This is a genomic window from Halomonas sp. hl-4 (assembly GCF_900215475.1).
Classification (GTDB): Bacteria; Pseudomonadota; Gammaproteobacteria; order Pseudomonadales; family Halomonadaceae; genus Vreelandella.
Map to the genome: position 1 here is coordinate 452,056 of NZ_LT907845.1, position 57,134 is coordinate 509,189.

The following is a 57,134-nucleotide window of genomic DNA, read 5'->3' on the forward strand; positions in this document are numbered from 1 at the left end:
CGAGGTAACGCTGGCGTCGCCTAAAGGTGGCCAGCCGCCGCTTGACCCAAAAAGCGACGCGGAAGACAGCCAGACCGATGAAACGCGGCGCTTCAAGCAGGATGAACAGGCCAATGCTGCTCTTGCGGCCACGCATCGCTTGAGCGACATGAGCGCGGATGACTTCGATGCCGTGTTTTACCCGGGCGGCCACGGTCCACTTTGGGACCTGGTCAACGACCAGGATTCCATCAGGCTGATCGAGACCTTTATCGAACAGGGCAAGCCCGTGGCCTCGGTGTGCCACGCGCCTATCGTGCTGATCAACGCGAAAACCGCCAATGGCGACCCCCTGGTGAAAGGTCGCGAAGTGACCGGCTTTACCAATGGGGAAGAGGAAGCGGTCGGCCTGACCAAGGTGGTGCCGCACCTTGTCGAAGATGCGCTTCAGAAGTGTGGCGGTATCTACAGCAAAGCCGACGACTTTACTCCTTATGTGCGTGAAGATGGCCAACTGATTACCGGCCAAAACCCACCTTCCTCTGCACCTACTGCCGCGGCATTGGTCGCATGGCTGACGCGTTAATTAGTCTTACCTTCAGTGTCAAAAACGGCGAGCATAGCTCGCCGTTTTTTGTGAGCTTGGCGGGGGGATTGCCAGGTTGATGCCCTGATGATGGCGCCCGATGCCTGCTCGATTCGATTTACCGATCAGGCAGGTGGGACTCAAAGGCGCTTAGCAAGCCCCGCAGCAGGGACAGTTCTTTGCGACTTGGTTGGGCGCGGGTAAACAGCGCTTGCAGCTGTTCCTCGGTGCGCGCATGGGGCTGGGTGATAAAGCCGCTTTGCTGCATCAATCGACCCAAATGGTCTTGAAAGTGCATGAATTGCTCGCGGCTAGGTGGCGTGCTTTCAGCAGGCTGCTGATAGACATAGTCGCTGCCGTCGCGCTTACGCCACGCGCGATGCACCTCGTAGGCAAGGATCTGTACGGCTTGGGATAGGTTCAAAATGCCATAGTCTGGATTGGCGGGAATACTTACCTGATGCGTGCAACAGCGAATTTCATCGTTGGTTAACCCTGAACGCTCACGGCCAAACACGAGTGCTACCGGCGCATGCTGCGCGTTCTGGGTCACCGCCTGGGCCATGTCGTCGGGTTCTTCAAAATGTGGCAAGGGCAGGCTGCGCAGCCTTGCGCTGGCCCCGATAACCTGAACACAGTCACTCACTGCCTCGTCGAGCTGAGTGACGACCCGGGCGCTGTCGAGTACGTCGGTGGCGCCAGCGGCAAGGCGAGTGGCTTCCTCGTCGGGAAATTGGCGCGGGTTGACCAGCACCAGGTTCGTCAAGCCCATGGTTTTCATGGCTCGGGCGGTAGCGCCAATATTGCCGGGATGAAAGGTTTGCACCAGCACAATGCGAATGTTGGAAAGCACGGTGATAAGACAGCCTGAATAGCAAATGGAAAACGACGATTTTACCATGCTTTAACGACAAGAACCCCGCACAGGGCGGGGTTCTTGATGACGGCTAACCGTCAGAGCGATAAGGCTCGGGGGCAATTACATCATGCCGCCCATACCACCCATTCCGCCCATGCCACCCATGTCCGGCGCGGCTTCTTTCTCTTCAGGGTCGTCGGCGATCATGCACTCGGTGGTGATCATCAGACCAGCAACAGAGCCCGCAGACTGCAGCGCGGAACGCGTTACCTTGGCCGGGTCAAGCACACCCATTTCAAACAGGTCGCCGAACTCACCGGTTTGCGCGTTGTAGCCGAAGTTGCCTTCAGCGTCTTTCACGCGGTTGATGATGACGGCCGGTTCTTCGCCAGCGTTGCTGACGATTTGACGCAGCGGCGACTGCAGGGCGCGGAGCGCCATGTTGATGCCGTGGTTCTGGTCTTCGTTATCACCGGTCAGGCCCTGTACCTTGGCCATGACGCGAACCAGTGCGGTACCACCGCCAGGCACAACGCCTTCTTCAACGGCGGCGCGAGTCGAATGCAGCGCGTCTTCAACGCGGGCTTTCTTCTCTTTCATCTCGACTTCGGTGGCCGCACCGACACGGATAACCGCAACGCCGCCCGCCAGTTTGGCGACACGCTCTTGCAGCTTCTCTTTGTCGTAGTCGGAAGACGTATCTTCGATCTGAGTGCGAATCTGGTTAACACGCGCTTCGATGTCTGCCTCAACACCGGCACCGTCGATGATGGTGGTGTTTTCCTTGGTCATCGTCATGCGCTTGGCGGTACCCAGATGATCCAGGTTCGCCTGCTCAAGGGTCAGACCGACTTCTTCGGAAATCACGGTGCCGTTGGTGAGGATCGCGATATCCTGAAGCATAGCCTTGCGACGATCGCCAAAGCCGGGCGCCTTGGTGGCCGCTACTTTGACGATGCCGCGCATGTTATTAACGACCAGCGTGGCTAACGCTTCGCCTTCGATGTCTTCGGCAACGATGGCAAGCGGCTTGCCTTGCTTGGCAACGGCTTCGAGTACCGGTAGCAGTTCGCGGATGTTGGAGATCTTCTTATCCACGAGCAGGATGTAAGGATCTTCCAGTTCAACGGACATGGTGTCCTGGTTGGTCACGAAGTAGGGCGACAGGTAGCCACGGTCGAACTGCATGCCTTCGACGACTTCCAGCTCGTCTTCGAAGCCGCGACCTTCATCAACGGTGATGACGCCTTCTTTACCCACTTTTTCCATCGCCTCGGCAATGATCTCGCCGATACGCTTGTCGCCATTGGCCGAGATAGTACCGACTTGGGCAATGGACTTGGTGTCGGTGCAGGGCACTGACATCGCCTGGATTTCTTTGACGGCTGCCGAGACGGCTTGGTCGATGCCGCGCTTGAGATCCATCGGGTTCATGCCGGCGGTCACGCCTTTCAGGCCTTCCGCAATGATGGCCTGGGCCAGAACTGTGGCGGTTGTGGTGCCGTCGCCCGCAACGTCAGACGTTTGCGAAGCGACTTCTTTAACCATCTGAGCGCCCATGTTCTCGAACTTGTCTTTCAGTTCGATTTCTTTGGCGACCGAGACGCCGTCTTTAGTGACGGTGGGCGCACCAAAGGATTTCTCAAGAACGACGTTGCGTCCTTTCGGGCCCAGGGTAACTTTTACTGCGTTGGCGAGAACGTCAACGCCACGCGCCATGCGCTTACGAGCATCATCGGAAAACTTGACTTGTTTAGCTGCCATGTTCGTTACTTCCTAATAAATTCAGAAAAATGGGAAAGTAAGTAAGCGGTCGAGGCGATGATCAGCCTTCGACAACTGCCAGAATATCGGCTTCGCTCATGATCAAGACTTCTTCGCCGTCGATTTTCTGTTTTTCAACGCCGAAGCCGTCTTTGAAAATCACACTGTCGCCAACTTTCACGTCGAGAGGGCGAACATCACCGCTTTCTAGAATGCGACCATTGCCTACGGCGAGAACTTCACCACGGGTAGGCTTTTCCTGCGCATTGCCCGGAAGCACGATGCCGCCAGCGGTTTTCTGCTCTTCTTCCACGCGACGGACGACGACGCGATCGTGCAAAGGACGGATATTCATGCTCACGTTCTCCTGAGTATCGTCAAAGCCCAAATCAGGGCGGTTAATGTTGATGGTTTTCGTGGGCAGAGCCCGCGAAAAATGAAGACAAGACGTCTTCGCTGTTAATGGCAACCACTTTATAGTGAAGCGGTTACCGAACTTGTGTGCTGCCTGAAAAATGGGGGCTGCGGATGACCTTTCAAGGGGGCGCTCATAAAAAAATCTTGAGGGCTTGTTTTTAGCCTCTCTGCCCTTATCGGCGATGTTTCGGCTCGTCTCGACTAATGAAGTCGCCTTCAATCGGGCCTTGTGGCTGCCCGGCGGATGATGCGCTCTCGTGCTGGTGATAGCGAGACTCGCTTTTTTGATAGGTATGTGACTCGTGATGCCCCGTCGAGCGCTGCACTGTGGCCTTAAGGCCGAGCGCTGTGAGCAGTTTAAATAGCAGGTGGCGCGCGTTTGGTATCAGGCACGCAAGACCGAGGGCATCGGACAGAAAGCCAGGTGCCATTAACAGAGCGCCGCCAAATATCAGCGCGGCCCCGGTAAACAGTTCGTTGGAAGGAATTTCGCCTGCCTGCATACGCTGGCGAGCACGGGCAAATGTCGCCACGCCTTCCTTACGAATGAGATGGAGCCCCACGATCCCCGTACCAATCACCAGTAGCAGGGTGGTTAACAAACCGATTTGGCTGCCAATTGAAAACAGGATGACAAAATCAAGCAACGTGAACAGGGAAACAAAAACCAAAATAGGCATAACAAACTCCGTTATAGGCGTCGCAGTAAATATGGTGACAGTCTGATTGAAAAACAAGCCGTGCTAAATAGTGTATGTAAGCCCAGTTGCGCCTTTGGGGGATTGCCGGGGGATAGTTTGCGTGTCAGTTTGAGCCGTTATGTGGATTAAATGAAAGGCTGATGAACCTGAATTCAACTAATAAGTGCAGCACCCGCGGTTTCTAGCGCTCCTGAATATTCTCCTAAGAACACCTGGGCTGGGGTTCGGTATCCCAGCCGCTTTCTGGGTCTATCGTTCAGCTTGTGAACAACGCGTCGCAGCTCTACATTAGTCACCTTCCGGAAGTCTGTACCTTTCGGAAAATACTGCCTGATCAGGCCGTTGGTGTTCTCGTTTGTCCCACGTTGGCCTGAGCAGTAAGGATCACAGAAATACACGGAGGCGCTAACCGCTTTTGCGACCGTCTCGTGGTCTGCAAACTCCGAGCCATTGTCTAGCGTGATCGTCTTCACCGCGCCCCGACGAGGCTTAAGTAACCGAACCATGGCTTTCTGCGTTAGTTCTGCCGTTACCTTTGGAAGACGTGCCGCCAACAAGTAGCCACTTCGTCGCTCTACCAACGTCACTATCCCCGCTTGCTTGTGCCCATAAAGCACCGTGTCGCCTTCCCAGTGACCGATGGTGAGGCGTCTTTCGATAGCAGGCGGCCGATGCTCTATCCCCACACGCTTAGGAATCTTGCCTAGTCCTGCGCTTTTGGCATTGGCACGATGTTTACTGCGACGCTTGGGCTGGCGGAGGTGTCGCCACAAATCGTCACCCTTGGCCTTATCGTCCCAGATCAACGAATAGACCCATTGATGACTCACCCCTATACCCGTCAACGGCGCCATAAAACCGCTAATCTGCTCTGGACTCCATTCTTCCCTAAGCCTGTCAGCTACGGCATTGATCAGGCTAGGGAGTCGCTTTGTCCACTTCCAAGCAGAGCGGCGTCTCTGATCGCTGTAACGCTGCGCTTTTGCGGGTTCATATCCCTTGGCACCTGAATTACGTCTCAGCTCACGGCTCACGGTACTGCTGTGAATGCCAAGCTGTTGAGCAATCTGACGTTGGCTCACCCCTACATCCCTGTGGGCAAAAATTTGATATCGTTGTGCCTGGGTCAGTTGTCGGTATCCCATACTCTGCTTCACTTTGGTCGGTAAGGCGGAGAGGGTACCGCTGCTGGCCCTCCTGCCTCTACCGTATGATCCAAAGTGCTGCAGTTATTCTATGAATTCAGGGAAAGGAGCGTTAAATGAAGCTGGATGGTCGGGTGATTGCAATAACCGGGGGCGCGCAAGGTTTAGGCTACGCCGTGGCGCTACGTTTAGGGCAGCAAGGGGCACGGCTGGCATTGCTGGATATTAGTGGTGAAGCATTGGATGATGCTGTCTCCAGGCTTGCCGGTCAGGGAATCGATGCGCAGGGGGTGATCGTCGATGTCGCCAATGAGGCGTCCGTTGCGCAGGCATTTGCCGAGATTGCCGATAGGCAAGGTCCGATTAGCGGGTGTGTCAATAACGCGGGCATTACCGACGATGCCTTAATGGTGAAAGCCAAAGAGGGCCAGGTAGAAACGCGTATGTCGCTGGCGGCGTGGCAACGGGTCATCGATATTAATCTGACAGGCGTATTTCTGTGTGGCCGCGAAGCAGCGACGCAAATGATTGAAGCCCATCACGAAGGCGTGATCGTTAATATTTCCAGTATCTCTAAAGCGGGGAATCCCGGGCAAAGCAATTACGCGGCCGCCAAGGCCGGAGTGCATGCATTAACGGTCACCTGGGCGAATGAACTGGCACGATACGGCATTCGAACGGGAACGGTAGCGCCGGGCTTCATCGATACCGAAATGACTGCCTCCATGCGCCCGGATATGCTGGAACGTATTGCGTCGAAGGTGCCGCTCAAACGCCTGGGTGAGCCGGATAATATTGCCCAGAGTGTGGCCTTTGTGATTGAAAATGATTACTTCTCGGGGCGTATCATCGAGTGCGATGGCGGATTACGACTCTAACTGAATGGTGCAGCACTGGCCGTGGCGTATTAGCGCGGCCTTTTTAGCAGCTGCTTAGCGCGATTCCAGGTTGTCGATATCTTCCGCCCAACGCTTCACTTTACGTCGCTGAAGGCGACTGTTAAGACGCCTGGTATCCACACTGACGGGGATTAATGCGGGCTTGGAGGTCGATGGATCCCTCAAATAAAAAGTGCGTGAAGCCCCGATGGGCCGATCCTCCGAGCCATAGATCGCAATCACGCGCAGTTCTAACTGCAGATTGGGCTGTTCAAAGATGTTGTTATCCAATTGCCAGGTGACGCGGATCTGCTCGGCGATGTCAGCGAAACGCTGCATATGTAGGTAATCGCCGGAGGCTAGAGGCCCCTGATGGCTTCTGATGGACTTTTCTTGCTGTTTGTCTTCTTTTTCTTCCTGATACTCGGCAACGTCGACCTGATAGCTGCGTTGTTCAGTGTGGAGTATCGCCACTACATGCTGGATATAGATGGATTCGCTACTCATATTGCTGATTAAACACAGCGCGTTCTGCCCGGTGCCGAGGCCCCGGTTGATAATCACGCGAGGCCGTCGCTGGCGTACATAGCCGTTATATAACAACTGCGCGTAAAAGAACCAAACGCCGAGCGTTAGGATGCTTGTGATAGCGGAAATTGCCTGTGCATTGTCGTTTAGCCATTCCATGGAAGCATTCCTTAGCCTGTTGGATTATTGGGTGCTTAAGAGATAGAAGAAAAGCTAGCCCAATACGCTGAAGATGCCAGTGGGAGAATAACTCTTGCCTTATAAATATAAGAAAAAATGCATATAATGGGCGCGCATTAGCTCAGACAGTATTAATCAAATAACGTTAGGCAATAGCAGAGGCATGCAAGGGGGAGCAATACGGGATTAGCAGGAGAAGGGGTATACGATAAATCTGAATTGGTGCGGATGGGGAGACTTGAACTCCCACGCCTTACGGCACTAGAACCTAAATCTAGCGTGTCTACCAATTCCACCACATCCGCGGAACGAGGCGTATACTATCAGCGTTTTATATAAAGTCAATCATAAAGTGTTTGATTCGCTTGCGAGGGAGCGCCCATGTTGTGGAAACGCTGGATAGCAGGAAGCAGTGATATCGTGAAGCGCGCGCTACCCGGCTATTGCGCGTTTTGTTTGGCACCGCTTGAGGGGCACGCAAGCTGGTGCTCTGCCTGTTATGAACAGCTGCCCTGGAATCAACCGGCCTGCCCGCGCTGTGGTGACGAGCTAGCCGGGGATCATCAAACCTGGTGCGGCCATTGCCTAAGTAAGCGTCCTGCATTTGAGGCGGCCCATGTGGCTTTGCATTATCAGTTTCCCATCAATGCGCTGGTGCGCGATTTTAAATTTGACGCCAAGCCTAGGGCGGGCATGTTGCTGTGTGAGCTGATGCTGGCAAGCCTTCCATCGCCCCCGTTTGATGCAATACTGCCCGTACCCATGACGCCCGAGCGTGCCCGCGACCGCGGGTTTAACCAGGCGCGCTGGCTTGCCGCTGAATTAGGGCGGCGCAGCGGTGTGCCAATGTTTGAGGTCGAGCGAACCAAACAAGGGCCTTCGCAACGTCGCTTGAACCGGCAGGCGCGTTTTGCCAACCTGGCGGGCGCTTTTGTGGTCAACTCACCACCGCCAGCTTATGTTGGAATCGTTGACGATGTTGTTACGACAGGGGCGACGGCCCATGCGCTAGCACTGGCATTGCGGCGTGCAGGTGCTCGTCGCGTGGATATTTGGGCGGCCGCGCGCACGCCGCTTGTGCTCGATTAATCGTTAGCTCCTCGCTCTCTTCTTTATTTTCTTTTTTGACTGTCTCTGGAGTCATCATGACGCATGCTTTTCGCTCACTCTCTCCCGGCCTTGTGATGTCGGCGGTTGAGTCGTTGGATATATGGCCAACGTCGGAACCGTTTGCATTAAACAGCTATGAGAACCGAGTAATGATGTTCCGCGATGACCAAGGGGAGCAGTGGATCATCAAGTTCTATCGTCCAGAGCGCTGGCAAGACGCGACTATTCAGGAGGAGCACGACTTTCTTTCTGAGCTTAGCCAAGCGGGGGTGCCGGTAGCTGCTGTTTGGCGTGATGCCAGTGGTCGGAGTCAGCACCATTACGAAGGGTTTCGCTTCACGCTGTTTCACCATTGTCCGGGCCAGGCGCCCGAACTAGACAATGATGCTCATCTGTTTGCTTTGGGTGAGTTGATGGGCCAACTGCACGATGTTTCAAGCAAAGCAACGTTTGCCCACCGTCCGCGTTTGGTATTGGTGGACGGGGTGCTAAACGCCCAGCAGCGGGTGTTGGATAGTCAGCGCTTGGATCGTCATCAGCGGCGAGGTTATGAAAGTGTTATCACCCGTATGCTGGAAGCGCTTGCGCCCCACCAGTGGGAGGATGATGTGATGATACGCTGTCATGGTGATTGTCATTTGGGCAACATTTTGGGGCGTGATGAGCACTTTTCGCTAGTCGATTTTGATGATTGCTTAATGGCCCCGGCAATTCAGGATATCTGGATGTTGCTGTCGGCAAATGAGCCTGAGGAATGGCGACGCCAGATGAGTGAGATTGTAGAAGGGTACGAAGAAAGCCGGCCTTTCCCTCACCAGCAAGTTGCACTGATTGAACCGCTTCGCGCCTATCGGCTAATTCGGCATAGCGCATGGCTGGTGTCCCGCTGGGAAGATCCCGCATTTCAACGGGCGTTTCCCTGGGTCGCCGATAAAGGCTACTGGGATCAGCATATTCGTCAGCTTGAGCAGCAGTTGATGATGCTTAAATCCCCCCGATGGTTTGCGTAACGCATGGTGATATTGGGGTAGGGTGCGGTAAAATGCGTTTTTTTCGATCTCAATCGATTAAAATATTGTACATGACTTCTATAAATTATATTAATTGTACATTAATGTCTGCGCTGCGTGATGCTACGTAGATCTAGCGGGCAGTAGTCAGCTCTATTTGGCGCGTCAGGGGTTTCCTCAGCGCGTTCGAAACCTTTCGACGAGGCTTACCATGACGGATGATATCGCCCACCACTATCGACATATCATTAGCGCACTGGGAGAGAATCCCGAGCGTGGGGGACTAAAAGATACGCCGATGCGCGCAGCGAAAGCGATGCAGTTTTTAACGGCGGGCTATCATCAGTCGCTAGAGGAAATTATTAACGGTGCCGTATTTGAGTCACAAACCGACGAAATGGTGCTGGTTAAAGATATCGAGCTGTACTCAATGTGTGAACATCACCTGCTCCCGTTTATTGGTAAATGCCATATTGCTTATTTGCCGAGTGGAAATGTGCTGGGGCTTTCCAAATTTGCCCGGATCGTCGATATGTACGCTCGTCGTATGCAGATTCAGGAGAATTTGACCCGCGAAATCGCCGAGGCGGTGCAGCAGGTTACTCAAGCGCGAGGCGTGGCGGTGGTTATTGAGGCGCGTCACCTTTGCATGATGATGCGGGGCGTGGAGAAACAAAATTCCAGTATGACATCTTCCGTAATGTTGGGCGCTTTCCGTGCTAATCAAGCGACGCGTCAGGAGTTTTTAACGCTGGTCAGCTAAACCAGACGTTATATGATGGGCCAGTACGGTTGGTCTATTACCCTGTTTCGTCATAGCATGAAGAGGTTAATTTGCTGATGAGTCCCTTACCGGGGGCAGGAGTCTGTCATGGAAGCGCTGAAAGAGACGCAGCTGTACTGTCCATTTGCCTATATTGATGGAAGTTGGGTAGCGGCCGACAGTGGAGATCAGATCAACGTACTCAACCCAGCCACTGGCAAGCCTGTGGGCGATATGCCAAGGCTGGGTAAAGCAGAGACCGAACGTGCCATTGAGGCGGCCGATGCCGCGCTGCCCTCGTGGCGTGGTCTTACGGCCCAAGAGCGAGCAGATTTACTGCTCAAATGGCATGACCTGATGCTCGAGCACCAGGAAGACCTTGCCATGCTGATGACCTATGAGCAGGGCAAACCGTTAAAAGAAGCAGCCGGTGAAATCGCCTACGCAGCAAGCTTCCTGCGCTGGTTCGCTGAAGAAGCCCGTCGCGCATACGGTGAAACCATTCCTGCTGCCAATGCCAATCAGCGCATTGTGGTCACCAAACAGCCCGTAGGGGTGGTAGGGGCTATTACGCCGTGGAATTTCCCCGCCGCGATGATCACCCGTAAAGCCGGTGCTGCACTGGCCGCTGGTTGCACGATTGTCGTTAAGCCCGCTAGCCAAACGCCGTTTTCCGCCACGGCACTCGCCATGCTGGCTGAGCGCGCTGGGATTCCTCGCGGCGTTTTTAATGTTGTGCCGGGCAGCGCTGCCGAGATCGCCCAGGCGCTTACCCAGTCACCCAAAGTGCGCAAAATCACCTTTACTGGCTCAACCGAAGTAGGCCGTAAGCTGATGGCGCAGGCCGCCGAGCACGTGCAAAAAATATCGCTTGAACTGGGCGGCAACGCACCCTTTATCGTCTTTGAGGATGCCGACCTGGATGCTGCGGTAGACGGGGCCATGGCCGCTAAGTTTCGTAACGCGGGGCAAACGTGCGTGTGTACCAATCGCTTCTTGGTCCAGTCGAGCGTTATCAATGCGTTTTGCGAAAAACTGGCTGTGGCAATGAACAGCGAGCTAAATGTGGGTGATGGAACGCAAGACAATATCAATATCGGACCGTTGATTGACCAGGACGCGGTCAATAAGGTCAGTGAACACGTTCAAGACGCTGTGGACCATGGTGCCGAGCTGTTATTGGGCGGGTACCCGCACCCCCTGGGCGGTAATTTCTTTACCCCTACGCTGATTAGCTTTGCTACTCATGAAATGAAAGTCGCCCACGAAGAAACCTTCGGTCCCTTGGCAGCGGTATTCCCCTTCGACGATGAAGAAACTGCCATTGAGATGGCTAACGACACCCCGTATGGGTTGGCGTCGTACTTTTACTCGCGTGATCTGGGTCGGGTGTGGCGAGTTGCCGAGGCGCTTGAATATGGCATGGTCGGCATTAATACCGGGCTGATTTCCAACGCGGCGGCGCCTTTCGGCGGCGTTAAAGCCTCTGGCTTGGGGCGTGAGGGAGGCCATCAGGGCTTAGAAGAATATCTGGAAACCAAGTATCTATGTATTGATCTTGGTTGAGCCACGTTCTTGACGTGTTCTGAAGGTATCACAAAAGCCCTCATCGACGATGAGGGCTTTTTGATGAGGGGCGTGGCGGTAAGGGTTAGTGGCGGAAGTGGCGCATGCCGGTAAACACCATGGCAATGCCCGCCTCATTGGCTGCATCAATCACTTCCTGATCGCGCATTGAGCCGCCCGGTTGAATGACAGCGGTAATGCCTGCGGCGGCGGCGGCATCGATACCATCACGGAAGGGGAAGAAGGCATCCGATGCCATCACCGAGCCTGGCACAGAGAGTCCTTCATCGGCGGCTTTGATGCCGGCGATTTTAGCGGAATAGACGCGGCTCATTTGACCTGCGCCGACGCCTATCGTTTGACCATTGTTGGCGTAGACAATGGCATTGGATTTGACGAATTTGGCCACCCGCCAAGCAAACGATAGATCGCGCAGTTCTTGTTCTGAGGGCGCACGATCGCTAACCACTGTTAGTGCCTCACGCGTTACCATGCCGTGGTCGCGTTGTTGTACCAGCAGCCCACCGTTGACGCGTTTGAAGTCAAATGCCGGCTTGGCTTCCCCGGGCCAGTGTGCGCTTACGTCCAGCAGGCGTACATTTTGTTTGGCTGCCACAATAGCAGCGGCATCATCGCTGACGCCTGGGGCGATAATCACTTCGACGAATTGTCGATCAATAATCGCCTGCGCGGTGACGGCATCGAGTGCTACGTTGAAGGCGATAATGCCGCCAAACGCACTGGTGGGATCGGTAGCGAAAGCTTTGTCGTAGGCTTCCAAGGCCGTGGCGCCGATGGCGACGCCGCAGGGATTGGCGTGTTTGACGATAACGCAGGCGGTGTCTTCAAAAGCCTTGACACACTCAAAGGCAGCATCGGTATCGGCTACATTGTTATACGACAGCGGTTTGCCCTGCAGCATTTTCGCCGTTGCCACACTGGGTTCATGGGTATCTTCTTCTACGTAAAAAGCTGCCTGCTGGTGGGGGTTTTCACCGTAGCGCATGGCCTGCTTTTTATGCAGTTGCAAGTTGAACGTGCGCGGGAAGTCGGCGTCTGCCTTTTCCACTTGGCGTCCCAGGTAATTGGCAATAGCCGCGTCGTAGCCAGCGGTGTGTTCAAAGGCTTTCACCGCAAGATCGAAGCGTGTGGCCTCGCTGACGCAACTATCAAGAGCCGCCAGTTCACCCAGCACCCGGGCGTAGTCGTCGGCATTGACGACAATAGTGGTGTAGGCATGATTCTTGGCGCAGGCGCGGACCATGGTCGGACCGCCAATGTCGATATTCTCAATGGCTTCTTGCTGCGTACAGTCGGGGTTGGCGACCGTGGCGGCAAAGGGGTAGAGATTCACCACGACCATATCTATCGGCGTGATATCGTTGGCTGCCATGACCTCGTCATCTTGCCCGCGACGAGCCAGTATGCCGCCATGAATTTTAGGGTGCAGTGTTTTTACGCGGCCATCCATAATTTCAGGGAAGCCGGTGTGCTCGCTGACTTCTTTCACCGCAATGTGGTGCTCCTGTAGCAAGCGGAAAGTGCCGCCCGTGGAGAGCAATTCCACGCCATGCTCGGATAAGCCGCGAGCGAACTCGACGATACCGGTTTTATCAGAAACGCTCAGAAGGGCGCGGCGGACGGGGGTCGCAGTGCTATCAGCCATGAGGGTGCTCGTGTGCAGAGTAAAAAGTGAATAAACAATAACGCCCCGGGTTATGGGGCGTCGCCTTCAATAAGTCCATAAAGCTTTAGCTTCTTACGCAGCGTGCCACGGTTTAGGCCCAGCACATCCGCGGCGCGGGTTTGATTGCCGTCGGTGTGTTCAAGCACGCAGGTGAGCAATGGAGCCTCTACTTCGGCCATCACCATGGCGTACAGGTCGGTCGCCTGACTGCCATCGAGATGCTCGAAGTAGCGACGCATCGCTGTTTCAACGGCTTCACGAAGGGGCTGCGGCGGCGTGCTGGCCGCAGGGTCTGCCAGTGTGCCATTTAACCGTGCGTGGCTATCTGGCGCACTGTCGCTGGAAAGGAGATCAAGGTCGCGTTCGGTCATGCTGCATAGCTTCCTTTGGCTAGCAGACGCTTGATGGCATCAGGGGCCATGGCGTCGTTGATCCAATTTATTTGTGTTTCTGTGGATGCCAATCCGTTGAACTGCTGCTTCAATTCACGTCGTTGCGCTGGGATAAAACGGTCATCATCACTCAGATACCAGCCCAGGTGCTTACGCGCGATGCGCACGCCCATGGTGGGCCCATAAAACGCATGGAGAGCGTTCAAATGGTCAATTAGCACGCCACGGCGCTCTGCTAGGCTTGGCTTGGCGCGGTGCTTACCATGCTCAAGAAAGTGCTGGATCTGATCAAAAATCCAAGGATTACCCTGGGCCGCTCGTCCCACCATTACCGCGTCTGCTTGGGTATAGCGCAGAACATCTGCCGCTTTTTCCGGGCTGGTAATGTCCCCGTTGGCAATCACAGGAATGCCTAGACGTGACTTGATATCGGCAATAGTGTCGTATTCTGCCCAACCAGTATAGCGCTGCTCGCGATGTCGGCCATGAACCGCTAACGATTGGATGCCGGTTTCCTCGGCAAGCCGCGCAATTCTGACGCCGTTATTGGACTCTGCACACCAACCGGTACGAATTTTAAGTGTCACGGGAATGTCGACGGCGCTGACCACCGCTTCGAGAATCTCGCTGACGAGCTTTTCATCACGAAGCAACGCTGATCCTGCGGCTTTATTGCAGACCTTTTTCGCCGGGCAGCCCATATTGATATCGATTACCTGCGCGCCAAGCTCGGCATTTAATTTAGCCGCATGGGCAAGCATCTCTGCGTCGCCCCCAGCAATTTGCACGACCCTGGGGCCGGGCTCGCCGCGATGATCCATGCGCAGCTTCGATTTACGCGTATGCCAGAGGCTCGGGTCGGAGGTGACCATTTCGCCTACCACCCAACCCGCTCCCAGCCGTCGACACAGCTGGCGGAAAGGTTGGTCGGTCACACCCGCCATGGGGGCAAGCATTACCCGGTTGGGCAAGGCGTAGGGACCGATCTTCAGCGTTTGAGGTGTTGATAGGGTCATGGCAGTTGCGCTTCGATGATGCAGTTAACGACCGTCAGGTCGTTCGAGGTGGCGTATGATACGCCTACTCGGCGGTGGGGTGAAGGCTAGGTTAACTGAATTAAACCGGTCGCTGACCGGTAAGACGTACCCAGCCTTCTCGAACGGTTGGCGGCTCCATGTGCAGGCCTTCTTCTTGGTACGCGTGCAGCACCTCGTCGGCTTGGTTGGCCAAAATACCTGAGAGAGCGATACGTCCGCCAGGGGCCACGTGGCCAGCAATGGTACTTGCGAGTTCCACCAGTGGACCCGCCAGAATATTGGCGGTGACAATCGGATAGTCGTGTGCGGCCAGTTGCTCTGGGTAATAGAGTGCCAGCGATGTCTCAGCGATATGGTTGCGTTCGGCATTTTCCCGACTTGCTTGCAGTGCCTGAGGGTCAATATCAGTACCATCGGCATGCGCCGCGCCGAGCTTTAATGCGGCAATGGCAAGGATGCCCGAGCCGCAGCCAATGTCGAGCACCTGTTGCCCGGCGAGGTGGCCGCTTACTGCTAGTTCATCAAGCCATTCCAAGCACAGTGCGGTGGTTGGGTGTGTGCCAGTGCCAAAGGCCAAGCCTGGATCGAGGACCAAATTAACGGCGTCGGACTCGGGTGGTTCGTGCCAGCTTGGCACAATCCAGAGTCGCTGGCCCATGCGCAGAGGGGTAAAATCCTCCATCCATTCGCGCTCCCAGTCCCTGTCCGCCAGTAACTCATATTCAATGGCAGGGCAGGGCTCGTCGGGCACCTGTTCTGACCAAGCGGCTTCGATGCGCGCGAGCATGGCGTCAATGCCTTCGAGGTCGTCATAGAGCCCGGTGACAACGGTGTCTTGCCATAGCGGTGTTGTGCCGCGTTCAGGCTCGAATACCGGCTCATCATGGGCATCTTGAAACCCAATCGCCGTTGCTCCTTCTTCCAGCAGTAGCTCTTCCAGAAGCTCTGCCTGCTCGGGCGGAACGTGTGCTTTTAGTTGAAGCCATGGCATGCCGGTTCTCCGCAACACAAAAAGGGACGGGGTGGTTTGGCGGCCACCCCGTGCTGATTAAACTCAGGTTGAGTTAGTTGCTGAGTTTCTTTTCGAGATAGTGGATGTTGACACCACCCTGGCGGAAGTAACTGTCACGCACTAAATCTTTTTGCAGATCGATATTGGTTTTGATGCCTTCAACGAGCAGTTCATCAAGCGCATTGCGCATGCGTGTTAAGGCGATTTCGCGGTCCGCTCCCCAGGTGATCAGCTTGCCAATCAGTGAGTCGTAATGCGGTGGAACGGTATAGCCAGTATAAAGGTGGGAGTCCATGCGTACCCCGAGACCGCCAGGCGCATGGTAAAGCGTGACCTTGCCGGGAGACGGCATGAATGTCCGTGCGTCTTCGGCATTGATGCGGCATTCGAAGGAGTGGCCGTTCAGCACTACGTCTTCTTGACGAATCGACATCGGCAGGCCGGAGGCGATGCGCAGTTGTTCTTTGACAATATCCACGCCGGTTACCATTTCTGTTACCGGGTGTTCGACCTGAACGCGGGTGTTCATTTCGATAAAGAAAAAATCACCGTCTTCGTAAAGGAATTCAAAGGTGCCAGCGCCACGATAGTTAATCTCAATGCAGGCTTGGCGACATGCTTCCAATACTTTGGCGCGCGCTTCAGGATCGATGCCGGGTGCTGGCGCTTCCTCTAAGACCTTCTGGTGGCGTCGCTGCAGCGAGCAATCCCGGTCATAGAGGTGAATCGCGTTGCCTTGGCCGTCGGCGAGTACCTGGACTTCCACATGGCGCGGATTTTCCAGGAATTTCTCCATGTAGACTGTGCCATCGCCAAACGCGGAGTGGGCTTCGGTACGTGTGACGTTAATGGCGGAAAGAAGATGGCCTTCAGAGTGCACCACCCGCATACCGCGACCGCCCCCGCCAGAGGCTGCCTTGATAATGATGGGGTAGCCAATATGCCGAGCCATGGCGAGGTTGGTTTTATCGTCGTCACCCAGTGGTCCGTCTGATCCGGGTACGGTAGGTACGCCAGCGACTTTCATGGCCTCAATAGCGCTTACTTTGTCGCCCATTAGCCGAATGGTTTCGGCGCGAGGGCCGATAAACGTGAAGCCTGATCGCTCGACCTGTTCGGCAAAGTTGGCGTTTTCGGATAAAAAGCCATAGCCGGGGTGAATAGCGCTGGAATCGGTGACTTCTGCGGCGCTGATTAGCGCAGGAATATTTAAATAGGACTGTGCAGAGGAGGCTGGGCCGATACATACCGCTTCGTCGGCTAAGCGCACGTGCATTAGCTCGCGGTCCGCTTTGGAATGAACCGCCACGGTTTTGATGCCTAGCTCTTTACAGGCCCGGAGGATACGTAGGGCAATCTCGCCGCGGTTGGCGATAAGTACCTTGTCGAGCATGGTAGAGTCCACCCGTGTTGAAATAAAGGATTAAGCGAGGACGATCATGGGCTGATCAAATTCCACCGGCTCACCGTCTTCCACCAGAATGGCTTCCACTACGCCGTCTCGGTCCGCTTCAATTTGATTCATCATCTTCATTGCTTCGACGATGCAAACCGTATCACCTTGTTTAACGGTGTCGCCTACTTCAACAAAGGATTTGGCGCCCGGCGCCGGACTGCGGTAGAAAGTGCCGACCATTGGCGAGCTAACGGCTTCACCGCGATAGCTGTTGCCGGGAATGGGGTCTGCTTCAGAGGCCTGGGTATTAACGGCAGGTGCAGCAGGGGCCTGTTGCGGGGCTGGCTGGGCATACTGAGGCATGGGTTGTGGCTGCCATGTGGCGCCATTGGGATGGCGGCTGATACGGACAGACTCTTCGCCTTCCTGGATTTCAATCTCGCTAATATTGGACTCTTCAAGTAGTTCAATCAGCTTTTTAACTTTGCGGATATCCATTACCTAGCCCCGTCACTATTGTTAAGAGTGGTGTGCCTACCACGCTCTAATAGCGCAGTAAACCAAATGAAAAAATGTAGAGAACGCCGCACGATGACGAACGTTACCCTTTTTTACTGCTTATAAAAGCAGAAGTTCAAACAATATGGGGCGAAGTGTGCCGAAAAACTCAAACGATGTCCAGCCATCGTGTAACGGCTGCCTAATGGTATTTTTAAACGACTGTTTTACGATATTCGCGACAAGTAGCCCCATTATCACGTCTTAGCTACGCTGTGCTCGCCTATGCCAGCCTAGCGATTCTCAACCCAGCGTGCCAATTCGCGGAGGTGCTGGGTAAAGTCAGTGGCATTAATGTCGCCTTGAATGCGCGCCTCACGCACTTCTTGCCCTTGGTGAAAAAATAACAAGCTAGGCGGGCCGAATAGCTGGTAACTATCCAGCAGTTCTCGGCTTTGTGCATTGGTCTCAGTAACATCGACGGCAATACGCTCAAAGCCTGAGAGTTCATCGATAACGTCAGGGTCAGTGTAAACCTCACGTTCTAACTGGCGGCAGGAGATGCACCAATCCGCCGTGAAATGGACGAAGACTGGCTTGTTTGCAGCTTCAGCTTCGTCGATAGCGTTATCGAGCGCTGATAACCGATCCAAACGTTGAAACTCGAGCGGTGCCGAAGTGGCATTAGTGCTGGTGGTTGGGAGCTGTAGCGGGCGAAGCGGATTATGGGACCCCAGGGCAGCCCCTATCGTGAGGGCAATCCCCCAAGTTAACAGCACAAGCCCCAGTGTTTGGCGGGCTTTGGGCCAGCCGGAAGGAGTATTGGTTTGTACGGCTCCCAATGCCAATGCCGTACCAATGGCAAGCAGCGCCCAGAGTAATAGCGTCAACTGAGCGGGGATTAGGCGTTCTATCATCCAGATAGCCACGCCAAACAGCAGTAGGCCAAACGCCGTTTTGACGCCGTTCAACCATGCCCCCGAACGGGGGAGTAACGTCGCACCAAAAGTACCCACGAGTAACAGCGGCACGCCCATCCCCATGCCCAGCGCAAACAGTATGGCACCGCCAGTGAGGGCATCACCGGTGGTCGAGATTATAACCAGTGCTCCGGCTAAGGGCGCTGTTACACAGGGGGATACCACCAGCACTGATAGGGCGCCGGCAAGTGCCAAGCCCCCAGGGCCGCTTTTTTGAGCCCGTGACTGCCAGGCATCTACGCGCTGAGCGAGGCGAGGCGAAAGGCGCAGGTCAAACGCGCCGAGCATCGCCAGGCCAAACAGGCTGAATAGAATAGTGAAGGTGATCAGCACGGGGGCAGACTGCAACTGCGCCTGGAGATTGAGGCCGGCCCCAAACAGACCCATCAGTACACCTACCCCGGCATAGGTGGCTGCCATGCCGAGAACATAGCTGGCCGAAAGCAGAAAAGCACGAGGACGGGTGGGTTGCTGCCCGACGATAATCGACGACAGGATAGGCACCATGGGTAATACGCAAGGTGTAAATGTCAGTCCGATGCCAGCTATAAAGAAAATGCTTAGCGCCAGAGGCAAACTGGCATCGGTCATCAAGGTGCTAAAGCGGCTGTCGGCGCTTTTTGGTGCGTCGTCAATATCCTCACTGTCGTCAAACGCTGAGGGTGCCTGTGTTGTGTCGGCGGTGGTGCCGTTTTCAGTTGGCGCTGTCGATGGCGAGGAAGCGGGTGCTTCGTTGGAAGTGGCGGACGGCTGCTCGTCGGCAAATTGACTCGGTGGCTGGCTTTCGGTGGCTTGCAGAGACAGCGTCTCTGGGGGGTAGCAGAGTCCTTCGTCGGCACAGCCTTGAAAAGTGAAATCGACGTCCAGAGGGCCCGAATAGGCGCTTTCCAGAGGTACTTCCATGATCACTTGATCACGGAAAACATACACGTCGCCCATGAACTCATCGTTGGTAAACGTGCCTTCAGGTAAGTCGGGCTCGCCTAATTCTACGTCATTTTCAAGGCTCTCTACTGCGAACTGATGGCGATAGAGGTAGTAACCCTCAGCGCTTTCGACGCCAATAAATAATGTCTCGCCGTCATGCCAAGCCGTCGGCTGAAAGGCCTCTGACACCGGAAGAAAATCGTCACTCTGATCGCTTGATGAGAACCACTGGGCTTGGGCCAATATCGGTAACGCCCCTAGCAGTAATACAAGCCCTAAACGTCGAAGTGTCAGCAAAGTACGTCCTTGGTCAATAGGTCAATATTCAGTTGCCTAGCATACCGCAACTTAAAGCGCTGGCAACGGTTGCAAGCTAAGCGAGCATCCAGCGCATGCCAGTGGGTTTATAAAGCAACGGGGCCACCCGAAGGTGGCCCCGTTGCGTGCGGCGCTAAACCGAGAGAGGTTAGGCTTTATGGTAAGCCGCCGCTGATTTTTCAATCGCTTTACGTGCCGCTTCTACGCCTTCCCAGGACTCAACTTTCACCCATTTGCCTTTTTCGAGGTCCTTATAGTTTTCGAAGAAGTGGGCGATTTGCTGACGCAGCAGCTCGGGTAAGTCGGTGACTTCCTGAATGTCGTCGTAAAGCGAGCTGAGTTTGGGGTGAGGGACGCAGACCAGCTTGGCGTCTTCACCGGCTTCATCCGTCATGTTGAGGATGCCTACTGGGCGTGCACGGATAATGCTTCCCGGCTGAACCGGATGGGGGGTAACGACGAGGGCGTCTAACGGGTCACCATCGTCGGCCAAGGTGTGGGGAATAAAACCGTAGTTGGCCGGATAGAACATGGGAGTGGCCATAAAGCGGTCGACCAGCAGGGCCCCCATGTCTTTGTCGATCTCGTACTTGATCGGCGCATGGTTGGCAGGGATTTCAATCGCCACGTATAAGTCGTTGGGCAGATCCTTACCAGCGGGGATGTTGTCGAAGTTCATCGTTAATTCCTTGGTCGTACAATGGCTAGGCAATCGAAGTTGCTATATGGATAACGACGAATTATACGAACATGGCCGCAGGATTACCAATGCGACATAGGTGTTGCGTAAATGCTATCAGCGCTGAATAGCCTGCCTTGCCATCTCACGACGTTTGGCGGGCATCGTTTAGCGCTATCAGCGTGTATCATAGGTTCTACTTAGACAGTGATGTCAGTTGCCAACGCTGTATGCTCAGGAGGATGACTTGGCACACGCCCAATTGCTGATCAGTTACGGTCAGGCATTTGTTGCACCCGACCGCCGCCTGCACCGCAGTTCCATGTCGGTACGCTTTCCCGAACCGCCGTTGCTTAAAGCAAAGGGGGGCTGTGCGGTCATTAGCGACTCGCTCTCACGCAATACCCTAGCAAAACAAGCGGGCGATATAAGCGTACGCGGCTTTTTAGCCGATTATTTTTCAACGCCGGATCACTGGGATGTTAAAACGTCAGCGACTCGCGTGCTTAGAGCACTCAATAGCTGGTGTTATGGTCAAAGTCAGCACGTCAAAAACGGCAGCTTTGTGTCATCGCTGTCAGCCATCGTATTCCGTGAACGCGATGCCCACTTATTCCATATGGGTGACACCCTGGTGTTTCGCTTGCGTGGCGCCGAGTTTGAGCAGTTGACCCGCGACCATGTCACGGACCTGGGGGGATACCGTTATCCGTCGCGAGCGCTGGGTATGGATGGCAGCGTGGATATTGACTATACCCACTTGCAGGTGAAGCAGGGCGATCTGTTCTTGTTTACTACCCAGGCAGTCGGCGGCACCTTGCTGCCCTCCGACTACGTGCGATTGATTCGTCAGGACGCAAGCGATCTGGACGCGGCCTGCGAACGTCTTGCCAATGAGGCGAAGCAACGGGCTCAAGAGCGTGGTTACGGCGGCGACCAGTTTTGTTTCCAACTGGTACGCATTGATGAGCTGCCTGAAGAAAGCCGAGACCATCCCGGTCAGCTATACGGTGAGTTGCCGATTCCACCAGAGTTGGCGCCTGGGGCAAGATTGGATGGCCTGGAAGTGCTGGCTGTCCTGTCACGCACGGCGCAGTCACGTATTTATCGCGTACGGGATGTGTATTCAGAGCGCGAAATGGTGATGAAGGCACCGAGCCCCGAGCTGTCGTTACGCAACGCTTACTTAGAGCATTTTTTGCTTCAACAATGGGTCGTTGAGCGGGTTAACTCGCCGTTTGTGGTTAAGGTCGTTGAGCCGTCGCGTCCCCGGCGCTACCTTTACTATTTGATGCAGCATATTGAAGGCGAGACATTACGCCAGTGGGCCGAGCGCCATCCGCAGGCAAATCTGTCCCAGCGGTTGGATATCGCCAATCAATTGGGTAAAGCCGTTCAGGCCTTGCACCATCGTGAAATCATTCACCAACAAATCAACCCCGATAATATTTTGATCGACCCCCATGGCAAGGTCGTTCTCACTGACTTTAGTGCCTGCCATATGCGCGAAGTGGATGGCCACCGTCATTCAGGCGAGCTGTTGAGGCAGTTAGGATTTAATGAACACACCGCCCCAGAGTACGCGCTGGGCGATAGCGTCGGGCGGCGCAGTGACCAATACTCATTAGCCTCGACCGTGTATTGGCTGTTGACTGGGGCAATGCCCTATAGCCTGACGCCTAACCGGCTACGCAGTCATACTGACCTGGAAGGCCTGACCTACCGCAACGCACGGACCACTAATCCGGAAATATCGCCGGAGCTCGACGAAGCCTTACGGCGCGCCTTGGACCCCCAGCGCTCCCTGCGTTTCAGGCGTTTATCCGAGTTTTTGCATGCTTTGCGGTTGCCGTTGGGCAAACGCTCGACGGACGATGAAGAGCGCAAAGAGCCGCGTCATTTCTGGCAGGGAGTCGCGGGTATTTTGCTATTGCTGCTCGTGCTGTCGTGGCTGTTGCGTTAACACTTGCCAGTACCCATCAATAATAAATAAGCCCAGGTGTCGCTAAAACGATCCTGGGCTTTCGCTTATGAGTATCAGTGAACGTTTAAAGCGTGAACACAGGCAGTTTGCGTTCTACTTTGGCCAGTTTCAGTTTGGCTACTTTAGGCAGGCCATTTTCGAAAGGCGGAAAGTCCTCACCTTGGATCAACGGCGAGAGATAGTCCCGGCAGGCGTCGGTAATATCGAAACCTTCCTCGCTGATGAAATCGCGGGGCATAAACTTCTCTTGGTTAGCCACTTGAGACAATGGGGCAGAGATGACATCCCACTGATAGGGTGACTGAGAGATGCGACGAATGGCCGGCATCATGGCGTTTTTGCCCGCAAGTGCCAGGGTAACTGCTTCACGACCTACCGCGTAGGCCTGTTCCACATCGGTTTTAGACGCCAAGTGGCGCGCGGCGCGCTGTAAATAATCCGCAACCGCCCAGTGGTATTTGTAGCCCAGGTCCTGCTTGATCATGCCAGCCAGCGTAGGAGCGACACCGCCCAATTGCCGGTGGCCGAAGGCGTCGGTGTTGCCAGCATCGGCCAGGAAAGTGTCGTCTTCGTAGCGTGCCCCTTCAGATACCACAATAACGCAGTAGCCATTCTGTTGGACGCTTTGCTCGACTCTGTTCATGACCGCTTTACGATTAAACGGAATTTCCGGGAATATGATCAGGTGAGGTGGCTCGCCTGGGCCTTCGCCCGCTAAGCCGCCCGCCGCTGCGATCCAGCCGGCATGGCGCCCCATGACTTCAAGTACAAATACCTTGGTTGACGTGGCGCACATCGACGCAATGTCCAAAGACGCTTCACGGGTAGACGTGGCAATGTACTTTGCCACGCTGCCAAATCCTGGGCTGTTGTCGGTGATGGGCAAGTCGTTATCGACGGTTTTGGGAACGTGAATCGCGGTCAGCGGGTAGCCCAGTTTTTCGGACAGCTGGGAGACTTTTAGGCAGGTATCCGCGCTGTCACCGCCACCGTTATAGAAAAAGTAACGAATATCGTGGGCCTTGAAGACCTCGATCAGGCGCTCATACTGGGTACGATGCGTGTCGATATCCTTAAGTTTGTAACGGCACGAACCAAAAGCGCCTCCCGGTGTGTAGCGTAGAGCAGCGATGGCATCGTCGCTCTCTTGGGTCACATCGATGAGGTCTTCCGTTAGGGCGCCAATAATGCCGTTATGACCGGCATAGACCTTACCAATCTGGTCGGGGGCTTGTCGGCAAGCTTCGATGACACCACAAGCGCTGGCATTGATCACAGCGGTGACACCGCCTGATTGGGCGTAAAAGGCATTATGCTGAGCCATGGAAAAATCTCATCTCCTGGAGGTCGGAAGGCGTAAAAATAACTAGGCGAAGTTTAGCGTAAAGCGTTTAGGCCTGCATCCGGCTAGTCGCCGTTATCCATGGCCTGCTCGCGTTGGGCCAATTGCCATCCGCCCAAATCCTTGTAGCGATTGATCATGGCGCAGAATAGCTCCGCTGTGCGTTCTGTATCATAGCGTGCCGAATGGGCAGCCTTGTTATCAAATTCGATGCCAGCAGCTCGGCACGCGCGAGCCAGCACGGTTTGGCCGTAAACCAAGCCTGCGAGTGTCGCCGTGTCAAAGCTGGAAAAAGGATGAAAGGGGTTGCGCTTGATGCCGCAGCGGTTAGCCGCTGCGTTCAAGAAACCGTGATCGAACGCTGCGTTGTGCCCCACCAGAATAGCCCGCGAGCATCCATGGGCTTTGATTGACTTACGGATAGGCCGAAAAATTTCGCCGAGGGCTTGTTCTTCGCTCAGCGCTACCTGACGGCGTAACGGGTCGTCCAGATTGATGCCGGTGAAATCCAGCGCCGATTGTTCAACGTTGGCCCCGTCAAACGGCTGAATATGGTAGGCGTAAGTGGCATCGGGCAGGAGGTTGCCCTCAGGGTCCATTGTCAGAGTGACGGCTGCAATTTCCAGCACAGCATCACCCTGCGCATTAAAGCCGCCCGTCTCTAAATCAACCACAACGGGCAGATAACTGCGAAAACGTTGGGCCATTAATTCGCGGGCAATCGCCTCGCTCATGCAGCTCTCCTTAGTAAGCGAGTAATCAGTGGGCAAAGAGCATCTAGCGCTTTTCGTGGGGTGATTCTAGCAGTTTCCTGTTAAGGCGTCGTTGGCGGTATTCGCTGAGCACTGAGAACGCTATACTTAACGTTTATTCGATCGCGTGAGCTAATAACACCATCGCGTGTGTGGCGCGCATTTTATTCAGAAAAAGGAGTCAAGAATGTCCGATGTCAAAAAGGTTGTGCTGGCATATTCAGGCGGCCTGGACACATCCGTTATCGTCAAGTGGTTGCAAGAAACCTACCACTGCGAGGTAGTGACGTTTACCGCCGACATCGGTCAAGGTGAAGAGGTTGAGCCCGCACGCGCCAAGGCGCAGGCGTTAGGCGTAAAGGAAATTTACATTGAGGACCTGCGCGAAGAGTTTGTGCGTGACTACGTCTTCCCGATGTTTCGCGCCAATACTATCTACGAGGGTGAGTACCTGTTGGGTACCTCTATCGCCCGCCCATTGATCGCCAAACGTTTGATCGACATTGCTAACGAGACCGGTGCTGATGCTATCTCCCATGGCGCGACCGGTAAGGGCAACGATCAAGTTCGGTTTGAGCTGGGCGGCTACGCCTTGAAGCCAGGCGTGAAAGTCATTGCACCCTGGCGCGAGTGGGACCTTACCTCGCGTGAAAAACTCATGGCCTATTGCGAAGAGCACAACATTCCCGTCGACTTTTCCAGCAAAAAGAAAAAGTCGCCTTACTCAATGGATGCCAATCTGCTGCATATTTCTTATGAAGGCGGCATTCTCGAGGATCCGTGGGCGGAAGCGGAAGAAGACATGTGGCGCTGGAGTGTCTCGCCTGAAGCAGCACCCGACCAGCCTACCTATGTGGAACTGACGTTTGACAAAGGCGATATCGTCGCGATTGACGGTGAAGCCCATAAGCCGCACGAAGTGCTTGAAAAACTTAATAAGTTAGGGGGCGACAACGGCATCGGGCGTCTGGATATTGTGGAAAACCGCTACGTGGGCATGAAGTCGCGTGGCTGTTACGAAACCCCAGGGGGCAGCATCATGTTGCGCGCACACCGCGCGATCGAGTCGCTTACCCTTGACCGTGAAGAGGCCCACCTGAAAGACCAATTGATGCCGAAGTATGCCGAAGTGATCTATAACGGCTACTGGTGGAGCCCCGAGCGCCGCATGCTACAGGCGGCCATCGACGAGACGCAGCATAACGTATCCGGTGTTGTACGCATGAAGCTCTATAAGGGTAACGCCATCGTGGTAGGCCGCAAGTCCGACCAGTCGTTGTTTGACGAATCGATCGCTACCTTCGAAGACGATGCGGGCGCTTACGACCAAAAAGACGCGGAAGGCTTTATCAAGCTGAATGCGTTGCGCTTGCGGATAGCGGCGGGTAAAGGTCGCAAACAAAGCTAACAGGCTGGCGGGGCGGCAAGACAGACTTGCCGCCTGCTAGGTGCGTAGGAGTTAAAATGTTTAAAAAACTACTCTCAGGTTTGCTGGGCGGTGGCCGTGACGGCGCTGCGGGTAAACCACAGGCTGCCGAATCAGTTGAATACAAAGGGTATGTCATCACCTCCCAGCCCGATAACCAAAGCGGTCAATACCGTGTCAGCGGTTGGATTCGTCGGCCCCAAGGAGAGGGTGATGATCTGGAACACCGTTTTGAACGTTCGGATATGCTGCCTAGCCGCGAGGCATGCGACGCCATGATGGTCAGCAAGGCCCAGCGCTATATCGATGAAGTAGGCGACGACATGTTCACCCCCGACCCCCGTCGCGAAGGCAATACTTAACAGCGAAGCCGCTCTAACGTTCAAGGAGAGGCGTATGCGTGTTGTACACCGAGCCTCACCCTGGCGCTCCCTGCTAAACGCTGACGGGACGCTCGATACATCAGCGCTCACTGCGCCGCTGGTTCATCTGTTTAATTATATTTCCTCGCCGCAGACCTCATTAGTCGACGCCTATGCGTGGCAACTATCCCTGGTTGAATCATTGGTGCATTACGATTTGCCTGCCTGGCGCATTAGCCAAATCATTAGTGACCATAACGCCATGCTTTACCGTCAGGCGATCGAGCTGTCGCTTGACGAAATGCGTGCCCAGAGCTGGGGAGAGCCGCCGGTGGATTACTGCGTCTTGCTGTTAGGTTCGGCAGCGCGCTATGAAAGCTTGCTGGGTCCTGATCAGGACAATGCAATGATTATTGATGATTACCCAGACCACCGGCATGTCGAAATCGATGGCTACTTTCAAGCGTTAGGCGAGCGGTTTACAGCACGCCTTGATGAGGCGGGTATTCCGCTGTGCCGAGGCCACGTGATGGCGCGCTGGCCGATGTGGCGTAAACGGTTGAGCGAGTGGTGTGCACAACTGGCAATTTGGAGCGCTGATCGCCAAGTGAAGCGGGTACAGCAAACCAATATTCTGCTCGATTTTTCCCCGGTGGCGGGCAATCCAGCGCTTGCGGAACGACTTGGGGAGAACATCGCGGCGACGCTGCCCAAGGCGCCGTTATTTATGCATGAAATGGCCGCGTTGCTTGACGAGCTGCCGGTGGCCCTGGACCGCTTTGGGCGGATAGCCTCAAGACCTGGTCTTGCGGCGCCGCACGACCAGGCCATCAACCTTAAACATCAGGGATTAATGCCGTTGGTTAGCGCCGTGCGTTTGCTTTGTGTGCGCCATCAGCGCCATGAAATAGCCACCCGCGAGCGTTTGATTGCACTCAATCATGAATCCAGGGCCTTAACGTCGATGCAATCAGATATGCTTCTGGCGGCTTTTGAACGCCTGCAGCAATGTCTATTGGATCAGCAGCGTGTCAATAAAGCCCATGGCCATGCCGCTGATGGTTGGGTGGACCTGCGTCATCTACGCGAAGACCAACGGTTACTTTTAAAATTTGATCTTCAGCAGATTAAAGCTTTTGTGAAGCAAGTAAGAAACGCATAGCTAAGCGCACTATGGGTATGACGCGGTGTCCGCCATTAAACCGTGGAGGTATTATCCGGCGCCGATGGAAGTTCCAATGTTAGGCAGGCACCCCCTAGCGTCTTGGCATCCTCCACCCATAGTCGTCCGCCTAGGTGGGCGATAATGCCGCGGCTAATAGGTAGCCCAAGGCCGCTGCCTTTTGGTCGGCCGTGGGGAATATCGCCGTCTTGCTGTATTTGATGGAATTTTTCAAACACCCGCTCGCGTTCGTCTATGCTGATCCCCGCGCCGTTGTCCTCAACGCTTAAACGAAAATGGCCGCGATGGGGGTAAAGCGCTAAGCGTACTTTGGGCTGGTGGCGATCGGCAAACTTACCCGCGTTATCCAATAAATTGATAATCACTTGTTCTAGCCGGTCTTGGTCGCCGATCACCATCGCGGGATCCGCTGCTAAGCTGACCTCCAGGGTAATGCCACGTTGCTCATGCAGACGCGCAATAGCATCAATGCTGTGTCTCGCGAGCGCGGCCAGATCGAGCGGCACTGGGTTGAGCGTTAAACGACCGCTTTCTAGGCGGGCAAGGTCTAAAATCTCTTCGATTAAGCGCGATAGGCGCTGGCTCTCATGGACGATAACCCCCAGAAAGTGCTGGCGCTTGTCATCGGGGAGCTCGCTGTTATCACGTAAAATTTCTGCGAAGGCGCGTATTGAGGTGAGCGGCGTGCGCAGTTCATGGCTGACCATGGCGACAAATTCGTCTTTGAGCCTGTCCAGTTCGCGCAGTCGTTCATTGGCACTGCGCAGCTCTTCGCCGATTTGGACCAACTCCTGGGACTTCTGCTCCAGGCGGCGATTGTACTCAAGGGTTTGGGAGGTCGTATCCAGAATGCTCAGAATCGACTCGATATCCAACGCTTCGCCACGTACGACTGAGTTAATCAGCACCCGCGCTGAAGCGCTACCTAATGAGCCAGCAAGCGCTTGCTCGGCACGTGTGATCAGCTCGGCATTGGCGGGCTCTTCCGCAGCGAGTGCGCTGCTGGAGGGGCTTTGCTTGAATACGCGACGCGTTGTCTGGTCACCTAAGTAGCGAACGAGCAGTTCGCTGAGTGCTCCTTGAGTCGTTTGCCCACGCCATAGCGGAGCGGTTTGCAGGTTGGGATGCATGGCTTCGGTGAACAGCGCCGCCTGGGTCTGTTCAAGGGGCGTTGGACGAGTAAACAAAGACACCCCCACCAGCAGCCCCACGTTGGCGAGCATGCTCCAGAGCAGCGAATGGGTATAGATGTCCCATTCTTCAAGACCAAATAAACCGTAAGGTATCAGCCAGCCAATCCCCCAAGGGCCCTCGGTGAGGAGCGCTGCATCTAACCAGCCGGACTGGGCAAACCCCGGCAGCAGCAGCGTATAGCACCACACCAGGAAACCGGCAATTAATCCTGAGGCGGCGCCTTGGCGGGTGGCCCCACGCCAGTAAAGGCCAATTAACAGCGCAGGCGCAAACTGTGCGGCTCCCGCGAAGGACACCAGGCCAATGGTGACCAGACTATAGGAGTCGCCAATCAGTGCATGGTAGAGGTAGCCGAGTAACAAAATAAGCACGATAGCCACCCGGCGGATACCCAATAGCCAGCCGGCAAGTTCGCCTTTGGTGCTTAGGTGCAGCCGCCGCGAACGCAACAGTAGCGGCATGACCAGTTGGTTGCTAACCATGGTGGAAAGCGCAATCGTTTCGACGATAACCATGCCAGTGGCCGCCGAGAGGCCGCCAATAAACACCAGTAGCGGCAATCCCTCAAGTCCGGCCGAAAGGGGAAGTGTTAGCACAAAGCTGTCCGGGTCACCTGCGCTTGCGCCCAGCAATAGGCCTGCTAGAGCAATGGGAATCACGAACAGGTTGATCAGCAGCATATAAAGAGGGAAAAGCCAGCTCGCGCGGGTGAGGTGTTGCTCATCGACATTCTCTACCACCAAGACCTGGAACTGGCGCGGCAGGGTTAAAAACGCCAAAAATGACAGCACTAACATGCCTACCCAGCCGGTAACGCCGCCAGGCACACTGTCCAAGCGCATGCTGTCAATCAGCGTTGGTGTGGCTGCTATTTGGGCAAACAGTGCGGCGGGTCCTTCAAACATCACAAAGACCACAAACACGCCGACGGCCATGAAAGCAACGAGCTTTACGATGGATTCCAAGGCAATTGCTGCGACCATGCCTTCGTGGCGCTCGCTGGCATCCAAATGGCGCGTGCCAAACAGAATAATAAACACGGCCAGCACCAGGGCGATCCAGAGGGATTTGTCCATCCAGAAGCGTTCATCCACAAGGGTGGTATCGGCGGTATGGGGGTAGTTAATCAGTACCGCGTGACTCACGGTGATCGCTTTTAACTGAAGGGCGATATACGGCGTGATGCTAATCAGTGCCATCAAGGCAACAAGCGCACCCAGGCTTGTGCTTTTGCCATAGCGAGCGCTGATAAAATCGGCAATCGAGGTGATCCGCTGGCGCGCCGCGATGCGCACCATTTTACGAATCACAAACGGCGCCAGCAGCATTGCCAGCGTAGGCCCTAGGTAGATGAGTAGAAAGCTGGGGCCGTGCTCGGCGGCGCGGCCTACACTGCCGTAGAAGGTCCAGGCGGTACAGTACACAGCAATGGAGAGGGCATAGACCGTGGGCGAGCCAATCAGTGAGCGGCCTTGCTCGGCACGTCGATCGCCCCAGGCGGCAACCACAAAAAGTAGCGCTAGGTAGCCAAAGGCAGTGCCTAGAATGATAGGGTCAGTTCGCATGGTCAGCGGCCCGCACGGTATTCCATAAGCCATGCCGCCAAGCCGATGACGATTGCCCAGGCGCTAAATAAATACACGGGTAGCCAACCTATGCCGAACGAGGGAAGGCGGTCGACCACGATAATCAGTGGTGGGCAGAACAGCAGCAGGGCGATCACCACCAACGCCACCAAGCGTTCTGTTTTGCGCGTTTTCAGCCCGGAAGGTTTCATGAGGCGCTGGCATCCTGTCGGTCGAAGGCATTGGCTTGCAGTGCGAGCAATTGGTCAAGGGTATCAACGCCACGGGCTTCCAGGCGCGGTAATAGCGCAAGCCACAGCTCGGCGGTGACCCGCGCATCGCCCAGCGCCGTATGGCGAGTGCCGGGCGGGAAAGCCAAGTCGTAGCGCTGGGCAAGGCTATCCAGGTCATGCCCATCCAGCGCTTCGTCCAGTGCGCGCGAGATGAGCAGGGTGTCGATCACGGGAATATCGAAGGTAACGCCCTTATGGCTAATAGCCAGCAAATCAAAAGCAGCGTTATGCGCCAGCAATACTGCTTCTCCCACGTAGTCGCGAAAGCGAGTCAGCACGATATCCAGTGGCGGTGCGCCGGCCACATCGGCATCGGTAAGCCCATGAATGGCGGTGCTGGCCAACGGGATGGGGCGCTTGGGATCGACTTTTTGATCGAACACATCGCTTGCTAACAGTCGCGCGTTCACCACGCGGCATGCCCCCAGGCTAATGACGGTATCTCCCCGGCGAAGCTCAAGCCCAGTGGTTTCGGTATCAAAGGCCACAACTTCCAGACTGCGCAGAGAGCGACCGGCGAGGGCTTCGTCGGGCGGAGGAAGGTCGGCAATGCCAAAATCATGGAATTCAGGTCGCGGTGGGGCGGTTTCCCTAGGGGCGCCTACGCGTTCCATGGCGGGGAGCGGCAGCCTCAAGCGGGCATGAATACCATCATCGGCCGCCAGGCTCCAAATATCGCTGGCGTGTTGACGTAACACATCAGCAACGCTTGGATTCAGCGGTAATGAAGGCAGTGTTTGTTGTCGCCACTCGGCGAGCGCATGCTCCGGCAACGCCTTTCCGCGCCAAATAAGGTCTAAATAGACGCGTTTATTACCCAAGCATATTTCACCCTCAAAGCCACTGTCGGGAAGGTGGGCACTTAAATGTTTGACTAGCGAATCAAACAGGGCGATCAGGGCCGGGGCATCGCCTTTAAACCAGGCGGGCATGCCCACCGGGGTAATTAAACGGTGCTCAGGGTCGAGGCGTTCATCGAGTGCCTGCCAGAAATCATTTGACCACATCGGAGTTAAGCGTTCGCCTTGATGCTGCATATCATCAAGGAGCTGGCCAATTTTCGCGACGTTGTCGCCGAGCGTGGCGCCTTCTTCCTGAATGACGCGTTCAAAGCGTTGGCGCAGCGCTGACGTATCGACGCCGCCTTGGAGACGTAGTTGGATTAACGCGTCGGCAGCACTGGTTAGGCTTGCAGTATGCTGACGAAGCGGTGTCAGCATATCGGCAAGCTCTGCTCTGACGCCCATTTCGCTTGACCAGGAGGCGGTTGCGTCATTAAACGTCAATAGCGTTTCGCCGTCGCTGCCTGGAACACGGCGCATAATGACTTTTACCCAGCGGTTATCGCAGGGGGCGAGCAGCTCGCGAGGAGCGCCGTCGTTAGGTAACTGGCTTAGCGCCTGTTGCAAGCTTGCTACCGGTAACAGCGCCTCCAGGCGTTTACCTAAACCGAGCCCTGTATTATCGACGAAAAAGTCCTCGGCGGCCTGATTAAACAGCATCACGCGGCGGTGATGATCGCACAGCAATAGCGGTGTCTCGAGCACTTGCAGCAGAGTTTCTAGTTCTTGACGGATTTTGGCCGCGCTGCGTGCGCCTTCAGTATGCGCGGTGGCCAGGCGGCCACGGTCCGCACGCCAGCTTTCGCGCACTCGCTGCAGGTCCGGGCCTAACCCTTTTAGCCAGCCTTCGGGTGGGTATTCATCGCGCGCATCGGGGTTTGCCACTAAGCGTGCTAGCTGCACCTGTAAGTGGCGCAGTGGGGTAAACAGCATACGCTCAAGCAGCAAGCCGACTAAAAAAATCGTCGAACCACCAGAAAAGCTACCCAACCATAGGGCTATTCGCGTTCCCCCGGTGGGGGCAAACTGTGCCTCTAGCCACGCGGCAAAAATAGCGCCGCCCAGCAGGCTAATGCCGCTGAGCAATAGCCATAGACCAATTAAACGCTGGCGCTTGGGCAACCCGCCTTTTGTCATGGCCGCGTCTCGGTTAGCAGCGCGTTGACTTTTTCGACCAGTGCCTGGGTAGAAAAAGGCTTGGTAATGTAATCGTCTGCACCAAGTGCCATGCCTTTTTCACGCTCTACCTCACGGCCATGTGCCGTTAGCATGATGATGGGCAGTGTCGCGGTGGTGCAGTCCTGACGCAACTGCTCCAGCACATCAAAACCACTGATGCCCGGTAGGCTAATGTCCAGCAAGATAAGATCCGGCTTGGCTTGATGAACGCAGTTCATCGCTTGCTCGCCATCTTCGGCAGTGACGACGTCGAAGCCCGCTTGCTGCATAAGAAACTCAAGCGAGATGAGGATGTTGGGCTCGTCATCGACCACAAGCACTCTGGCCATCGTGCTCTCCCGAAATTGAATTGGCGGGGCAGAATGTGTTCCCCGTTGTTAATGAAGAGTGTAGGCAGATGGAGGTGCCGCGCCAAGACGACCTTTTGCTGACGGTGACTGCCTTACTAGTTGGCTGATAGCTAAGACTTTAGATGTAATTTTGTTGTGTTATCAGTGGTTAGCGTGGACGTCAGCCAATCGTCGTACCACTATATGATGGCTTGCCGTATATTATGATTGGCGTAACTAATTGATAATCAAAAGCCAAAGGAGACAATCCTATGAGTGCTGTTATCTTGCTGCTGCTAGGCCTAGGGGCAATGGCAGCGGGGTATTTTGTTTACTCCAAGTTCATAGCCGAAAAGATCTTTCAGCTTGACCCTGACTTTAAAACGCCGGCCCACGAATTTGAAGATGGGGTGGACTATGTGCCGACCAATCGCTACGTGCTTTGGGGGCACCACTTTACGTCAGTAGCCGGTGCTGCGCCCATTGTGGGTCCTGCTATTGCTGTGATCTGGGGCTGGGCGCCGGCATTTTTATGGGTGGTGTTCGGTACTATTTTCTTCGCCGGTATTCATGATTCCGGTGCCATCTGGGCCAGCGTTCGCAATAAGGCAAAATCCGTTGGGGCACTCACGGGCGATGTGGTAGGCACGCGAGCGCGTAGTATTTTTATGATCGTCATATTTTTGGTTCTGCTGATGGTAAACGCCGTGTTTGCGGTGGTGATTGCAGGCTTGATGATGAACTTTTCAAGCGCCGTAGTGCCGGTTTGGGGCGCAATTTTCGTGGCGCTAATCATCGGCCAAATGATTTATCGGCGGATATTAAGCCTCCCGGTGGTATCGATATTAGGCGTAGTTGCTCTCTATGCGTTGATCGGGATTGGCCCCTCAGTCCCCATTCAAATGCCCGACGAGGTCGGGGCTATGTCAGGCAATGCGGTATGGATTTTGATTCTGTTTGGCTATGCGGCCGTCGCATCGCTGCTGCCTGTCTGGATGCTGCTGCAGCCCCGTGACTATATTAATGGTCTGCAACTGTTTATCGGTCTGATCATTCTTTATGGGGCCTTGGTACTGCTTAACCCGACCTTGGTCGCTCCAGCATTTAACAATGATGTGCCCGATGGCACGCCGTCATTATTACCGCTGCTCTTCGTAACGATTGCTTGCGGTGCCATTTCTGGCTTCCATGGCTTGGTATCGTCGGGCACTACCTCGAAACAGCTCAATAAAGAAACCGATGTGCGTTTTGTAGGCTATTTCGGTGCCGTAGGTGAGGGCATGCTGGCGCTGGCCGCCATTCTGGCTGCGACCGCGGGGTTTGCCACAATGGGCGATTGGGAGGCAATGTACACTGCGTTCGGCCAGGGTGGCGTGAATGCCTTTGTGGAAGGTGGTGCCTTTATTATTCACAACGGTATAGGGTTGCCAGAAGCCACCGCGTCGACGCTTCTCACCGTGATGGCGGCGCTGTTTGCAGGGACAACAATGGATACCGGGCTGCGTTTGCAGCGCTATATCTTCCAGGAATGGGGCGAGATCTATCAGCAGCAGTGGATGAAAAAACCGTCTATTGCGACCGGCCTGGCCGTAGGGTCGTGCCTGGTACTTGCCTTTGGCGCCGGTGGCGCGGATGGCTCCGGTGGGCTAATTATCTGGCCACTTTTCGGTACGACCAACCAGTTGTTAGCAGGCCTTACGCTGCTAGTGATTACCGTTATGCTAGTGCGCCTGAAGAGGCCCATGTGGTTTACGCTGGCACCCCTTTGCTTTTTGCTGGTGATGACCATCCTGGCGTTGTTGCTACAGCTTCGTACGTTCTGGAATGATGGCAATATGTTCCTGTTAGTACTTGACGTCGTGGTGTTGATAGCGGCCGTGTTAGTGGCAATGGAGTGCGCTGCAGCGCTTAAGCGTTCGCGAGCCGACATTGCAGTGCAGCACGATCAACCTTGAGGAGTGACAGCTAATGACCGACGAACCCAAACATGGGTCGTCACGTCGCAGCGGATTACGGGCTTGGTTAGACCAAGCCCGTTTCTTCACTGAAGAGGTATACAGCGCGCGTTATCGAGGTGCCATCGCCCGGGCGCGCCGCGACGAAGACGACCTGTTTATGCTGTTGGTATTTTCCGAGATGATGGGGTTACAGAATCCCGCCTCATACTACACGCTTGAGCTTCAACCGTTGTTGTTAGAACGCTTCCATGACTGGCATAAGCGCATGGGTATGGAGCGCTCTCCGCTGGATCATTTTCGTTGTTGCTGAGTTCACGTCATCTAGAGAGTCATGAATGCAAGCTTTACTCAATCGACGCCTGCTGTGGGTAGGCGGGAAAGGCGGGGTCGGTAAAACCACTGTCGCCGCATCGCTCGCTGTGCTGGCCGCCGGGCGCGGTAAACGCGTGTTAGTAGTGTCGACGGATCCGGCGCACAGCCTTGGCGATGTGTTTGATCGTACCCTTGGCGATGCACCGCGGCGCCTATTAGCTAACCTTGACGCGATGGAAATTGACCCCGATGTGGAAGTCGAGGCGCACCTCCAGCGCGTCACGCAGCAAATGCGCCGCTATGCGGCGCCCGAGATGATGCAAGAGCTAGAACGCCAGATGCGCCTTACCCGGCAGTCGCCAGGCACGCAGGAAGCCGCCTTGTTAGAGCGTTTGGCGCGCTTGATGATCGATGACGACGCGCCCTACGATTTAATTATTTTCGACACCGCGCCTACGGGCCATACGTTAAGGTTGCTCACGCTTCCAGAAGCCATGGCAGCGTGGACAGATGGGCTTTTGGCTCATAACCGAAAATCGGCTGAGCTGGGCAAGGTATTGGATCATTTAACCCCCAAGCGCGGCCGCGATGTGGCCACACCGTTTGATGACCCCACGGAAGATCCGTTGGATGATTTGGACGAGCGTACACGCGATGTGGCTAAAACGCTGATCAATCGTCGGCGTTTGTTTCATCAAGCGAGACGCCGTATTGAGGAGGTTGACGCCTGTAGTTTTCTGTTTGTCATGACACCGGAGCGACTGCCGATTCTTGAAACCGATCGTGCGGTGCGCGCCCTGGAAGACGCCGATATACCGGTCGCGGGGACACTTATTAACCGAGTAATTCCCCATCAAGCAGACGGTACTTTTCTCGCCTCCCGACGAGAGCAAGAAGCGCACTATTTGACCCGCATTGATGAACTATTTGCTCGCTTACCGCGGCCTAAGCTTGAGTGGCAGCCTACTGATGTACAGGGGATAGAGGCTCTGGAGGCGTTAGCCGCCCAGCTTGAACAGCAGGGCTTTTAATGCGGGCATTGCTTCTATCCGCCTACGATGCCGTAAGTCATCGCTACTGGGCCGACAGTGTGATGCAGCACGTCGATGGTGTGGCATGGACTCAGTTGCGCTTACCCGCTCGCCATTTTAGTTGGCGTATTCGGGGTAACCCATTAACCTGGCTGTGGAAAGAGCATGAGACACTCAGCCAGCAGTATGATGTGGTGCTTGCGACCTCAATGGTGGATTTAGCCACCTTGGCCGGCTTGTTCCCTTCGCTTGGGCAAGCACGCAAGATTGTTTACTTCCATGAAAACCAGTTTGCCTACCCCGCGTCGGGAGAGCAGCGGCCTCAGGTAGAAGCTCAAATGGTAAACCTTTATGCGGCATTAGCGGCGGACACGGTAGTGTTTAATACCGCTTATAACCGCGATTCATTTGTCGATGGTGCGCGCGCTTTCTTGAAAAAAATGCCCGAGAATGTGCCGGCAGTAAAGCCGCTTGAGGCGCTGCGTAAACGCGCCAAGGTACTGCCTGTCCCCATTATGCCACTCGAAGACGAGCGTCAACAGCAACGCAACCCCCAGCGCATCCTATGGAACCACCGGTGGGAGTATGACAAGAACCCCGAGGACTTTTTTGCAGTGCTGTATGAGCTAAGCGATCAGGGTGTGGTTTTCGAGCTGGCAGTGGTTGGGCAGCACTTTCGCCATGTGCCGCCAATCTTTGCTGAGGCGAAGCAACGTCTGGCAAGGCATATCGTTACTTGGGGGCCTCAGCCTCAAGAGCGCTACCAAACGGAACTCGATAAAGCGGGAATCGTGGTGTCGACGACCTGGCACGAATTTCAAGGCTTGGCGATTATGGAAGCCGCCCAGCGCGGCGTGCTACCGCTGGTGCCTGATCGCCTGTGTTTTCCTGAGCTATATCCGGATGTCTATCGCTACGATGGCACGCGTCGAGGGCTTTACGATCACTTAAACCGTTGGTTGACCACGCCATCGGCTCAACCCCCACCACTGAACAGCGCTGATTGGGAGTGGTCCGCTTGGCGGGTAGCTTATTCGGCGTTGCTGGCAGACGCCGTGGTTAACTGATCAAGACGACGCGTCGGCCAGTGCACCACGGCTGTGCGACGCCGCATGGAAGCCGCCAAATTCGGATGCTCGCGGCGAATCACCTGTTCGGCAAACTCTGATAAAAACCGTGATTTAAGTTCGGCACGCGCGCGGTCAACGCCGCTGTGCTGATAAGGGGTGGAGGCAAGCAATAAGAAACCATCATCGGGGATGCGTCCTGCCTGACGGTTGGCATCAATAATAGACGCTGCAGTGCCAATTGGCTTCGCTAAATCAGGCCCGTAGGGGCCAATAATCAGCGCGGTGTTGGGTAGGTGCAAGAAATCAAAGCCTCGGCCAATGCAGATCACCCATTCACGATGCTCGATATCCAGTTCCCGCTGAGTGCCTTGAAGTTCGTTGACGTGAGCGAGGTTGCCGGTCAATAAGGGAAGCAAGTCGCGGCGCATCTCGGTAGGCATATCCGGGCAAGTCGCCTGAAGGGCAGTACTGAGCTGTGCCGGTGAGTGGCCAATACATTCGCGAGTATCAAGCGTTGCCCCGTGCTGACCGTGAACAATCAACGCATCGCTGTCGGTCTCAAAGCCACAAACAAGCGGATAAACTTGTTGCCGTTCACGGCCAAATAAGTGCTCGGCTTGCTTGGAAATCGCGTAGGCATGCGCCCTGGCAGCTTGTGTATCGCAATTAAATCCGGCGCAACCACGGGCTTTGCTGCCATGGGAAAAGTGATAGGTGATGAGTAGCAAGGTGCCCCGGCCCTGCGTAGCTGCATCAATGACGGCTTCAGTGAGTAGCTCTCCTAAATAGGGCCAGCCAAGGTCGAAAATCCCGCCGAGATTGCGAAAGGGCGTGATGATGCCGAGAGGGGTGCGTGTGGCATGGGGTATATGGATACGGCCATCCATGCACTTCATTACCAGGATAGAGGTGGGGTGCTTGGCAAGGTAATGCCGTCTGGCCAATTCTGCGTCGGGGCTACAAAAATGCGCCGCGTGCTGGCGCGATAAATCAAACAGCGCGTCAATTCGCTGTTCGATAGGTTGGTCATGCAGCAGTGAGGCAGGCGTTGGCATGAATGGTTTTCCCCTGGCGCAATCAGTTACCCGTTTAGGCGATCTCGGTTTTTTCTTTATAGTCGCATAAATCTTCAATAATGCAGCTGCCGCATCGCGGCTTACGGGCGATGCACGTATAACGGCCGTGTAGAATAAGCCAGTGGTGGGCATCCTGCAGGAAAGCCTTGGGGACGTGACGTAACAGCTTTTGTTCCACCTCGACGACGTTTTTGCCTTTGGCAATGCCCGTTCGGTTGGCCACGCGGAAAATGTGCGTATCCACGGCCATGGTCGGCTGGCCAAACGCGGTATTCAAAATCACGTTAGCCGTTTTTCGGCCAACCCCAGGGAGGGCCTCCAATGCGGCGCGGGTTTGAGGTACTTCACCGCCGTGGTGTTCAACCAATATGTGGCAGGTCTTCATCAGGTTTTCGGCTTTAGTGTTGTACAAGCCGATGGTTTTGATATGTGTTTTTAACCCATCAATGCCCAAATCGATAATGCCCTGGGGCGTGTTAGCTACGGGGAAAAGGCGGGCAGTCGCCTTATTCACGCCCACATCGGTCGCCTGGGCGGAGAGCAGCACGGCGGCGAGCAGTTCGAAAGGCGTACGCCAATTAAGCTCGGTCGTTGGGTGTGGGTTTTCGGCTTTCAGTCGGGCAAAAATTTCATGACGCTTTTGGGCATTCATGGTAACTCTCTGGGTTATTTAATCGTACCGGTGACGCGGACCCGGCGTTGCTCACGGGGTGTGACGGTCTTAGGTTCAGTAAACGCTTTATGGCGTTGATCAACAACGTTTTTTAGCGCGATCAATAGGCCCACTACAAAAAATGCGCCGGGGGGCAGAATAAAAAACAAAAACTGATAGTCGTCTATAAGCGTCAGTTGCCATCCTTCGGCCACGGGCCCCAGCAATAGCGACATTTCTCTGAACAGAGTGCCCTGGCCCAATAATTCCCGCAGTGCTCCTAGTACAACTAAAACGGCGCCGAAGCCGAGGCCCATCATCAAGCCATCAATGGCGGAAGGTAAAACCGGCTGGCGAGAGGCGAAGGCTTCTGCGCGGCCCAAAATTGCGCAGTTGGTAACAATTAACGGAATAAAAATCCCCAGAACTTGGTAGAGGGGGTAGGCATAAGCGGCCATGAGCAATTCGGTACAGGTGACAAACGCAGCGATAATCATGACAAAGGCAGGCAGGCGAACGGCACTCGGTACCTGGTGACGAATCAGCGATACGGTGGTGCTTGCGCCGACCATCACGACCAGCGTAGCCATGGCAAGCCCAAGCGCGTTGACCACGCTAGCACTTACGGCTAGCAACGGGCACAGCCCCAATAGTTGTACCAGCGCCGGGTTATTTGACCATAGCCCTTCGCGGGTAAGTTGACTTAGCGGGCTCATGGCTGGGACTCCTTGTTTTCCCCAAGTAAAGGGGTGCTGGTGGCGTATTGCAGGGCGCTATGAACCGCATCGACTACCGCGCGGGGCGTAATGGTGGCGCCAGTGAACGCATCAAACTGCCCGCCGTCTTGAGTAACGCCCCAACCCTCGGACGGTAGTGAATCTAATGTTAAGCCATCGAATTGAGTGATCCAATCGCTACGCCGCCGCTCGATATCGTCGCCTAGACCCGGTGTCTCCTGATGATGGGTCACGCGTACGCCGCTGATGCGCTGCTGATCATCAATGCCCACTAACAGTCGTATTTCACCGTTATAGCCGCGCTGCGTTACAACCGGCAAGACGAGGGCGCGTTGGGTGTCGTTATCTACCTGCCAACCGGTTGCACCGTCGAGGAAGCCAAGTTGTGACGCATTGGGTAACGAGATAGAACTCACCTGGGCGTTCTTTAATGGATCAGGTAGTACAGCCTGGTGTTGGCGCTGCTGGTAGGCTTGTTGATGCGTATCGATGCGTTCAGCGGTCAAGCCACGAAGCGTGGCGACGCTGCCCGCGGTGATCAGTGCAAAGAGCCCCAGTACCAGCGCGCCCTGCTGCATGGCATTGAGGGGGGTCATGGCTGCTCCTTAGATGTCGTTTTTTTCAGGCCAGTTGGGCGAGGCACGGTGTATAGATCTAGTAGCGGAACACACAGGTTCATGAGTAGCACTGCAAACGCAATTGCATCGGGATACCCGCCCCAGGTACGAATCAGCATGACAAGCGCGCCGATGCCTGCGCCGTAGATCAGTTTTCCGCGTTGGCTGGTGGCAGCAGAAACGGGGTCGGTGGCAATGAAAAATGCGCCGAAGAGCGTGGCACCGGTGAGCAGGTGCAGCCAAGGCGAGGCGAAGTACTCCGGATCAAACAAGTACAGCAGCGAGGCAAAGGCCATCATGCTGGCTAGCATCGTCAAGGGTATATGCCAGGTGATGATGCGCTTGGCCAGCAAGAGTACGCCGCCCGCAAGCCAAGCAAAGCTGACCCATTGCCAAGCATTTAGGGTGCCGCTTGGCAGTGGTTGACTGGCCCAAAATTGGCTGGCTGATACCCCCTCGCCTTTGTGCTTAAAGGCATCAAGCGGTGTGGCGCCGCTTAAACTATCAATCTGGTCGACCGAGACATTGCCCATGATTTGACCCCATAACATATCAGGCCATAGCGGCTGGGGAGTCGGCCATAGGGTCATATAGGTGGGAAACGACACCAGTAGCAGTGCATAGCCGACCATTGCCGGGTTAAATGGGTTATTACCTAGTCCGCCATAAAGCTGCTTAGCAACGATAATAGCGGCGACCATGCCGATGCCAATAAGCCACCAGGGGCTTGCCGGCGGTAACGATGCGCCCAACAATACGCCAGTGAGCAGCGCGCTGGCATCGTTAAGTGCTGGGCGCAGCGGGCGCTTGCGCAGCCATAAGATAAGCGCTTCAAAGCCCAGGCCAAAAGCAGCGGCCAGCACCACATTGCTGATCACTCCCAGGCCGAAAAAAAACGTCATGGTGATAAGGCCGGGCAGCGTGGCAATCAGCACCCAGCGCATAATGCCTCCGGTACTAGGCATGTTGCTCAGGTGGGGTCGATCATTGATCTGGGACGCATGCAGCATACTTATGGGATCTCTTGGGGGGCGTCCGCTTCTCGAGCCTCGGCGAGGCGTGCCTCAGCTGCGTGCAAATTTTCCTGCGCGGTGGCCAGTTGTGTCTCAAGGTCATCATGGGCTTGTTGAGGGTCTTGCTGTGCCGCTCTCGCCAGATTTTTTTCGGCTTTCCTTACGGCGGCTTTGGCCGCCGTTTGCGCGATCCGTAAACTCCTCAGGTCGGCTTGGGGAGAGGAGGCTTGGGAATCGTGGGCTTGAGGTGGCCGTTGCTTCGCAAGGCGTGCCTGGCGGCGTGCCTGCTTTTGCGCTTCTTCACGGGCGAGCCGCGCTTGGCGCCATTCAAAGCGATGTTTGGCGTGTTCAGCTTTGGCGGTTTCCAACTGCTGGTGGCGAAGCCGGGTTTTAGCACTACGGTAGTCGGCGACTAAGGGAATATGGCTTGGGCATACGTAGCTACAGGCATTGCATTCAATGCAGTCGAACAGCCGGTAGTGAGCCAGCTTGTCATCGTCATTCGCACGCGCATACCAGTGCAACTGTTGTGGCAGCAAGTTAGCGGGACAGACGTCTTCACACGCCCCGCAGCGGATACAAGGCGTTTCAGGTGGCGCAGGTGGCAGTTCTTCCCACGTGGCGGCAATTAAGCAGTTTGTTGCTTTGGTCACCGAGGCGCCAAGATCAGGCAGCGGCGTACCCATCATCGGGCCGCCTTCAATCAGTTGGTGAAGTACTGAGCGATTCAGGCCCGCCTCATCAAGCAAAGTGACTATCGGCGTGCCGATACGCACCCAACGGTTACCGGGGTCGCTGATGGCTTCGCCGGTTAGAGTCACCAGCCGCTCCACCAGCGGTTCGCCATCGCGAACCGCACGCAGCGCCGCTAACAAGGTGCCGGGGTTATGGCAGAGCACACCGACATCCACTGGCAGGCCTTGATTGGGCACGTCCCGGTTAAGCAGCGTTTTAATCAATTGACGCTCGCCACCGCTGGGGTAGCGTGTGGTCATCACAGACAGCGTGATAGGTAGCGGATGGCTGACCCCAATAGCCTGCCTTAGGGCGTGAATGGCATCAGGTTTGTTATCTTCGATGCCCACTATAATGTGCTTCGCGCTGCAAAGAGAGGCTATGAGTTGTGCACCTTCGAGCACCTCCAGCGCAAAGTGCTGCAGGGTAAGGTCATCGGTGGTGATATAGGGTTCGCACTCGGCGGCGTTGACCACCAAGGTATCAATACGCTGGCGTTCACCCACCCGGGCCTTGATGTGGGTAGGAAAGCCCCCTCCGCCAAGCCCTACCACACCGCTTTGCTCCAGACGCGCCAATAGTTGCTCAGCGCTGGCGGTGGGCCATTCAAGCGGGGCTAAACGCTCCCAGGTATCGTAACCGTCACTGTCGATGGTGATGGCCTTGGCATCCATATGCGAAACGGTACCGCTGATGCTGGCATGTAGGTCAGCTGAAATCATGCCATCGCGCCTGGCGATAGGCGTGCCGACGCTGACCCTTTCGCCCACGGCGACGGTAGCCAGGGCAGGGCGTCCGGTATGTTGATCCAATCGCAGCACGACCCGAGAGGGCAATGTCGCATGACGCACTGGCACTAAAGAGCGCTGTTTGCGTTCGGGCGGATAGATACCGCCATGAAACTCAAACGTGCGAGCCATAAGGCATCTCCACTGAATGAGGACGATCGCTGGCAATAACGTGCGGCGGTTGGGTAACTGGCTGCCATTGGTTGAGCGGCGTGCTGGGTGGCAGCATATCGATGCAATCTACCGGGCAGGGTTCAAGGCAAAGATCACACCCCGTACATTCATCCTCAATAACGGTATGCATTTGTTTGGCCGCGCCAATGATTGCGTCGACCGGGCACGCCTGGATACATTTGGTGCATCCAATGCACTCATCCTCGCGGATAAACGCGACCAATGGTTCACCAGGGGCTTCGCCATCCAGAGGTTCAGGCGTTCGACCTAGCAGGTCGGCGAGGGCGATAATAGTGGCTTCACCACCAGGCGGACACTTGTTGATAGCATCCCCCTGGTTGATGGCCTCGGCGTAGGGACGGCACCCGGGATAACCGCATTGTCCGCATTGCGTCTGGGGAAGCAAAGCGTCAATGTTTTCAACGAGCGAGGACTCGTCGCCTTTGAAACGCTCGTTGACAGCGCCCAGCAAGGCCCCAAACCCCACGCCCAAAGCGGTGAGCACACCGACGGCGCTCAGCAGGCCAAGCATCGAAAATGTTTCGCTCATTGACACATTATCCTTGGACCAAGCCAGAAAAGCCCATAAAGGCAAGTGACATCAAGCTGGCCGTGATCATCGCGATAGCGGCACCTTTGAAAGGGGTCGGTATATCCGCCGTTGCCAAGCGTTCGCGCATGGCGGCAAACAGCACCAGCACCAATGAAAACCCAATCGCCGCTCCCAGCCCATAAAGGGTGGTGGCAAAAAAGCCCAGATCGCGATTCAGCGATAACAGTGCAACGCCAAGTACCGCGCAGTTGGTGGTAATCAGGGGTAGAAAAATCCCCAGTACACGGTGCAGTAATGGACTTAGCTGGCGCACCATGATGTCGGTGAACTGAACCACGGCGGCAATCACCACGATAAAACTGATGGTGCGTAAATAGGTAATGTCTAAAGGTACCAACAGCCCGTGGTACACCACAAAGCTGGCGGCCGAGGCAAGCGTAAGCACAAAGGTTGTGGCCAGCGACATGCCCATGGCTGACTCTAGTTTATTGGAAACGCCCATAAATGGGCATAAGCCAAGAAACTGTACCAGCACAAAATTGTTGACCAGCGCGGTGCTTATCAGAATAACGAAAAGCTCACTCATGGCGGCGTATTGTGCTCAGAAATCACGCCGCTGGCTAGCGGTGGTCTGAATAATACCACCTGATGTCGACCAGCTTCCTTGGCAAGGTAGAGTGCCTGATCGGCGCAGCTGACGACCTCACTCGGTGACTGGGATTTAGGGTCCTGCAGCATGGCAATGCCCGCGCTTATCGTGACAAAAGGCTTCACTGGCGATGTTGCATGAGGGATCTGCAATCGATCTACCGCTAATGAGAGCTGTTCGCCAATATGTTTGGCAGAACCGGGCGACGTGTGGGGCAGGATAGCGCAGAATTCTTCTCCCCCTGTTCTGGCAATAAAAAAGCCCCGCGCCTGCGCGACATTATGCATAACTTCGGCAAGACGCTGCAGGCAGATGTCCCCTTCAGGGTGCCCGTAGTGGTCGTTGTAGAGTTTGAAGTGATCAATATCGAGCATCATCACCGCAAGCAAGTCTGAAGTGCCGTCGACTTCGCTAAAGGCGGCATCAAGACGCTGGTCAAAGAGTCTCCTGTTCGGCAGCCCAGTCAGTGCGTCATGAGTGGACAGCTTCAGCAGTTCATCATTGAGCTGTTGCTGATGGGCAAACTGTTCCTGAAACGCACGCGATAACAAACCTATTTCGTCATCCCGCTTGGTAAGCCAATCAGTTTGTGACTCGGTCATACCTATTTGCTGGGTAAATTGAGTTAATAAACGCAGTGGCTTAAGCACAATTTTTTCAAGCAAGAGTAGCACCAGGGCGATAACCATGATCATTAGGACTGCAGTCCACACCAGTACATAGCGGAAGGTGGTTAAACTGGTTAAGTAGCTGGTGCGATTGAGGTCTATGCCTAACGCTAATGAAGGGGAGTTGGCCGAGCCATAAGCAGGGAAGTAGCGTTCGGCAAATACTGTATTGTCCGAGAAGTGGAAATCATCGCTGCCGGGCGCTTTCTCGTTGCTGAGAGTAAGCGAAATAGGCAGGCCCGTATAATCTTCCATGTAGCTTATCCATTCATCGTCTAAAGAACGAACTTTGAATAGCCAGCCAACTGAATCACCACTTTTGTCGGTACGTAAAATGGGGGTTGAAGCCATGAGTGCAGCATTATGATCAGCGTAGATAGCCGTGCTCTCTGAGCGATCCTCCGCGATGGCGGCTTGCATGGTTTTTACAAAAGACGTCATCCAGGCACATTCATCATTGGGTGTCGTACACGTTTGATAATTGCCGGTGACAGGGTTAATACCCGCCAAAAAGTGCACATCGCCGGTGGTTGTGAAAAACGCCATCAGTGTATAGCGCATGTCCTCAAACATTTCTTGGCTAAAGTTGACCTCTGAATAGCGTGGATAATCGCCTTGAACAAATTGATAGGTGTCATCCCAATGAGCCCAGTCGCGAACCTGGGACTGTAATTGCTGCTGATCAAGTTGAAAGCTACGTTCAACACGGTCCAGTTCGCGTTTCACCATTGCTCGCTCTTCAGCTTGTAATACTGGAAATATAATCCATGCGCTGAGGGCTGCCAGCGCGGCTATTGCACAGACAAGTAAACCACCAAGAGCAGCAAAAAAACGAAATCGCAGTGAGCGTGAGAAGCGATGTTGCATATAGTGAGCTCAGCCGTGTTGAACTTGCCAATATAAACGCATAAAAAAGGGGCTAAGGCAGCTTGCCTTGCCCCTAAATTAAAGTTTACCTGATTATGTTACCCGTTGACCCGGTTCAGCGCCGGAATCCGGGGAAAGCAGATAAATGCCGTCTTGATTGGCCGAGGCGAGGACCATGCCTTCCGATACACCAAAGCGCATTTTACGCGGTGCAAGGTTGGCGACCATCACCGTTAAACGTCCTTCAAGCGCTTCTGGAGCGTAGGCCGAACGGATGCCCGAAAATACATTGCGGGTTTCGCCACCTAGATCAAGCGTTAGTTGAAGCAGCTTATCGGCACCCTCAACGTATTGCGCCTTGGCAATGCGGGCAATGCGCAGGTCGACCTTGGCAAACTCATCGAAGCTGATTTCGGGCGCGATTGGGTTTTCAGTCAAAGGGCCTTTGGGTGATTCCTTAAGCTTTTGCTCTTCCACCAGATCCTCCTTTGAGGCCTCAATCATGGCGTCAATCTTGTCGCGCTCGATGCGCTGCATGAGGGGGTTGAATTTATTAATGGCATGATCGACCAGAACATCTTGGCGACTCTCCCAGTTTAGCGTATCGACGTTCAAGAACACCCGCGCCTGCTCGGCCATGCTGGGAACCACCGGGGCGAGGTATACCATTAGTTGGCGGAACAAATTAATGCCTACCGAGCAGATATCCAGCACATCGGCATCGCGTCCTTCCTGCTTGGCCAGCACCCAGGGCTCTTTTTCAGCGATGTAGGTGTTCGCCTCGTCGGCCAATTCCATGATGCTGCGCATCGCGCGGCTGAATTCGCGAGCTTCGAAATCCTGGGCAATGCTGTCACCAGCGCTAATGAAACGGGCGACCATTTGCGGCTCGCTGCAATGGGCCGACAACTGGCCGCCGCCTAGTTTCTTAACAAAGCCCGCGCAACGGCTGGCGATATTGACCACTTTGCCCACCAGGTCTGAGTTTACTCTTGCGGCAAAGTCTTCAAGGTTCAGGTCAAGGTCGTCGACCTTGGAGGTTAGCTTGGCGGCAAAGTAGTAACGCAAATATTCAGGGTTGAGGTGGTCGGCGTAGGTGGCGGCTTTAATAAAGGTGCCTCGGGACTTCGACATCTTGGCACCGTCCACAGTCAAGAAACCATGACAGTTAACCGCTGTGGGTGTGCGCAGATCGGCGCCGTGGAGCATGGCCGGCCAGAACAGAGCGTGGAAATAAACGATATCTTTGCCGATAAAATGGTAAACCTCGGCGTCAGATGTTGGCTGCCAAAAGCTGTCGAAATCTATGCCTTCACGCTCGCACAGGTTTTTGAAGCTGGCCAGGTAACCAATCGGCGCATCAAGCCATACATAAAAGTATTTGCCAGGAGCGTCGGGTATTTCAAAGCCAAAGTAAGGCGCATCGCGGGAAATATCCCACTCGTTAAAGCCTGACTCAAACCACTCCATTAGTTTATTGCGAATTTGCGGCTGAACGTGGCCATCGTTAATCCAGCGCTGAAGAAAATCTGCAAAGTCCGGTAACTTAAAGAAATAATGCGTTGAACTGCGTACTTCAGGGGTGGCACCAGAAATCGCCGAGACCGGGTTGATGAGCTCTGCCGGCGTATAAGTAGCGCCGCATTTCTCACAGTTATCGCCGTATTGATCGTCAGAGCCACATTTAGGGCAGGTGCCTTTAATAAAGCGGTCGGCGAGGAACAGCCCTTTTTGTGGGTCAAACATTTGTTCAATTTCGCGTGTGGCGATATGGCCTTTATCGCGTAGACGCTGATAGATCAACTCGCTGTAATAGCGGTTTTCGTCCGAATGAGTGGAATGGTAGTTGTCAAAGGCGACGCCAAAACGGGCAAAGTCGGCTTGGTGGTCGCGTGAGACCCGGTCAATTAATGCCTCAGGGGAAATGCCTTCTTGTTCAGCACGCAGCATTATGGCGGTGCCGTGCGCATCATCGGCACATACGTAATAGCATTGCTGACCACGGCTTTTCTGAAAACGCACCCAAATATCGGTTTGGATATATTCCAGCAAATGGCCCAGGTGAATAGCGCCGTTAGCGTAAGGAAGCGCACTGGTTACCAGAATGCGGCGCGAAGAAATAGTTGACATGATGAACGAAAATCCCGATCAGACATTAACAAAAAAGATATATGGCGAGGCATTTATGCCTCGCCGGGAATGACGCAGTGCGCGCTAGTAAAGCGCCTGCTCCTCTTGGACCACTTCGCGCAAAAGCTCCAGAAACAGCTTATCCGCCTCTGAGTGCTCAGCTGGGTCTTCGGGGATATGCACGCTAGTGGTATCGGATATTTGGTTGGCAATTTGCGCCATAACGGCTGGACTGCTGCCTTCGCTAAGCTGTTCGCGGGCAATGACCAGCGATTGTTCAAGAATTTTGGGATCTTGCAGCAGCTTGCGAATAAAACCACGTAGCTCATTAATGATGCGCGTTTTCTGAATTTCTGAAGCGGACATGGGATTCTCCTTAAGATCGCGACGAGCTGAGCGTCAGCCGAGACCACTAAATGCTTTGACCATAGCATTTTTTCCGACAGCGAGCATGGGCGGGTGTGCTCAACTCGTTAAGCGCCCCGCTTTGTGTTTTACCGGGTTGGCGTATTGTGCCAACCAGTATGGGCGTAGCTGTTCAGGGACGTTGGCCAGCCGTGCATTGAAGCGCTCCCGGTCGTCACGGGTAATGGCACGCCGGGCCACCAACTCTGGCTCATCACCCAGTGCTTCAAGCGCAAGATAATGACTGGGAAACAGCCGGTAGCCGCCAATTACCTGTCGGTCTATGTCAGCGGCGACCTCGTCAGGAGTGGCCATGTCGGCGCCAACCGGCGAGCCAAAGCGCAGTTGAACACGCCCCTTGGTGCCGGTAATGCCGGCGACAATGGAGCGAATATCTTCGAATTCGCTTTTCGCGTAGCTGCCTTTGGTGTCGATATCGTAAAGCTCTTGGGCTTTTTGCAGATCGCAGGGGTCGTACTCGTAGCTGATTGAGACCGGCACGAGCTTAAGCTCGGCAATCGCTTCGCCGAACAGTACGTCACGGTTGCTGGTGCGGCTGGCGATAGTCAGCATCTTGATAATGGCAGGGTCAGTCCGGTCAATACCGTTTTTGGCTCGACCTTCCCGCTGTGCCATCCAAATCGAGTGCTGATCCTCGGTGATCGAGTGGCGGATATAGGCTGAGAGTTGCTGATAAGCGGCCAGCATGGCCCGCTTTCCACGTACGCTACGGGGTACAATGAAGCTTTTGTTCAGCCGCATTAGATCGGTGACATAAGGCTTTTTCAATAAGTTGTCGCCAATCGCAATGCGCACGGTATCCCGGTTTGCTTGATAGAGGGCGTAGTTGACGAAGGCTGGGTCAAGCGAAATATCCCGGTGATTACCTATAAATAAATAGGCGCTATCAGCGTCGAGCTTATCTAACCCCTCGACCTCAAAGGCATCAGTGGTCGTGCGAATCATGCGCACCATGTAACTTGCGATGCGCATCTGAAATTCGCGCACGCTAGTGACGTCCTTAACCTCCCGGCGCACCGCGTGGCTGGCAATGGCTCGTGCCAGCGGTGGAGCCCAACGGGCTAAGCGGGGCAGCCGGAAGCGGGTAAGCGCATCAAGCAGCTCGTTATCCCGTGAAAGCTTGGCAAGCACGTTGGCTACTTCATGATCCATGTAAGGGCGAATATCCGCCCAAGGGTCTGATGTCGTCGAGGTAGTTGAAGCGTTATTGTGATGTGTCATGCGATCCGTAGGATTTCAATAATAAAATCAATTGTGTGGGCAGCAGAAAATCGGAACTGTCAGACAGAGTGCTCAAGGGGCTGAAGGTTCCCGTTGTGTCTCACCGCCAAGCCATTCCATTAGGCGAGCGATATCCTCAGACAGGGCGTTCGCCATCAAAATAAAGTCGGTTTCTAACCGGGCCAACGCATCGTCGCCATCATCGGTTTGGTCGGCCTCTTCTATTAGTGCGTCGCCAAAACGCAGCGACTTAAGCGCTAAGTCTTCGTGTAATACCAAGCTTAGGCGACCTTCGATATGTAAAGCGAGTTTACTCGCTTGGCGCCCACTCTCTAATAGCTGTTGGATTTCGTCGCTGTCCAGGTCAACCTGCCGCGCGCGGAGCACGCCATCGTCGCCTTTGGCTTTTAATTCTACCTGATCGCCAAGCTGAAGGTCGGCGGGGCGGCTTGTGGGGTCGCCTAGCCAAGTCGTCATGGCACGCATGGGCAGCGTCTGAGAAGCTAACGGCGTGACACTCAAGGTGCCCAGGGATTCGCGTAGCAGGTCTAGAATGTCTTCCGCCCGTGTGCGCGAACTGGCATTAATGCCGATGAGTTGGCGGCCCGTATCCCACCATAAATCAATTTTTTGGCTGCGAACAAAGGCGCGAGGCAGCAGGTCCTCAGTGACTTGTTCTTTAAGAGCGGTTTTCTCTTTGCGGGTTACTTTGCGGCCTTCGCTTGCTTCAATATTGGCCACCTGCTCGTCGACTTCCTCTTTAACGACAGAAGCGGGTAGCAAGCGTTCTTGGCGTAGCGCCGACAGCAGACGATGGCCTTGGATTTCATGCAGCCGCTGACCACTACCGAGCCGCCCGGCAGGTGCCGTCCAACCAAGACGCCGCGCATCGGCATTGCCTAAGGGCGCCGCCGCGTGCGCATCCAGCGCGTCGTTCAGGGCCGATTGGTCTAGCGCCGGGGCGCTATGTACGCGATATAAGTGCAGGTGTTTGAACCACATGTCGCCTGTCCTGTTTAAAAGGTGGCACATTATGTCGAAAGCAGCGCTTTCCTACCAGCACCGTCACCAAGAGGTTGAATATTGCGAGTGTTTCAAACTTATGTTTGATTGGGGATGGCGCTGGCTCAGTCAAGTTGGTTAGCGGCCATTATCAATAACGTATACACCCTGGGAGGATTTATGTCGGCTGACTTAGTATCGCGTACTCATCTCCGTGTACGTGGGTATCATTTGGATGGCTATGGGCACGTTAACAATGCGCGTTACTTGGAATTTATGGAAGAAGGGCGCTGGGCGTTTTTCGATGCACATCCCGCGCTCATGAAAGAATTGCACGATGCCGGTCGGGCATTTGTCGTGGTTAATTTGAATATTGATTACCGTGCCGCCGCCGTTCAAGGCGACGACTTGGTGATCATGACGGGGATTGTCGATGTGGGCGAGCGTAGTGCGATATGCCATCACCAGATTCGCCAACAGAATGGCCGTTTAGTGGCCCAAGCGGATCTCACCTTTGTGTTGCTGGACGTGCGGGCCAACAAGGCTAGCGCTATTGACGGCAATGTCCGCCAGACGCTTGAGGCTTTAACAGTAGAGAAGGCGGTATTTGCCGATTGAAACGTCTTGACGATGTGACCGGCTGCCCTTGGTGCCAATGCAGTGGTATGATGGGGCAGTATTTGGGCGCCGCTTTGCCGTGCCTTTAAGGCCGTTTTTATAAGCGCTTTCAACTCTCGCAGTGCCAATGCAGTGCAAAGGATCTGACTTTCATGGGTGACATCGCCAGAGAAATCTTGCCCGTCAATATTGAAGACGAGCTCAAACAGTCGTATCTCGACTATGCGATGAGTGTCATTATCGGCCGCGCGCTACCTGATGTGCGTGACGGCCTGAAGCCTGTTCATCGGCGTGTGCTGTTTGCCATGCATGAGCTGAGCAATGACTGGAATAAACCGTATAAGAAGTCGGCGCGTGTCGTCGGTGACGTTATCGGTAAATACCACCCGCACGGCGATAGTGCGGTCTATGACACCATCGTTCGCATGGCGCAGCATTTCTCAATGCGCCACGTGCTGGTCGACGGCCAGGGTAACTTCGGTTCGATCGATGGCGATAATGCAGCGGCCATGCGTTATACCGAAGTGCGTATGTCGCGCCTGGCCCATGAGCTGCTCGCCGATCTTGAAAAAGATACCGTCGACTGGGTAGACAATTACGACGGTACCGAGCGTATTCCTGAGGTGCTGCCCACAAAAGTTCCCAATCTGTTGATTAATGGGTCATCGGGTATCGCTGTGGGCATGGCCACCAACATCCCGCCGCATAATATGCGCGAGGTGATTGATGGCTGCCTGGCTCTGATTGATGACTATACGCTGTCGGTGGATGATTTGATGGAGTATATCCCCGGCCCGGATTTCCCCACAGGCGCTATTATCAATGGCCGCGCGGGTATTCTGTCAGCTTATCGTACCGGGCGGGGACGCATTTATGTGCGCGCTTGCCACACCATCGAGCACCACGATAAAACCGGCCGCGATCACATCATCATTACCGAACTGCCTTATCAGGTGAACAAGGCGCGTTTGATCGAAAAGATCGCCGAATTGGTCAAAGAGAAGAAGATAGAGGGCATCGCCGAACTGCGCGATGAGTCCGATAAAGACGGGCTGCGCGTGGTTATTGAAATTAAACGCGGCGAGTCCGGCGACGTCGTGGTGAATAACCTCTTCGCTCAAACACAGCTACAAAACGTCTTTGGTATCAACATGGTGGCCCTTGAAAATGGCCAGCCTCGCACGTTGAACCTGAAAGAAATGCTCGAAGCGTTTATCCGCCACCGGCGCGAAGTGGTGACTCGGCGTACGCTGTTTGAACTGAAAAAAGCCCGTGAGCGTGGTCATATCTTGGAAGGTTTGGCCGTCGCCATCTCCAATATTGATAAAGTCATTGAGCTCATCAAAGCCTCGCCCAATGCGGCAGAAGCGCGTGAGAAGCTGCTCGCCAAGACATGGCAGCCCGGCCAAGTGACCGCCATGCTGGAGAGAGCCGGTGCAACGTCGTGCAAGCCAGAAGAGCTTGAAGAAGGCTTTGGCCTAAACCCCAGCGCTACTGAGTACCGGTTGTCGCCAGCGCAGGCTCAGGCGATCCTGGAGCTTCGCCTGCATCGTCTTACCGGCCTTGAAACCGAGAAGCTGCTTGATGAATATCTCTCCATCTTGGAAAAAATAGCCGAGTTGACAGAGATTCTTGCCTCGCCAGACCGTCTGATGGAAGTGATTCGTGAAGAGCTGCACGCGGTGCGTGATCAGTTCGGCAACGACCGTCGCACCGAAATTCAGGCCAGTCACCTTGACCTGTCGATGGAAGACTTGATTGCCGAAGAAGACATGGTGGTAACGGTCTCGCGCTCAGGCTATGCCAAAACGCAACCGCTTTCCGATTACCAGGCCCAGCGTCGCGGTGGTCGTGGTAAGTCTGCTACGGCGATGAAAGATGAAGACGTCATCGAGCACCTGCTAGTGGCGTCGACCCATGACACCGTGCTGCTGTTCTCCAACCGCGGCAAGGTGTACTGGCTCAAAGTCTACGAAATGCCCAACGCCAGCCGCGGCTCGCGTGGCAAGCCGCTGGTCAATATGCTGCCGCTCGAGGAAGGCGAGGCGGTCAACGCGATTCTGCCCGTACGCGATTATGATCCTGAACACTACATCTTCTTTGCCACTGCCCAGGGAACGGTTAAACGAACCAGCTTGGAGCAATTCTCGCGTCCGCGCAGTGTTGGCCTGATTGCGATCGACCTTGAAGAGGGCGATCGTCTGGTGGGCGCCGCGATTACCTCGGGGTCTGATCATGCAATGCTGCTGTCGTCCAACGGCAAGGCGATCCGCTTCGAGGAAGGTAACGTTCGCGCCATGGGGCGCACGGCCCGCGGTGTGCGTGGGATGCGTCTGACGGATAACGCTGAAGTGATCAGCCTGATCATCCCCAAGACGCAGCAGATCGACGGCGAAGACGACGCCACCGACGGCGATGTCGAAAGCCCGTCCGAGGGCGGCAATATCTATATTCTCACTGCCAGTGAAAACGGTTATGGCAAGCGCACCCGGCTGGAAGCGTTCCCGCTGCGCGGCCGCGGTGGCCAGGGCGTGATCGCCATGCAGACCAGCGAGCGTAATGGTTCGCTGGTGGCCGCCATGCAGATTTACGACAGCGACGAAATGATGCTGATTACCGATCGCGGCACGTTGGTCCGCACGCGGGTGGAAGAAGTCTCGATCACATCGCGCAATACCCAGGGGGTCATGCTGATCCGCCTCGGTAAAGAAGAGAAGCTGGTCAAGACCGTGCGCGTCGATGAGCCGGAAGAGGCAGAGTTTGAAGCGCTCGAAGAGGCGGAGACAGACGACGCCAATGATAATGACGCACAGGATGACGGAGCCGATGACACGTCGTTATAATTTTTGCGCGGGACCGGCGGCACTGCCTGAGGCGGTGTTGGCGCGGGCCCGTGATGAACTGCTCGATTACCAGGGGCGTGGTTTATCGGTGATGGAGATGAGTCACCGTAGCGACGAGTTTGTTGCGATTGCCGAACGAGCTGAAGCCGATTTGCGCCAGTTGCTGGATATTCCCAGCAACTATAAAGTGCTGTTTCTGCAAGGCGGCGCCAGTCTGCAGTTCGCAATGCTGCCAATGAATCTATTGGGGCCAGGAGGCTGTGGCAACTTTATACAAACCGGTATTTGGGGTAAAAAAGCGCTCAACGAGGCCAAGCGGCTCGGCTTCGATTGTCATGTGGCCGCCAGTAGCGAGGCCAGCGGCCATACCGCCGTGCCAGCGGCCCAGTCGCTGAATGTCAGCCATGATGCGGCGTACCTTCACTATACCGCTAATGAAACGATTGGCGGCCTTGAGTTTGATTACACCCCAAGGGTGCAGCGCAGTGATGGCAGCGCTGTTCCGCTGGTGTGTGATATGTCCTCTAGCATTCTTTCCGGGCCGCTGGATGTCAGTGAGTTCGGCGTGATTTATGCGGGCGCGCAGAAAAACATTGGCCCGGCAGGGTTAACGCTAGTCTTGGTGCGTGATGATTTATTGGGTAAGGCTAAGCCCACCATTCCTTCGCTGTTCGACTATCAGCTTCTTGCCGAAGCGGGGTCTATGGTCAATACACCGCCTACCTATGCTTGGTATTTGGCGGGGTTGGTTTTCCAGTGGCTTAAAGAAGACGTTGGTGGCCTTAAAGCGATGGATGCGATTAACCAACGCAAAGCCCAAAAGCTTTATGCTGCTATCGACGCCAGTGATTTGTATAGCAACCCGATTGCGGTTCATAACCGTTCACGCATGAACGTGCCCTTCGTTTTGGCGGACGCTAAGCTGGATCAGCTGTTTTTAAAAGAGGCAGATGAGGCCGGGCTACTGAATCTGAAAGGCCATCGCAGCGTTGGCGGCATGCGCGCCAGCCTATATAACGCCGTGCCCGAGGAAGCCGTGGACGCATTGATTGCCTTCATGGCAGATTTCGAACAACGAAGGGGCTAATCACCATGTCCGATACGCCGATCAATCTGGACGCGTTGCGCCAGCGTATTGACCAGCTGGATGACGATATCCTGCGTTTGATTAGTGAGCGTGCCGACTGCGCTCAGCAGGTCGCGCATGTCAAGCTTGCCGAGGACGAAGGTGCGGTGTTTTATCGCCCTGAGCGCGAAGCCCAGGTGCTGCGCCGCATTATGTCTTTGAACAAAGGCCCGCTTGATTCTGAAGAAATGGCGCGGCTGTTCCGCGAGATTATGTCGGCCTGCCTGGCACTGGAAAAGCCCATCAAGGTGTCGTATCTGGGGCCTGAAGGCACCTTCACTCAGCAGGCGGCGTTAAAGCACTTTGGTGAAAGTGCCGTTAGTCTCCCCATGGCTGCTATCGATGAAGTATTTCGTGAGGTAGAAGCCGGTGCTGTTAACTACGGTGTCGTGCCGGTTGAGAACTCCACCGAAGGCGTAGTGAACCACACCCTCGATACCTTTATGGAATCTTCCATTCGGATTTGCGGTGAAGTGGTGTTGCGTATTCATCACCACTTGTTGGTTAGTGAAACCACCCGCCGCGATAAAGTCTCGCGTATATACTCTCACCCCCAGTCCTTTGCCCAGTGCCGCAAGTGGCTTGACGCGCACTTTCCACACGCTGAGCGAGTGCCGGTTTCCTCCAATGCCGAAGCGGCAAAACTGGTGAAAACCGAATGGCACAGCGCGGCGATTGCCGGTGATATGGCGGCAAAACTGTATAACTTGGAGCCCGTGGCAGAAAAAATCGAAGACCGTCCGGATAACTCCACACGGTTTTTAATTATCGGCAACCAAGATATTCCCATGTCGGGAGAGGATAAAACGTCGATTGTGGTTGCTATGCGCAACCAGCCAGGCGCGCTTCATGATCTGCTTGAGCCGTTTCATCGCCATCAAATTGATATGACCCGCCTGGAGACGCGTCCGTCGCGTACCGGTGCGTGGAACTACGTCTTTTTTATCGACTTTAAAGGTCATCGCGACGAGCCCCGTGTCGCGGCCGTATTGGAAGAAGTCCAACTCCGTGCCGCTGAGTTGCGCGTGCTGGGCTCCTACCCCCAGGGCGTATTGTGACGCCAGGGGATAATGGGGTGACTGGCGTTAATGAATCGCGAGTATTGATCGTTGGTCTTGGGTTGATAGGTGGCTCACTGGCAGCGGCACTGCGTTCGGCTGGTTTTGAGAGTCAGATAGTCGGCTGCGATCCCAATCCAGATGAAATTGCGCGTGGCGTCGAGATGGGGATAATTGACAGCGGTGGAACCGAGCTTGGCGATCAAGTGGTTGATGCATCATTGATCGTGCTGGCTGTACCGGTGCTGGCAATGGAAACGGTCATGAAAGCGCTTGCCAGTGCTTTACCGCGCGCCGGCGAAAATGTAGTCATTACCGATGTGGGTAGCACCAAGGCGACGATTCGGGCCTGTGCTGAGCGTGTGTTCGGCCGCGTGCCCACTAACATGGTATTGGGTCACCCCATTGCAGGCTCGGAAAAGAGCGGCGTCTTGGCGGCCGACCCAGGCCTCTATCGTCACCATAAAGTGATTTTGACTCCCGAGCCCGATGTTGACCCGGCCGCGTTAGCGCGTGTGCGAACGCTTTGGAAAGCCTGCGGGGCTGAAGTGCTTGAGATGAGCGTTGAGCACCACGACCATGTATTGGCACGCACTAGCCATTTGCCGCACCTGTTGGCTTTTTCATTGGTCGATACGCTGGCACGTCAGGATGATCGGCTGGATATTTTCCGTTATGCCGCCGGTGGCTTTCGTGATTTTACCCGTATTGCCGGTAGCGACCCGGTGATGTGGCGAGATATTTTTATTGCCAATCGCCAGGCAGTGCTAACGTCCTTGGACGAGTTTGAAGCAGGCCTCGCTCGGCTGCGGGATGCCGTTGAGCGTGGCGATAGTGATGCCCTGATCGCGACATTTGATCGGGCCAGTCACGCACGCCATTATTTTGATACGTTATTGAATAAAACCACTTACCAGGCGGAATATCATATGCAACCACAAGGTAAG

At 55.0% G+C, this 57,134-nt stretch carries 52 protein-coding genes and 1 tRNA gene (2 of these 53 only partly in view); 19 read left to right on the forward strand and 34 right to left on the reverse strand.

The annotated features are described in order from the left end of the window. Positions 1-565: the 3' portion of a type 1 glutamine amidotransferase domain-containing protein gene (locus CPH17_RS02305; RefSeq protein WP_096298162.1), read on the forward strand. Its footprint begins 122 nt before the window's first position; only the last 565 of its 687 coding nucleotides appear in the window; its start codon lies beyond the left edge, outside the window; it ends in the stop codon at positions 563-565. A gap of 118 nt (positions 566-683) precedes the next feature. On the opposite strand, the gene CPH17_RS02310 is transcribed toward CPH17_RS02305, so the two are convergent. From CPH17_RS02310 to CPH17_RS02330, 5 genes are all read right to left on the reverse strand, one after another. Next, a complete protein-coding gene (locus CPH17_RS02310) occupies positions 684-1,418 on the reverse strand; it encodes an RNA methyltransferase (protein ID WP_074396509.1) in 735 nt (244 codons plus the stop codon). A 126-nt stretch (positions 1,419-1,544) separates the two neighbouring features. Beyond that, positions 1,545-3,188 carry a chaperonin GroEL gene (groL, locus tag CPH17_RS02315; protein ID WP_074396508.1) on the reverse strand — a complete coding sequence of 548 codons (1,644 nt, stop codon included), beginning with the start codon at positions 3,186-3,188 and terminating at the stop codon, positions 1,545-1,547. Between the two features lie 61 nt (positions 3,189-3,249). Continuing rightward, positions 3,250-3,543, reverse strand: coding sequence for a co-chaperone GroES (locus CPH17_RS02320; RefSeq protein ID WP_027335617.1), 294 nt, complete (start codon positions 3,541-3,543; stop codon positions 3,250-3,252). Positions 3,544-3,778: 235 nt separating this feature from the next. Next, positions 3,779-4,285 carry an FxsA family protein gene (locus CPH17_RS02325; protein ID WP_074396507.1) on the reverse strand — a complete coding sequence of 169 codons (507 nt, stop codon included), beginning with the start codon at positions 4,283-4,285 and terminating at the stop codon, positions 3,779-3,781. A gap of 173 nt (positions 4,286-4,458) precedes the next feature. Continuing rightward, a complete protein-coding gene (locus CPH17_RS02330) occupies positions 4,459-5,451 on the reverse strand; it encodes an IS30 family transposase (protein WP_096298164.1) in 993 nt (330 codons plus the stop codon). Positions 5,452-5,567: 116 nt separating this feature from the next. On the opposite strand from CPH17_RS02330, the gene CPH17_RS02335 reads away from it, so the two are divergent. After that, on the forward strand, positions 5,568-6,329 hold the full coding sequence (locus tag CPH17_RS02335; RefSeq protein ID WP_074396506.1) for an SDR family oxidoreductase: 762 nt from the start codon (positions 5,568-5,570) through the stop codon (positions 6,327-6,329). 54 nt (positions 6,330-6,383) lie between these two features. Here the strand turns inward: CPH17_RS02335 and CPH17_RS02340 are convergent, their stop codons facing one another. Then, positions 6,384-7,016: a hypothetical protein gene (locus CPH17_RS02340; RefSeq protein ID WP_096298166.1), complete on the reverse strand. Its 633-nt coding sequence runs from the start codon at positions 7,014-7,016 to the stop codon at positions 6,384-6,386. Positions 7,017-7,257: 241 nt separating this feature from the next. Next, positions 7,258-7,342: transfer RNA gene (locus tag CPH17_RS02345), tRNA-Leu, on the reverse strand. A gap of 76 nt (positions 7,343-7,418) precedes the next feature. On the opposite strand from CPH17_RS02345, the gene CPH17_RS02350 reads away from it, so the two are divergent. From CPH17_RS02350 to CPH17_RS02365, 4 genes are all read left to right on the forward strand, one after another. Further along, a complete protein-coding gene (locus CPH17_RS02350) occupies positions 7,419-8,126 on the forward strand; it encodes a ComF family protein (protein WP_172898685.1) in 708 nt (235 codons plus the stop codon). A 56-nt stretch (positions 8,127-8,182) separates the two neighbouring features. Beyond that, positions 8,183-9,157, forward strand: a complete 975-nt coding sequence (locus CPH17_RS02355) for a serine/threonine protein kinase (protein ID WP_096298168.1) — start codon at positions 8,183-8,185, stop codon at positions 9,155-9,157. 211 nt (positions 9,158-9,368) lie between these two features. Then, positions 9,369-9,920: a GTP cyclohydrolase I FolE gene (gene folE, locus CPH17_RS02360; RefSeq protein ID WP_074396502.1), complete on the forward strand. Its 552-nt coding sequence runs from the start codon at positions 9,369-9,371 to the stop codon at positions 9,918-9,920. A 108-nt stretch (positions 9,921-10,028) separates the two neighbouring features. Next, entirely contained in the window at positions 10,029-11,486 is a 1,458-nt protein-coding gene (locus CPH17_RS02365; RefSeq protein WP_074396501.1) for an NAD-dependent succinate-semialdehyde dehydrogenase, read from the forward strand. 85 nt (positions 11,487-11,571) lie between these two features. Here CPH17_RS02365 and purH read toward each other — a convergent pair whose 3' ends face one another. The 8 genes from purH to ppa form a co-directional block, all read right to left on the reverse strand. Beyond that, on the reverse strand, positions 11,572-13,152 hold the full coding sequence (gene purH, locus CPH17_RS02370) for a bifunctional phosphoribosylaminoimidazolecarboxamide formyltransferase/IMP cyclohydrolase (RefSeq protein WP_074396500.1): 1,581 nt from the start codon (positions 13,150-13,152) through the stop codon (positions 11,572-11,574). Between the two features lie 50 nt (positions 13,153-13,202). Beyond that, positions 13,203-13,544 (reverse strand): DNA-binding transcriptional regulator Fis, encoded by a 342-nt coding sequence (gene fis, locus CPH17_RS02375; RefSeq protein ID WP_074396499.1) that lies wholly within the window; start codon positions 13,542-13,544, stop codon positions 13,203-13,205. Next, a complete protein-coding gene (gene dusB, locus CPH17_RS02380) occupies positions 13,541-14,581 on the reverse strand; it encodes a tRNA dihydrouridine synthase DusB (RefSeq protein WP_074396498.1) in 1,041 nt (346 codons plus the stop codon). Before dusB ends, fis begins: the two co-directional genes overlap by 4 nt. Positions 14,582-14,681: 100 nt before the next feature. Beyond that, the gene (gene prmA / locus CPH17_RS02385) at positions 14,682-15,593 is read right to left on the reverse strand and encodes a 50S ribosomal protein L11 methyltransferase (protein WP_074396497.1); all 912 of its coding nucleotides are present in this window, start codon (positions 15,591-15,593) and stop codon (positions 14,682-14,684) included. Between the two features lie 73 nt (positions 15,594-15,666). Beyond that, the gene (accC, locus tag CPH17_RS02390; protein WP_074396496.1) at positions 15,667-17,007 is read right to left on the reverse strand and encodes an acetyl-CoA carboxylase biotin carboxylase subunit; all 1,341 of its coding nucleotides are present in this window, start codon (positions 17,005-17,007) and stop codon (positions 15,667-15,669) included. A gap of 30 nt (positions 17,008-17,037) precedes the next feature. Continuing rightward, positions 17,038-17,508: an acetyl-CoA carboxylase biotin carboxyl carrier protein gene (accB, locus tag CPH17_RS02395; RefSeq protein ID WP_074396495.1), complete on the reverse strand. Its 471-nt coding sequence runs from the start codon at positions 17,506-17,508 to the stop codon at positions 17,038-17,040. Between the two features lie 293 nt (positions 17,509-17,801). Beyond that, entirely contained in the window at positions 17,802-19,712 is a 1,911-nt protein-coding gene (gene dsbD / locus CPH17_RS02400; protein ID WP_074396494.1) for a protein-disulfide reductase DsbD, read from the reverse strand. Between the two features lie 169 nt (positions 19,713-19,881). After that, entirely contained in the window at positions 19,882-20,412 is a 531-nt protein-coding gene (gene ppa / locus CPH17_RS02405) for an inorganic diphosphatase (RefSeq protein WP_074396493.1), read from the reverse strand. Positions 20,413-20,659: 247 nt separating this feature from the next. Between ppa and CPH17_RS02410 the strand changes: the two genes are divergently transcribed. Then, the gene (locus tag CPH17_RS02410) at positions 20,660-22,375 is read left to right on the forward strand and encodes a bifunctional protein-serine/threonine kinase/phosphatase (RefSeq protein WP_074396492.1); all 1,716 of its coding nucleotides are present in this window, start codon (positions 20,660-20,662) and stop codon (positions 22,373-22,375) included. 85 nt (positions 22,376-22,460) lie between these two features. Here the strand turns inward: CPH17_RS02410 and CPH17_RS02415 are convergent, their stop codons facing one another. Further along, positions 22,461-23,720, reverse strand: coding sequence for a 6-phosphofructokinase (locus CPH17_RS02415; protein ID WP_074396491.1), 1,260 nt, complete (start codon positions 23,718-23,720; stop codon positions 22,461-22,463). Between the two features lie 83 nt (positions 23,721-23,803). Continuing rightward, positions 23,804-24,472: a ribonuclease T gene (rnt, locus tag CPH17_RS02420; RefSeq protein WP_074396490.1), complete on the reverse strand. Its 669-nt coding sequence runs from the start codon at positions 24,470-24,472 to the stop codon at positions 23,804-23,806. Between the two features lie 205 nt (positions 24,473-24,677). Between rnt and CPH17_RS02425 the strand changes: the two genes are divergently transcribed. The 3 genes from CPH17_RS02425 to CPH17_RS02435 are packed head-to-tail and all read left to right on the forward strand — an operon-like array spanning position 24,678 to position 27,440. Continuing rightward, positions 24,678-25,898 carry an argininosuccinate synthase gene (locus CPH17_RS02425; RefSeq protein WP_074396489.1) on the forward strand — a complete coding sequence of 407 codons (1,221 nt, stop codon included), beginning with the start codon at positions 24,678-24,680 and terminating at the stop codon, positions 25,896-25,898. Between the two features lie 56 nt (positions 25,899-25,954). Further along, positions 25,955-26,278, forward strand: coding sequence for an HlyU family transcriptional regulator (locus tag CPH17_RS02430; protein WP_074396488.1), 324 nt, complete (start codon positions 25,955-25,957; stop codon positions 26,276-26,278). Positions 26,279-26,312: 34 nt separating this feature from the next. Further along, positions 26,313-27,440 (forward strand): DUF294 nucleotidyltransferase-like domain-containing protein, encoded by a 1,128-nt coding sequence (locus tag CPH17_RS02435; RefSeq protein WP_096298170.1) that lies wholly within the window; start codon positions 26,313-26,315, stop codon positions 27,438-27,440. 35 nt (positions 27,441-27,475) lie between these two features. Here CPH17_RS02435 and CPH17_RS02440 read toward each other — a convergent pair whose 3' ends face one another. Genes CPH17_RS02440 through CPH17_RS02455 form a run of 4 tightly spaced genes read right to left on the reverse strand, consistent with a single transcriptional unit; the run spans position 27,476 to position 32,863 of the window. After that, entirely contained in the window at positions 27,476-30,220 is a 2,745-nt protein-coding gene (locus tag CPH17_RS02440; protein ID WP_074396486.1) for a sensor histidine kinase, read from the reverse strand. A gap of 2 nt (positions 30,221-30,222) precedes the next feature. Further along, positions 30,223-30,432, reverse strand: coding sequence for a hypothetical protein (locus tag CPH17_RS02445; protein ID WP_096298172.1), 210 nt, complete (start codon positions 30,430-30,432; stop codon positions 30,223-30,225). After that, positions 30,429-32,492: a 3'-5' exonuclease gene (locus tag CPH17_RS02450; RefSeq protein ID WP_096298174.1), complete on the reverse strand. Its 2,064-nt coding sequence runs from the start codon at positions 32,490-32,492 to the stop codon at positions 30,429-30,431. Before CPH17_RS02450 ends, CPH17_RS02445 begins: the two co-directional genes overlap by 4 nt. After that, positions 32,489-32,863 carry a response regulator transcription factor gene (locus tag CPH17_RS02455; protein ID WP_096298176.1) on the reverse strand — a complete coding sequence of 125 codons (375 nt, stop codon included), beginning with the start codon at positions 32,861-32,863 and terminating at the stop codon, positions 32,489-32,491. Before CPH17_RS02455 ends, CPH17_RS02450 begins: the two co-directional genes overlap by 4 nt. Positions 32,864-33,135: 272 nt before the next feature. Between CPH17_RS02455 and CPH17_RS02460 the strand changes: the two genes are divergently transcribed. Genes CPH17_RS02460 through CPH17_RS02475 form a run of 4 tightly spaced genes read left to right on the forward strand, consistent with a single transcriptional unit; the run spans position 33,136 to position 37,231 of the window. Continuing rightward, entirely contained in the window at positions 33,136-34,818 is a 1,683-nt protein-coding gene (locus CPH17_RS02460) for a carbon starvation CstA family protein (protein ID WP_096298178.1), read from the forward strand. Positions 34,819-34,831: 13 nt separating this feature from the next. Beyond that, entirely contained in the window at positions 34,832-35,131 is a 300-nt protein-coding gene (locus CPH17_RS02465; RefSeq protein WP_074396481.1) for a cory-CC-star protein, read from the forward strand. Between the two features lie 25 nt (positions 35,132-35,156). Continuing rightward, positions 35,157-36,164 (forward strand): ArsA family ATPase, encoded by a 1,008-nt coding sequence (locus tag CPH17_RS02470; RefSeq protein WP_096298180.1) that lies wholly within the window; start codon positions 35,157-35,159, stop codon positions 36,162-36,164. Then, positions 36,164-37,231 carry a tRNA-queuosine alpha-mannosyltransferase domain-containing protein gene (locus CPH17_RS02475; protein WP_096298182.1) on the forward strand — a complete coding sequence of 356 codons (1,068 nt, stop codon included), beginning with the start codon at positions 36,164-36,166 and terminating at the stop codon, positions 37,229-37,231. Before CPH17_RS02470 ends, CPH17_RS02475 begins: the two co-directional genes overlap by 1 nt. On the opposite strand, the gene CPH17_RS02480 is transcribed toward CPH17_RS02475, so the two are convergent. The 13 genes from CPH17_RS02480 to CPH17_RS02540 form a co-directional block, all read right to left on the reverse strand. Continuing rightward, complete coding sequence (locus CPH17_RS02480) at positions 37,195-38,289, reverse strand: carboxysome shell carbonic anhydrase domain-containg protein (protein ID WP_096298184.1); 1,095 nt, start codon at positions 38,287-38,289, stop codon at positions 37,195-37,197. The genes CPH17_RS02475 and CPH17_RS02480 overlap by 37 nt on opposite strands. Before the next feature lie 34 nt (positions 38,290-38,323). Then, positions 38,324-38,962, reverse strand: a complete 639-nt coding sequence (nth, locus tag CPH17_RS02485; RefSeq protein ID WP_096298186.1) for an endonuclease III — start codon at positions 38,960-38,962, stop codon at positions 38,324-38,326. Between the two features lie 14 nt (positions 38,963-38,976). After that, positions 38,977-39,678, reverse strand: coding sequence for an electron transport complex subunit E (locus CPH17_RS02490; RefSeq protein WP_074396476.1), 702 nt, complete (start codon positions 39,676-39,678; stop codon positions 38,977-38,979). Next, entirely contained in the window at positions 39,675-40,295 is a 621-nt protein-coding gene (locus CPH17_RS02495; RefSeq protein WP_074396475.1) for an RnfABCDGE type electron transport complex subunit G, read from the reverse strand. Before CPH17_RS02495 ends, CPH17_RS02490 begins: the two co-directional genes overlap by 4 nt. Continuing rightward, positions 40,292-41,332 carry an RnfABCDGE type electron transport complex subunit D gene (locus CPH17_RS02500; RefSeq protein ID WP_096298188.1) on the reverse strand — a complete coding sequence of 347 codons (1,041 nt, stop codon included), beginning with the start codon at positions 41,330-41,332 and terminating at the stop codon, positions 40,292-40,294. The genes CPH17_RS02495 and CPH17_RS02500 overlap by 4 nt, the downstream gene beginning before the upstream one ends. After that, positions 41,329-42,984 (reverse strand): electron transport complex subunit RsxC, encoded by a 1,656-nt coding sequence (rsxC, locus tag CPH17_RS02505; RefSeq protein WP_096298190.1) that lies wholly within the window; start codon positions 42,982-42,984, stop codon positions 41,329-41,331. Before rsxC ends, CPH17_RS02500 begins: the two co-directional genes overlap by 4 nt. Then, complete coding sequence (rsxB, locus tag CPH17_RS02510) at positions 42,968-43,576, reverse strand: electron transport complex subunit RsxB (RefSeq protein WP_096298192.1); 609 nt, start codon at positions 43,574-43,576, stop codon at positions 42,968-42,970. The genes rsxC and rsxB overlap by 17 nt, the downstream gene beginning before the upstream one ends. 7 nt (positions 43,577-43,583) lie before the next feature. Next, a complete protein-coding gene (rsxA, locus tag CPH17_RS02515) occupies positions 43,584-44,165 on the reverse strand; it encodes an electron transport complex subunit RsxA (protein ID WP_074396471.1) in 582 nt (193 codons plus the stop codon). After that, positions 44,162-45,763 (reverse strand): sensor domain-containing diguanylate cyclase, encoded by a 1,602-nt coding sequence (locus CPH17_RS02520; RefSeq protein ID WP_096298194.1) that lies wholly within the window; start codon positions 45,761-45,763, stop codon positions 44,162-44,164. The genes rsxA and CPH17_RS02520 overlap by 4 nt, the downstream gene beginning before the upstream one ends. 93 nt (positions 45,764-45,856) lie before the next feature. Beyond that, on the reverse strand, positions 45,857-47,893 hold the full coding sequence (gene metG / locus CPH17_RS02525; RefSeq protein WP_074396469.1) for a methionine--tRNA ligase: 2,037 nt from the start codon (positions 47,891-47,893) through the stop codon (positions 45,857-45,859). Between the two features lie 84 nt (positions 47,894-47,977). Further along, positions 47,978-48,259, reverse strand: coding sequence for a hypothetical protein (locus CPH17_RS02530; RefSeq protein ID WP_074396468.1), 282 nt, complete (start codon positions 48,257-48,259; stop codon positions 47,978-47,980). A gap of 99 nt (positions 48,260-48,358) precedes the next feature. Further along, positions 48,359-49,540 (reverse strand): 1-acyl-sn-glycerol-3-phosphate acyltransferase, encoded by a 1,182-nt coding sequence (locus CPH17_RS02535; protein ID WP_096298196.1) that lies wholly within the window; start codon positions 49,538-49,540, stop codon positions 48,359-48,361. A gap of 72 nt (positions 49,541-49,612) precedes the next feature. Beyond that, positions 49,613-50,542: a recombination-associated protein RdgC gene (locus tag CPH17_RS02540; protein WP_096298198.1), complete on the reverse strand. Its 930-nt coding sequence runs from the start codon at positions 50,540-50,542 to the stop codon at positions 49,613-49,615. A gap of 180 nt (positions 50,543-50,722) precedes the next feature. Between CPH17_RS02540 and CPH17_RS02545 the strand changes: the two genes are divergently transcribed. The 5 genes from CPH17_RS02545 to CPH17_RS02565 all read left to right on the forward strand — a co-directional run. Next, a complete protein-coding gene (locus tag CPH17_RS02545) occupies positions 50,723-51,160 on the forward strand; it encodes an acyl-CoA thioesterase (RefSeq protein ID WP_096300880.1) in 438 nt (145 codons plus the stop codon). Between the two features lie 152 nt (positions 51,161-51,312). Continuing rightward, positions 51,313-54,003: a DNA gyrase subunit A gene (gene gyrA, locus CPH17_RS02550; RefSeq protein WP_096298200.1), complete on the forward strand. Its 2,691-nt coding sequence runs from the start codon at positions 51,313-51,315 to the stop codon at positions 54,001-54,003. Beyond that, positions 53,987-55,090, forward strand: coding sequence for a 3-phosphoserine/phosphohydroxythreonine transaminase (gene serC / locus CPH17_RS02555; protein ID WP_074396464.1), 1,104 nt, complete (start codon positions 53,987-53,989; stop codon positions 55,088-55,090). Before gyrA ends, serC begins: the two co-directional genes overlap by 17 nt. A gap of 5 nt (positions 55,091-55,095) precedes the next feature. Further along, positions 55,096-56,187, forward strand: coding sequence for a prephenate dehydratase (gene pheA, locus CPH17_RS02560; protein ID WP_074396463.1), 1,092 nt, complete (start codon positions 55,096-55,098; stop codon positions 56,185-56,187). After that, positions 56,184-57,134, forward strand: partial view of a bifunctional prephenate dehydrogenase/3-phosphoshikimate 1-carboxyvinyltransferase gene (locus CPH17_RS02565; RefSeq protein ID WP_074396462.1) — the 5' portion only. 1,323 nt of this gene lie beyond the right edge of the window; only the first 951 of its 2,274 coding nucleotides appear in the window; it begins with the start codon at positions 56,184-56,186; its stop codon lies off the right edge, out of view. The genes pheA and CPH17_RS02565 overlap by 4 nt, the downstream gene beginning before the upstream one ends.

What these genes read in the sequence shown, in the direction of transcription:
- groL (WP_074396508.1), bottom strand. Translation starts at nt 3,188, where the DNA reads ATGGCAGCTAAACAAGTCAAGTTTTCCGATGATGCTCGTAAGCGCATG.
- CPH17_RS02320 (WP_027335617.1), bottom strand. Translation starts at nt 3,543, where the DNA reads ATGAATATCCGTCCTTTGCACGATCGCGTCGTCGTCCGTCGCGTGGAA.
- CPH17_RS02325 (WP_074396507.1), bottom strand. Translation starts at nt 4,285, where the DNA reads ATGCCTATTTTGGTTTTTGTTTCCCTGTTCACGTTGCTTGATTTTGTC.
- CPH17_RS02330 (WP_096298164.1), bottom strand. Translation starts at nt 5,451, where the DNA reads ATGGGATACCGACAACTGACCCAGGCACAACGATATCAAATTTTTGCC.
- CPH17_RS02335 (WP_074396506.1), top strand. Translation starts at nt 5,568, where the DNA reads ATGAAGCTGGATGGTCGGGTGATTGCAATAACCGGGGGCGCGCAAGGT.
- CPH17_RS02340 (WP_096298166.1), bottom strand. Translation starts at nt 7,016, where the DNA reads ATGGAATGGCTAAACGACAATGCACAGGCAATTTCCGCTATCACAAGC.
- CPH17_RS02350 (WP_172898685.1), top strand. Translation starts at nt 7,419, where the DNA reads ATGTTGTGGAAACGCTGGATAGCAGGAAGCAGTGATATCGTGAAGCGC.
- CPH17_RS02355 (WP_096298168.1), top strand. Translation starts at nt 8,183, where the DNA reads ATGACGCATGCTTTTCGCTCACTCTCTCCCGGCCTTGTGATGTCGGCG.
- folE (WP_074396502.1), top strand. Translation starts at nt 9,369, where the DNA reads ATGACGGATGATATCGCCCACCACTATCGACATATCATTAGCGCACTG.
- CPH17_RS02365 (WP_074396501.1), top strand. Translation starts at nt 10,029, where the DNA reads ATGGAAGCGCTGAAAGAGACGCAGCTGTACTGTCCATTTGCCTATATT.
- purH (WP_074396500.1), bottom strand. Translation starts at nt 13,152, where the DNA reads ATGGCTGATAGCACTGCGACCCCCGTCCGCCGCGCCCTTCTGAGCGTT.
- fis (WP_074396499.1), bottom strand. Translation starts at nt 13,544, where the DNA reads ATGACCGAACGCGACCTTGATCTCCTTTCCAGCGACAGTGCGCCAGAT.
- dusB (WP_074396498.1), bottom strand. Translation starts at nt 14,581, where the DNA reads ATGACCCTATCAACACCTCAAACGCTGAAGATCGGTCCCTACGCCTTG.
- prmA (WP_074396497.1), bottom strand. Translation starts at nt 15,593, where the DNA reads ATGCCATGGCTTCAACTAAAAGCACACGTTCCGCCCGAGCAGGCAGAG.
- accC (WP_074396496.1), bottom strand. Translation starts at nt 17,007, where the DNA reads ATGCTCGACAAGGTACTTATCGCCAACCGCGGCGAGATTGCCCTACGT.
- accB (WP_074396495.1), bottom strand. Translation starts at nt 17,508, where the DNA reads ATGGATATCCGCAAAGTTAAAAAGCTGATTGAACTACTTGAAGAGTCC.
- ppa (WP_074396493.1), bottom strand. Translation starts at nt 20,412, where the DNA reads ATGAACTTCGACAACATCCCCGCTGGTAAGGATCTGCCCAACGACTTA.
- CPH17_RS02415 (WP_074396491.1), bottom strand. Translation starts at nt 23,720, where the DNA reads ATGGCTCAGCATAATGCCTTTTACGCCCAATCAGGCGGTGTCACCGCT.
- rnt (WP_074396490.1), bottom strand. Translation starts at nt 24,472, where the DNA reads ATGAGCGAGGCGATTGCCCGCGAATTAATGGCCCAACGTTTTCGCAGT.
- CPH17_RS02425 (WP_074396489.1), top strand. Translation starts at nt 24,678, where the DNA reads ATGTCCGATGTCAAAAAGGTTGTGCTGGCATATTCAGGCGGCCTGGAC.
- CPH17_RS02430 (WP_074396488.1), top strand. Translation starts at nt 25,955, where the DNA reads ATGTTTAAAAAACTACTCTCAGGTTTGCTGGGCGGTGGCCGTGACGGC.
- CPH17_RS02435 (WP_096298170.1), top strand. Translation starts at nt 26,313, where the DNA reads ATGCGTGTTGTACACCGAGCCTCACCCTGGCGCTCCCTGCTAAACGCT.
- CPH17_RS02440 (WP_074396486.1), bottom strand. Translation starts at nt 30,220, where the DNA reads ATGCGAACTGACCCTATCATTCTAGGCACTGCCTTTGGCTACCTAGCG.
- CPH17_RS02445 (WP_096298172.1), bottom strand. Translation starts at nt 30,432, where the DNA reads ATGAAACCTTCCGGGCTGAAAACGCGCAAAACAGAACGCTTGGTGGCG.
- CPH17_RS02450 (WP_096298174.1), bottom strand. Translation starts at nt 32,492, where the DNA reads ATGACAAAAGGCGGGTTGCCCAAGCGCCAGCGTTTAATTGGTCTATGG.
- CPH17_RS02455 (WP_096298176.1), bottom strand. Translation starts at nt 32,863, where the DNA reads ATGGCCAGAGTGCTTGTGGTCGATGACGAGCCCAACATCCTCATCTCG.
- CPH17_RS02460 (WP_096298178.1), top strand. Translation starts at nt 33,136, where the DNA reads ATGAGTGCTGTTATCTTGCTGCTGCTAGGCCTAGGGGCAATGGCAGCG.
- CPH17_RS02465 (WP_074396481.1), top strand. Translation starts at nt 34,832, where the DNA reads ATGACCGACGAACCCAAACATGGGTCGTCACGTCGCAGCGGATTACGG.
- CPH17_RS02470 (WP_096298180.1), top strand. Translation starts at nt 35,157, where the DNA reads ATGCAAGCTTTACTCAATCGACGCCTGCTGTGGGTAGGCGGGAAAGGC.
- CPH17_RS02475 (WP_096298182.1), top strand. Translation starts at nt 36,164, where the DNA reads ATGCGGGCATTGCTTCTATCCGCCTACGATGCCGTAAGTCATCGCTAC.
- CPH17_RS02480 (WP_096298184.1), bottom strand. Translation starts at nt 38,289, where the DNA reads ATGCCAACGCCTGCCTCACTGCTGCATGACCAACCTATCGAACAGCGA.
- nth (WP_096298186.1), bottom strand. Translation starts at nt 38,962, where the DNA reads ATGAATGCCCAAAAGCGTCATGAAATTTTTGCCCGACTGAAAGCCGAA.
- CPH17_RS02490 (WP_074396476.1), bottom strand. Translation starts at nt 39,678, where the DNA reads ATGAGCCCGCTAAGTCAACTTACCCGCGAAGGGCTATGGTCAAATAAC.
- CPH17_RS02495 (WP_074396475.1), bottom strand. Translation starts at nt 40,295, where the DNA reads ATGACCCCCCTCAATGCCATGCAGCAGGGCGCGCTGGTACTGGGGCTC.
- rsxC (WP_096298190.1), bottom strand. Translation starts at nt 42,984, where the DNA reads ATGGCTCGCACGTTTGAGTTTCATGGCGGTATCTATCCGCCCGAACGC.
- rsxB (WP_096298192.1), bottom strand. Translation starts at nt 43,576, where the DNA reads ATGAGCGAAACATTTTCGATGCTTGGCCTGCTGAGCGCCGTCGGTGTG.
- rsxA (WP_074396471.1), bottom strand. Translation starts at nt 44,165, where the DNA reads ATGAGTGAGCTTTTCGTTATTCTGATAAGCACCGCGCTGGTCAACAAT.
- CPH17_RS02520 (WP_096298194.1), bottom strand. Translation starts at nt 45,763, where the DNA reads ATGCAACATCGCTTCTCACGCTCACTGCGATTTCGTTTTTTTGCTGCT.
- metG (WP_074396469.1), bottom strand. Translation starts at nt 47,893, where the DNA reads ATGTCAACTATTTCTTCGCGCCGCATTCTGGTAACCAGTGCGCTTCCT.
- CPH17_RS02530 (WP_074396468.1), bottom strand. Translation starts at nt 48,259, where the DNA reads ATGTCCGCTTCAGAAATTCAGAAAACGCGCATCATTAATGAGCTACGT.
- CPH17_RS02535 (WP_096298196.1), bottom strand. Translation starts at nt 49,540, where the DNA reads ATGACACATCACAATAACGCTTCAACTACCTCGACGACATCAGACCCT.
- CPH17_RS02540 (WP_096298198.1), bottom strand. Translation starts at nt 50,542, where the DNA reads ATGTGGTTCAAACACCTGCACTTATATCGCGTACATAGCGCCCCGGCG.
- CPH17_RS02545 (WP_096300880.1), top strand. Translation starts at nt 50,723, where the DNA reads ATGTCGGCTGACTTAGTATCGCGTACTCATCTCCGTGTACGTGGGTAT.
- gyrA (WP_096298200.1), top strand. Translation starts at nt 51,313, where the DNA reads ATGGGTGACATCGCCAGAGAAATCTTGCCCGTCAATATTGAAGACGAG.
- serC (WP_074396464.1), top strand. Translation starts at nt 53,987, where the DNA reads ATGACACGTCGTTATAATTTTTGCGCGGGACCGGCGGCACTGCCTGAG.
- pheA (WP_074396463.1), top strand. Translation starts at nt 55,096, where the DNA reads ATGTCCGATACGCCGATCAATCTGGACGCGTTGCGCCAGCGTATTGAC.